At 60.1% G+C, this 57,671-nt stretch carries 48 protein-coding genes (2 of these 48 only partly in view); 27 read left to right on the top strand and 21 right to left on the bottom strand.

Annotated features, from left to right (window positions below; all coding sequences use genetic code 11):
- From GJT30_09780 to glmU, 7 genes are all read right to left on the bottom strand, one after another.
- Positions 1 to 726, bottom strand: partial view of an ATP-binding cassette domain-containing protein gene (locus GJT30_09780; GenBank protein MSM39893.1) — the 5' portion only. The gene continues 249 nt to the left of window position 1, outside the view; only the first 726 of its 975 coding nucleotides appear in the window; it begins with the start codon at positions 724 to 726; its stop codon lies off the left edge, out of view.
- Positions 727 to 755: 29 nt separating this feature from the next.
- Positions 756 to 1,463, bottom strand: a complete 708-nt coding sequence (locus GJT30_09775) for a hypothetical protein (GenBank protein ID MSM39892.1) — start codon at positions 1,461 to 1,463, stop codon at positions 756 to 758.
- Positions 1,460 to 2,686, bottom strand: a complete 1,227-nt coding sequence (locus GJT30_09770) for a DUF1858 domain-containing protein (protein ID MSM39891.1) — start codon at positions 2,684 to 2,686, stop codon at positions 1,460 to 1,462. The genes GJT30_09775 and GJT30_09770 overlap by 4 nt, the downstream gene beginning before the upstream one ends.
- A gap of 630 nt (positions 2,687 to 3,316) precedes the next feature.
- Positions 3,317 to 4,180 (bottom strand): NAD-binding protein, encoded by an 864-nt coding sequence (locus GJT30_09765; GenBank protein ID MSM39890.1) that lies wholly within the window; start codon positions 4,178 to 4,180, stop codon positions 3,317 to 3,319.
- An 87-nt stretch (positions 4,181 to 4,267) separates the two neighbouring features.
- Positions 4,268 to 4,618: a hypothetical protein gene (locus GJT30_09760; GenBank protein ID MSM39889.1), complete on the bottom strand. Its 351-nt coding sequence runs from the start codon at positions 4,616 to 4,618 to the stop codon at positions 4,268 to 4,270.
- A gap of 256 nt (positions 4,619 to 4,874) precedes the next feature.
- Positions 4,875 to 6,704, bottom strand: coding sequence for a glutamine--fructose-6-phosphate transaminase (isomerizing) (gene glmS, locus GJT30_09755; GenBank protein ID MSM39888.1), 1,830 nt, complete (start codon positions 6,702 to 6,704; stop codon positions 4,875 to 4,877).
- An 18-nt stretch (positions 6,705 to 6,722) separates the two neighbouring features.
- Positions 6,723 to 8,099, bottom strand: coding sequence for a bifunctional UDP-N-acetylglucosamine diphosphorylase/glucosamine-1-phosphate N-acetyltransferase GlmU (gene glmU / locus GJT30_09750; protein ID MSM39887.1), 1,377 nt, complete (start codon positions 8,097 to 8,099; stop codon positions 6,723 to 6,725).
- Positions 8,100 to 8,284: 185 nt separating this feature from the next.
- On the opposite strand from glmU, the gene GJT30_09745 reads away from it, so the two are divergent.
- From GJT30_09745 to GJT30_09710, 8 genes are all read left to right on the top strand, one after another.
- Complete coding sequence (locus tag GJT30_09745) at positions 8,285 to 8,833, top strand: hypothetical protein (GenBank protein MSM39886.1); 549 nt, start codon at positions 8,285 to 8,287, stop codon at positions 8,831 to 8,833.
- 293 nt (positions 8,834 to 9,126) lie between these two features.
- The gene (locus GJT30_09740) at positions 9,127 to 10,986 is read left to right on the top strand and encodes a cytochrome C (GenBank protein ID MSM39885.1); all 1,860 of its coding nucleotides are present in this window, start codon (positions 9,127 to 9,129) and stop codon (positions 10,984 to 10,986) included.
- A gap of 216 nt (positions 10,987 to 11,202) precedes the next feature.
- The gene (gene gatA / locus GJT30_09735; protein MSM39884.1) at positions 11,203 to 12,660 is read left to right on the top strand and encodes an Asp-tRNA(Asn)/Glu-tRNA(Gln) amidotransferase subunit GatA; all 1,458 of its coding nucleotides are present in this window, start codon (positions 11,203 to 11,205) and stop codon (positions 12,658 to 12,660) included.
- Positions 12,661 to 12,816: 156 nt separating this feature from the next.
- A complete protein-coding gene (gene gatB / locus GJT30_09730) occupies positions 12,817 to 14,256 on the top strand; it encodes an Asp-tRNA(Asn)/Glu-tRNA(Gln) amidotransferase subunit GatB (GenBank protein ID MSM39883.1) in 1,440 nt (479 codons plus the stop codon).
- Positions 14,257 to 14,347: 91 nt separating this feature from the next.
- Positions 14,348 to 15,388, top strand: coding sequence for an S-methyl-5-thioribose-1-phosphate isomerase (mtnA, locus tag GJT30_09725; protein MSM39882.1), 1,041 nt, complete (start codon positions 14,348 to 14,350; stop codon positions 15,386 to 15,388).
- Positions 15,385 to 18,561 carry a bifunctional [glutamate--ammonia ligase]-adenylyl-L-tyrosine phosphorylase/[glutamate--ammonia-ligase] adenylyltransferase gene (glnE, locus tag GJT30_09720; protein MSM39881.1) on the top strand — a complete coding sequence of 1,059 codons (3,177 nt, stop codon included), beginning with the start codon at positions 15,385 to 15,387 and terminating at the stop codon, positions 18,559 to 18,561. Before mtnA ends, glnE begins: the two co-directional genes overlap by 4 nt.
- Positions 18,558 to 18,755, top strand: a complete 198-nt coding sequence (locus GJT30_09715; protein ID MSM39880.1) for a hypothetical protein — start codon at positions 18,558 to 18,560, stop codon at positions 18,753 to 18,755. Before glnE ends, GJT30_09715 begins: the two co-directional genes overlap by 4 nt.
- A 14-nt stretch (positions 18,756 to 18,769) precedes the next feature.
- On the top strand, positions 18,770 to 19,420 hold the full coding sequence (locus tag GJT30_09710) for an endonuclease III domain-containing protein (protein ID MSM39879.1): 651 nt from the start codon (positions 18,770 to 18,772) through the stop codon (positions 19,418 to 19,420).
- 33 nt (positions 19,421 to 19,453) lie between these two features.
- Here the strand turns inward: GJT30_09710 and GJT30_09705 are convergent, their stop codons facing one another.
- From GJT30_09705 to htpX, 5 genes are all read right to left on the bottom strand, one after another.
- Positions 19,454 to 20,386, bottom strand: a complete 933-nt coding sequence (locus GJT30_09705; GenBank protein ID MSM39878.1) for a diguanylate cyclase — start codon at positions 20,384 to 20,386, stop codon at positions 19,454 to 19,456.
- On the bottom strand, positions 20,361 to 20,960 hold the full coding sequence (locus tag GJT30_09700) for an NUDIX domain-containing protein (protein ID MSM39877.1): 600 nt from the start codon (positions 20,958 to 20,960) through the stop codon (positions 20,361 to 20,363). Before GJT30_09700 ends, GJT30_09705 begins: the two co-directional genes overlap by 26 nt.
- A 58-nt stretch (positions 20,961 to 21,018) precedes the next feature.
- Positions 21,019 to 21,684: a ribulose-phosphate 3-epimerase gene (locus tag GJT30_09695; GenBank protein MSM39876.1), complete on the bottom strand. Its 666-nt coding sequence runs from the start codon at positions 21,682 to 21,684 to the stop codon at positions 21,019 to 21,021.
- Positions 21,685 to 21,758: 74 nt separating this feature from the next.
- The gene (rsmB, locus tag GJT30_09690; GenBank protein MSM39875.1) at positions 21,759 to 23,108 is read right to left on the bottom strand and encodes a 16S rRNA (cytosine(967)-C(5))-methyltransferase RsmB; all 1,350 of its coding nucleotides are present in this window, start codon (positions 23,106 to 23,108) and stop codon (positions 21,759 to 21,761) included.
- 177 nt (positions 23,109 to 23,285) lie between these two features.
- The gene (gene htpX / locus GJT30_09685) at positions 23,286 to 24,140 is read right to left on the bottom strand and encodes a zinc metalloprotease HtpX (protein ID MSM39874.1); all 855 of its coding nucleotides are present in this window, start codon (positions 24,138 to 24,140) and stop codon (positions 23,286 to 23,288) included.
- A gap of 273 nt (positions 24,141 to 24,413) precedes the next feature.
- Here htpX and cls point away from each other — a divergent pair, with 273 nt between their 5' ends.
- A complete protein-coding gene (gene cls, locus GJT30_09680) occupies positions 24,414 to 25,835 on the top strand; it encodes a cardiolipin synthase (GenBank protein ID MSM39873.1) in 1,422 nt (473 codons plus the stop codon).
- A gap of 10 nt (positions 25,836 to 25,845) precedes the next feature.
- Here the strand turns inward: cls and GJT30_09675 are convergent, their stop codons facing one another.
- Complete coding sequence (locus GJT30_09675) at positions 25,846 to 26,619, bottom strand: TIM barrel protein (protein ID MSM39872.1); 774 nt, start codon at positions 26,617 to 26,619, stop codon at positions 25,846 to 25,848.
- Positions 26,612 to 27,670 (bottom strand): potassium channel protein, encoded by a 1,059-nt coding sequence (locus GJT30_09670; protein ID MSM39871.1) that lies wholly within the window; start codon positions 27,668 to 27,670, stop codon positions 26,612 to 26,614. The genes GJT30_09675 and GJT30_09670 overlap by 8 nt, the downstream gene beginning before the upstream one ends.
- Before the next feature lie 166 nt (positions 27,671 to 27,836).
- Between GJT30_09670 and GJT30_09665 the strand changes: the two genes are divergently transcribed.
- The 5 genes from GJT30_09665 (at position 27,837) to GJT30_09645 (ending at position 33,208) form a co-directional block, all read left to right on the top strand.
- Positions 27,837 to 28,544, top strand: coding sequence for an FCD domain-containing protein (locus GJT30_09665; protein ID MSM39870.1), 708 nt, complete (start codon positions 27,837 to 27,839; stop codon positions 28,542 to 28,544).
- A 258-nt stretch (positions 28,545 to 28,802) separates the two neighbouring features.
- Positions 28,803 to 29,507 (top strand): 2-C-methyl-D-erythritol 4-phosphate cytidylyltransferase, encoded by a 705-nt coding sequence (gene ispD, locus GJT30_09660; protein ID MSM39869.1) that lies wholly within the window; start codon positions 28,803 to 28,805, stop codon positions 29,505 to 29,507.
- 3 nt (positions 29,508 to 29,510) lie between these two features.
- Positions 29,511 to 29,990: a 2-C-methyl-D-erythritol 2,4-cyclodiphosphate synthase gene (locus GJT30_09655; protein MSM39868.1), complete on the top strand. Its 480-nt coding sequence runs from the start codon at positions 29,511 to 29,513 to the stop codon at positions 29,988 to 29,990.
- 12 nt (positions 29,991 to 30,002) lie between these two features.
- Positions 30,003 to 31,676, top strand: coding sequence for a glutamine--tRNA ligase/YqeY domain fusion protein (locus GJT30_09650; protein ID MSM39867.1), 1,674 nt, complete (start codon positions 30,003 to 30,005; stop codon positions 31,674 to 31,676).
- Between the two features lie 62 nt (positions 31,677 to 31,738).
- Positions 31,739 to 33,208, top strand: a complete 1,470-nt coding sequence (locus tag GJT30_09645; protein MSM39866.1) for a cysteine--tRNA ligase — start codon at positions 31,739 to 31,741, stop codon at positions 33,206 to 33,208.
- 73 nt (positions 33,209 to 33,281) lie between these two features.
- Here GJT30_09645 and GJT30_09640 read toward each other — a convergent pair whose 3' ends face one another.
- On the bottom strand, positions 33,282 to 33,464 hold the full coding sequence (locus tag GJT30_09640; GenBank protein ID MSM39865.1) for a ribbon-helix-helix protein, CopG family: 183 nt from the start codon (positions 33,462 to 33,464) through the stop codon (positions 33,282 to 33,284).
- A 258-nt stretch (positions 33,465 to 33,722) separates the two neighbouring features.
- Positions 33,723 to 35,999, bottom strand: a complete 2,277-nt coding sequence (locus GJT30_09635) for an AAA domain-containing protein (GenBank protein ID MSM39864.1) — start codon at positions 35,997 to 35,999, stop codon at positions 33,723 to 33,725.
- Between the two features lie 350 nt (positions 36,000 to 36,349).
- Between GJT30_09635 and GJT30_09630 the strand changes: the two genes are divergently transcribed.
- Both GJT30_09630 and GJT30_09625 read left to right on the top strand, forming a co-directional pair.
- Positions 36,350 to 36,565, top strand: coding sequence for a hypothetical protein (locus tag GJT30_09630; GenBank protein MSM39863.1), 216 nt, complete (start codon positions 36,350 to 36,352; stop codon positions 36,563 to 36,565).
- A 141-nt stretch (positions 36,566 to 36,706) separates the two neighbouring features.
- Positions 36,707 to 38,104: a transglutaminase domain-containing protein gene (locus GJT30_09625; protein MSM39862.1), complete on the top strand. Its 1,398-nt coding sequence runs from the start codon at positions 36,707 to 36,709 to the stop codon at positions 38,102 to 38,104.
- Positions 38,105 to 38,107: 3 nt separating this feature from the next.
- Here the strand turns inward: GJT30_09625 and GJT30_09620 are convergent, their stop codons facing one another.
- Entirely contained in the window at positions 38,108 to 39,415 is a 1,308-nt protein-coding gene (locus tag GJT30_09620; protein MSM39861.1) for an insulinase family protein, read from the bottom strand.
- A gap of 19 nt (positions 39,416 to 39,434) precedes the next feature.
- Positions 39,435 to 39,890, bottom strand: a complete 456-nt coding sequence (locus GJT30_09615) for a DedA family protein (protein ID MSM39860.1) — start codon at positions 39,888 to 39,890, stop codon at positions 39,435 to 39,437.
- 109 nt (positions 39,891 to 39,999) lie between these two features.
- Between GJT30_09615 and GJT30_09610 the strand changes: the two genes are divergently transcribed.
- Together GJT30_09610 and GJT30_09605 are read left to right on the top strand one after the other, a co-directional pair.
- Entirely contained in the window at positions 40,000 to 40,332 is a 333-nt protein-coding gene (locus GJT30_09610; protein ID MSM39859.1) for a hypothetical protein, read from the top strand.
- Complete coding sequence (locus GJT30_09605) at positions 40,329 to 41,234, top strand: peptidoglycan endopeptidase (GenBank protein MSM39858.1); 906 nt, start codon at positions 40,329 to 40,331, stop codon at positions 41,232 to 41,234. The genes GJT30_09610 and GJT30_09605 overlap by 4 nt, the downstream gene beginning before the upstream one ends.
- A 20-nt stretch (positions 41,235 to 41,254) precedes the next feature.
- Here the strand turns inward: GJT30_09605 and merA are convergent, their stop codons facing one another.
- The 3 genes from merA to GJT30_09590 all read right to left on the bottom strand — a co-directional run bounded on the left by merA (position 41,255) and on the right by GJT30_09590 (position 43,857).
- Positions 41,255 to 42,661 carry a mercury(II) reductase gene (merA, locus tag GJT30_09600; protein MSM39857.1) on the bottom strand — a complete coding sequence of 469 codons (1,407 nt, stop codon included), beginning with the start codon at positions 42,659 to 42,661 and terminating at the stop codon, positions 41,255 to 41,257.
- 87 nt (positions 42,662 to 42,748) lie between these two features.
- On the bottom strand, positions 42,749 to 43,552 hold the full coding sequence (locus GJT30_09595; GenBank protein MSM39856.1) for a hypothetical protein: 804 nt from the start codon (positions 43,550 to 43,552) through the stop codon (positions 42,749 to 42,751).
- Between the two features lie 80 nt (positions 43,553 to 43,632).
- The gene (locus GJT30_09590) at positions 43,633 to 43,857 is read right to left on the bottom strand and encodes a hypothetical protein (protein MSM39855.1); all 225 of its coding nucleotides are present in this window, start codon (positions 43,855 to 43,857) and stop codon (positions 43,633 to 43,635) included.
- Between the two features lie 704 nt (positions 43,858 to 44,561).
- Here GJT30_09590 and GJT30_09585 point away from each other — a divergent pair.
- From GJT30_09585 to GJT30_09545, 9 genes are all read left to right on the top strand, one after another.
- The gene (locus GJT30_09585) at positions 44,562 to 45,755 is read left to right on the top strand and encodes a HAMP domain-containing protein (protein MSM39854.1); all 1,194 of its coding nucleotides are present in this window, start codon (positions 44,562 to 44,564) and stop codon (positions 45,753 to 45,755) included.
- A 367-nt stretch (positions 45,756 to 46,122) separates the two neighbouring features.
- Positions 46,123 to 47,274, top strand: coding sequence for a homocitrate synthase (nifV, locus tag GJT30_09580; protein ID MSM39853.1), 1,152 nt, complete (start codon positions 46,123 to 46,125; stop codon positions 47,272 to 47,274).
- Between the two features lie 78 nt (positions 47,275 to 47,352).
- A complete protein-coding gene (locus GJT30_09575; protein ID MSM39852.1) occupies positions 47,353 to 47,916 on the top strand; it encodes a response regulator in 564 nt (187 codons plus the stop codon).
- A 297-nt stretch (positions 47,917 to 48,213) separates the two neighbouring features.
- The gene (nifH, locus tag GJT30_09570) at positions 48,214 to 49,080 is read left to right on the top strand and encodes a nitrogenase iron protein (GenBank protein ID MSM39851.1); all 867 of its coding nucleotides are present in this window, start codon (positions 48,214 to 48,216) and stop codon (positions 49,078 to 49,080) included.
- Positions 49,081 to 49,355: 275 nt separating this feature from the next.
- On the top strand, positions 49,356 to 50,795 hold the full coding sequence (gene nifD, locus GJT30_09565) for a nitrogenase molybdenum-iron protein alpha chain (GenBank protein ID MSM39850.1): 1,440 nt from the start codon (positions 49,356 to 49,358) through the stop codon (positions 50,793 to 50,795).
- Positions 50,796 to 50,958: 163 nt separating this feature from the next.
- A complete protein-coding gene (gene nifK / locus GJT30_09560) occupies positions 50,959 to 52,428 on the top strand; it encodes a nitrogenase molybdenum-iron protein subunit beta (protein ID MSM39849.1) in 1,470 nt (489 codons plus the stop codon).
- A 182-nt stretch (positions 52,429 to 52,610) separates the two neighbouring features.
- Positions 52,611 to 54,065: a PAS domain-containing protein gene (locus GJT30_09555; protein ID MSM39848.1), complete on the top strand. Its 1,455-nt coding sequence runs from the start codon at positions 52,611 to 52,613 to the stop codon at positions 54,063 to 54,065.
- A gap of 167 nt (positions 54,066 to 54,232) precedes the next feature.
- Positions 54,233 to 54,670 (top strand): peptidylprolyl isomerase, encoded by a 438-nt coding sequence (locus GJT30_09550; protein MSM39847.1) that lies wholly within the window; start codon positions 54,233 to 54,235, stop codon positions 54,668 to 54,670.
- A gap of 127 nt (positions 54,671 to 54,797) precedes the next feature.
- On the top strand, positions 54,798 to 57,671 hold the 5' portion of the coding sequence (locus GJT30_09545; GenBank protein MSM39846.1) for a PAS domain S-box protein. Its footprint extends 654 nt past the window's final position; 2,874 of the gene's 3,528 nt are visible here — the first part of the coding sequence; the start codon lies at positions 54,798 to 54,800; its stop codon lies off the right edge, out of view.

Genomic DNA, 57,671 nt, shown 5'->3' with positions numbered 1-57,671 from the left:
GGCATTCTCGATCTCGTCGATGAGAACGATGGGAGAGGTACTGAGGCAGGAGGTATCGGCGATCATCAAGGCCCGTGACTGACCGCCGGACAGGGCGGTGACCGGGGTCTGCGGGGAAAACCGTTCTCCGGCCAGCTCATTGGCCAGGTCGATGATGGTGCGGGTCACACCGGGAGGGTCCTCGATCATCCGGCTCTCGGCGTGCATGGTGACGAACTCTTCCGCGGACAGATCCATGACGAAGTTCATGTTCTGGGAGAGCTGGGCAACCAGTTTCCGGTCGATGGAGAAACGAAGACCGGGGTCGGGGAGTTCGCCATTGATCAGAACGCTGCGGCCGGTTGGCGTATCCCCCTGGGCAAGCCATTCGATGTCGGCCAGAAAGCGGCTCTTCCCCGAGCCGGTGGGTCCGACGATGGAGACGATCTCGCCCGGCCTGATGGTGAGGTCGAATTCTTCCGGTCGGCCGCTCTTGTCATGCCCGCCGAGGATGGTGATCGACTCGATCAGCGCGTTGCTTCGCCCCGCCTGCAGGCTCTCCAGCAGCCCTATGAAGGCAAAGAACCGCTCCTCCAGTCCCTCCCGCTCCAGCCCCAGGTCTTCCAGCAGCTCGGCGTCGAGGGAGACGAAATAGGCGGCCGGACTCTGCTCCGCCGGCGGAATCGCCAACCCGAGGGTGGTAAAGAAATCCGCGGCACACGGCATCTGTCGCAGCAGATCGGCCATGGGGAGCGCAACAAGGGTTCGGTCGGGGGTCACGGCGTGCATGGCTCACCCTTTGGGAAATCCATCTTTTTGACGTTGCCCATCTGGTAATCGCTGCCGATCCGCCGCTGGCCGAGGCAGTAGGAGCAGAGGGCCGCCGGCATGGAGAAGCGGAGGAGCTTCCCCTCCAGGTCGGTGGTTTCGGGGGCGTCCAGCAGCAACCGGCCCAGTTCGTGCCCCCCCTGCCCGGTCAGGCCGTTGACGTGCAGGATAACGGCACTGGTGTTGACCTGACGCACCCGGTGGGCAAAGACCTCCCGCTCGGCCTGGGAGACGATGTCCCCCTTGGTGACAACCACGACATCGGCCATCTTCAGCATCGGCCCGATCTTCTTCGGGGTGTCGACTCCGCTCAGGTTGTCGATGACGCAGACAGCGAGCACCCCCTGGATATGGGGCGCACAGCGGTTGCAGAGCCCGGCGCTCTCTATTACCAGGAGGTCGAAACCCAGCTCCTTCCCCCAGGAGAGGCAGTCGCTCGCGTTGCTGACAAAGAAATGGTCGGGGCAGAGGTTGCCCGACAGCCCGGTGGTGACCGCTATCCCCTGCTTTTCGTACAGCGACTGGTCCTGGGTGGAGAGGCTGTCGAACTTGACCACGCCGACCCGTACCCCTTCCCGGTGCAGCGAGGCAATGGCCTTGATGGTGACGGCGGTCTTGCCGGAGGACGGTGGTCCGGCGACGGTGACCAGTCTCATGAACCGGTACCGTGGAAGGTCCGGAGGAAGGCGTCATTGGTGGCGGCGATCAGCGTCTTGAGATCGTTATTCTTCACGTAGTCCCAGCCGATCCATTTGAAGGTGGCACGGTCCGGCAGCCGGTTGTCCACCTCGGGATGCAGTGCCGGAAAGGCTGCGCCGGCGCAGATGCCCGCCACCTCGGGCCCGGCCAGAAAATCGGTCAACAGGCGCAACTCCTCCCGTTTGTCCGCCTTGACCAGCATGGTGACCGGGCTGACCAGGGCACCATCCATTGGCCAGACAATGCTGACATCGTCGCGCTTTTTTATGGTGTTGGCAAAGAAGAGCGGCATGACGCTGATGGCCGGTCTCCCTTCCCGGCCGCTGCCGGCCGCCTTGACCATCTGGGACGGGTGCCAGCCCCAGGCAACGTTCCGCCCCAGGCAGGAGAGGCCTTCCATGCCGAAATCCTTGTAGAGCGCCAGCAGGAGGGTCTCGCAGAAGGTGCCGTCGCGATTGCCGCGGATGGCGATGCTCTTTTCGTATTCCGGCCTGAGCAGGTCTGCCCAGCACTGGGGCACGGGTCGGGTCCCCAGGCTGCCATGGTCCACCACCGGCACCAGTAGGTTCATGGCCAGCATGGTGTAGTGCCCGTCCGGGTCGGTTATCCCCATGGCTGACAGGTGTCGGTCGCCGGCAAAGCCGTTGACACTGGCGAACCGGCCGGTCCTGATGAAACGTTCGACAAAGTGGGGGTGGAAGAAACTGTTGAAACCGGGGGTAATGACGATGTCCGGCATGTCGTCCAAGGTCTCGAAATGATCGGCATAATCGGCATAATCGATCTGGTTGTTGGCATTCCCCTCGATCCGGAAGGTGAGCCGGGCGTGCTGCTCTGCCGGCAGAGTCGCCAGGAAGCCGTTGAACGCCTCCTCCAGCGGCACCTTGAGCGGGCAGGGGAGCAGGGCGAACAGGTTGAGGTTCTCAGCTGCAGGAAAGGACGCAGCCCGGAGATCGGCACGGGACAACGCGGTAGCCACGACGTCGTCCAGCATGCTGCAAAACAGGTCGGCATTGATCCCGGCGGCACGGAGAACCGTTCGCAGCCTGACCGCAGCCCCGAAGATGTGACGGGCTCCGTCGTCCGCAAACATTCCCAGCCCATTGGCACTAAAGACCGGGAGCGTTTCGGGGTAACGGTCGATGACTTCACTGACGGTGGAATCGAGCATACACGACATGGCAGGGTCCTTTGCTCCTGTAATGGCGATAGCCGACGCAGATCAACCTGACCGGAACTCGCTATGTCAGGCATTACATAACGTATGCCAAGCTTCACGCCGTAAATTACGTAGCTATTCCGGCTATTTTTTCATCATTGCAGAAAGGGTGGAACAATGGGTGCCGTAACTTTCGGCACAATCTGGTGGGCTGCCTTGGAAGTAATCACGGACCTTCGCCCGGCCTCAAGCTGATGAATGAAGAAAACCCACCAAATGGCTTGGTGGGTTTTCTTTTTCACTCCTCTTTTTTTTGTTCAGGTATCGGTGCGGTGAATTGATTTCACCGGCGAGTGATGCGTCTTCTTAAACCATGCTGCCCGGTGGAGTATCTTCCATAAAATATGCAAGCCTCCTTTTGAATGATTTAAGCTACCTTCAAGCTGATTCAATCTTATCACTCGATACAGAAAAAAACAGTCTACTAAAAATAATTTTAAACGAGCATACTATCAAATTGTGCGCTTCGGATTCACTGCAGTCGCAGGGTAACACTTCGAAAACGTGTCCTCTTCCCTTTCATGCGCCACCCATCTTCACATATTCACATCACACTTCCGACCCCGCCCACCTACGGGCTACTTTCCGCACCTACTTCCTGACGACGCGGCTTACTGCGGCAAAATCAGACTCGCCCCACCCGGAGGCGAGGGCATCCTTGTAAAGCTCGTTGACCGTCGCTGCGACAAAGAGCGGTTGACCGATTTCTTCGGCGAGTCGAAGAGCCAGCCGCAGATCCTTCTGCATATGCTTGAGAGGGAAGGCAGGCGGGAATTCAGCATTGGCGGCGACTGCCGGACCTTTCAACCGGAACATCGGGTTGGACATGGCGCCGGAATCAAGCACTTCGAGCAACTGGGAAAGGTCCAGACCACTTCGTGCCGCAAGCGCCATCCCCTCTGCCAGACTCGCCATCATCCCCCCCATTATCAGGTTGTTGGCAAGTTTCATACGGGCTGCATTGCCGACTTCGCCCAGGAACAGGATCTTTTTACCCATTGTTTCCATCACCGGCAGTGCCGTATCGAAGAGTGCCCTGTCTCCAGCAGCCATGATGGTCAACGTAGCATCTTCCGCTGGTTTGCGACTGCCCGCAACCGGCGCTTCGAGGAACAGTGCACCCCGCTCCCGCGCCAGGCGCGCCGTTTCTTTCGACGTCTCCAGATCAATCGTGGAAAAATCCAGGTATCCCTTGCCCGGCGCCATTCCTGCCAGGATACCGTCGGCACCGTCGCGGACTGCCAAGACCGCCTGAGGAGTAGCCATCATCGCACACACGATATCTGAGGTTTCTGCCACTTGCCGGGGCGTGGGCACAGCCTTGGCGCCCGATGCAACAAGCGGCTCACACTTCTCGGGGGAGCGATTCCAAACCGTCAGATGGTAGCCGGCCTTTACCAGATTGGCTGCCATTGCACTCCCCATGATCCCCAGTCCGACAAACCCGATGTTCATGTAGCCTCCTCTATTTGCGCGTAAGCTCCCACCGAAGACAGGGAAGAGTCAGAGTGCTGCCTGCATGTTCAGCATTGAGGCCTTGCATCAACCCGTTTGCCTCTTGATCCGGTAGACCCTCGTTTTCATCGGCATCATGGTACCGCCGCAACAATCACACCCCTGCGGTCCCCCGTCCATAACGACAAAGGCCTGATTGCCGCACTCAGGGTGACAGACGGCAAAGCCGATCTCCAACTCCTTCGGGAGCTCTGCCACTTGCGGCTCCTCGTAATCCATTGCCTCGGCACCGAAGCGCGTCAATGTCTGCAGTCGTTTGAGGAAGATATTCCGTTGACACTTTGCATCGGACAGATGGGAATAACGATGGCGGATGGCCTCCAATAGGGGTTCCAGCTCCTCGCCTACTGGACACGATTTTGTTGATTTCGAGCGCATGAATTCAGTCCTCAGGAAAAATGAGATGGGGGATCAATGGTGGAAGCTTACACCATAAGGGAATTTTAGGAAATGGTACATGTATGGAACTTTATATATCGCTATAGCATTTCAATTTTCAAGTCTGTACTTGCTTAACCCGTTTCAGGACGTGACCCAAAAAAAAGGCGGTGCAACAATCACCGCCCCTTCTGTCCCCAACATTATTTTCCAGTACCCTGTTATATCTGTTCCCATAACGAGAACGGATACCCGCCTACTCCACAGTCACGCTCTTCGCAAGGTTGCGCGGCTGATCCACGTCGGTCCCTTTCAGGACTGCCACGTGATAGGCCAGAAGCTGCAGCGGCACGGAGAGGATGAGTGGCAGGAGCGCCTCGGCGCAGGCCGGGATCTCCAGGCAGACCTCCGCCTTCTGCCGGACCTCGGCATCACCTTCGCTGCAGACGGCGATAACCCTCCCCCCGCGGGCGATGACCTCTTCCATGTTGGAAACGACCTTCTCGTAATGACGGTCCCTGGGGACCAGGACCACCACCGGCATGTTCTCGTCGATGAGGGCGATGGGGCCGTGCTTCATCTCGCCGGCTGGGTAGCCTTCGGCGTGGATGTAGGAGATCTCCTTCAGCTTGAGAGCTCCTTCCAGGGCGATGGGATAGCTGCTGCCGCGCCCCAGATAGAGGAAATCGCGGGCATTCATGTAGATGCGGGCAATCTTCTCCACCTGCGGTTCGAGCTTGAGGGCCGCTTCGAGAACGGCGGGGCTGTGCACCAGATCGGCGGTGAGCCGGCGCCCCTGTTCGCGGTCGACGGTGCCCCGGGTGCGGCCAAGCCGCACGGCAAAGAGATGGAGCGCCACCAACTGGGTGACGAACGCTTTGGTGGACGCAACGCCGATCTCCGGGCCGGCATGGGTATAGACCACACCGTTGGCCTCGCGGGCAATGGACGAATCGACCACGTTGCAGATGGCAACGTTTTTCGCCCCTCGCGCCTTCCCTTCCCGCAGGGCTGCCAGGGTATCGGCCGTCTCGCCGGACTGGGAGATGAGGAGCAGCAGGGTCTTGTCGTTAACCACTGGGTTGCGGTAGCGGAACTCCGAGGCGATGTCCACCTCGACCGGAATCCGGCAGAGCTCCTCGATGAGGAATTTCCCCACCAGTCCCGCATGCCAGGAGGTCCCGCAGGCCACGACGTAGATCCGCTCGATGTCGCCCAGCTCCGCATCGGAGAGCTTCAGGTCTTCCAGGAAGACATCCCCTTCGGTTTCGCGCAGACGGCCGGCAATGGTATCCCGCACGGCCCTGGGCTGCTCGAAGATCTCCTTGAGCATGAAATGCTTGTAGCCCCCTTTTTCCGCCATCAGCGGCGACCAGTCGATATGCCGCGATTTCTTCTCCAACGGCTTGCCCGCCACGGTGGAAAAGGCGGGCTGGCTGCCGCGGAAGACAACCAGTTCCCCATCCTCCATGAAGACCATCTCCCGCGTATGGGAGAGGATCGCCGGGATGTCGGAGGCCACGAAGAATTCACCCTCGCCGAGCCCGACCACCATGGGGGAGCCCTGCTTGGCTGCGATCATGGTCTCGGGCTCCCGGTCGCAGAGGATGCAGACCGCATAGGCACCGCGAAGTTCCTGCAGGGCAGTCCGTACGGCCTTTTCGAAATCGCCGGCCTCCTTGAGCCGCTCCTCAATCAGGTGGGAGATCACCTCGGTATCGGTCTCGCTCCTGAACTGGCACCCCCGGCCGGAGAGCATCTCCTTGAGTTGCAGATAGTTCTCGATGATGCCGTTGTGCACGACGATGATGGAGCCGGCCTGGTGCGGATGGGCATTGGTCTCGGAAGGGCGGCCATGGGTGGCCCAGCGGGTATGGCCGATACCGATGGTGCCGGCAAGGGGGTGCTCGGCGATGCGCCGCTCCAGGTTGACCAGTTTCCCCTCGCTCCGCCTGATCTCGACGCAGCCGTCCTTGATGGTGCAGACCCCTGCCGAGTCGTAACCTCGGTATTCGAGCCTTCTGAGCCCTTCGAGAATGATGGGGGTCGCCTGTTGGCCCCCGGTGTATCCGACTATTCCGCACATGGGATTATCTCCAATCTTCTATTCACGCTTTTTCAACTTCCACCCCACCTTGTTGACCTGCGGCGAGCGGGCAATGGCAAGGGAATCAGGAGGGATGTCATGGGTTACGGTAGTGCCGGCTGCGATGAGGGAGTTGCGCCCCACCGTGACCGGCGCCACCAACTGCACGTCACTGCCGACGAAGACGCCATCCTCGATGACGGTCCGGTGTTTTTTCACCCCGTCGTAGTTGCAGGTGATGGTGCCGCAGCCGATGTTGACGTCGCGGCCGATGGTGGCATCCCCGAGATAGGTAAGATGCGACGACTTGGAGCCATCCCCCATGTCGATCTTCTTGGTTTCGACGAAATTGCCGATCTTCACGTGGGCACCCAACGCCGTTTCGGGGCGAAGGTGCGCCATCGGTCCGACGGCAGTCTCCTCGCCGACGGTGGAACCGGTCATGACCGAACCAGCCTTGATGGTGACCCGGTCGGCAATGCGGCAATCCCGGATGACGACGGAAGGCTCTATGACGCACCCCGTACCGATGACGGTATTGCCGCTGATCTGCACATTGGGGTAAACGATGGTATCGGTACCGATCCGCACCGTGCCGTCGATGTAGGTGCAGGCCGGGTCGACGATGGTCGTGCCCGCCAGCATCAGGCTTTCGTTGATCCGGCGACGGAGGAGCGTCCCGGCCGCGGCCAGTTGCACGCGGTCGTTGACCCCCATCACCTCGTTCGGGTCGTCGATGGAGAATGCAATGGCCATCAGGCCACGCTCGGCAGCCTGGGTGACGATGTCGGTCAGGTAATATTCCCCCTGGGCATTGTCGTTGGAGAGGCTGGCGACCGCATCAAAGAGGAAGCCGGCTTCGACGCAGTAGATACCGGAGTTGATCTCCCTGATCTGGCGCTCGTCGAGGGTGGCATCCTTCTCCTCCACGATGCGCAGGACCCGTCCCCCCTCCCGCTTGACCACCCGGCCATACCCATGGGGATTTTCCAGATGTGTCGTCAGGACGGTCAGGGTGGCGTTGCGCTGACGATGTTCAGCCAGCATGGCACTGAGGGTCTCTCCCCGGATAAGCGGAACATCGCCGCAGAGGATGAGCACCGTTCCGTCAAATCCGGCCAGGGCCTCACGGGCGCAGGCAACAGCATGCCCCGTGCCGAGCTGTTCCAGTTGAGCGGCAAAGCTCAGCGACTCTTCGCGGGCAAAATACTCCTGGACCTTGTCGGCCTGGTGCCCAACCACCAGCACCATCCTGCCCGCACCGGCCTGACGGGCGGACATCACCGGCCATGCCACCAGCGGCATCCCCCCCACCGGGTGCAGAACCTTGACCAGGTCCGATTTCATCCTGGTCCCCTTGCCCGCGGCAAGGATTACAGCTGCCACCTCGCTCATGCTTCACCCTCCTCTGGAATTCCGGCCGGTCAGCGATCTGGTTACTTTATACAATAGAGAGGAGGAGCGTCAAGGAATTAGGCAGATTTCATCCGCAGGCCCAGGCAGTGGCAACAACTGCCCCCCGTCGGTTTTTGGCTTTACATGTCGCTAGGTTGCAGCTATATTTGCGTGTGGAGGATTCAATGGGGATTGCCGAGGAGATTGCCCTCTTCGAGGATAAGCTGAACGAGTTGGTCAGAAGGTACGAACAGTATTTTCTCGGACTGGAGAAACGGGAACCGGTCCGTCTGCTGGAAGATGTGGAGAGGATCGCACGCCGCTACTCCGCCACCCCCATTACCAACACCATGGTGAAGTTCCGTTACAACTCCCTGGTGGCGCGTCTTGGCACCTACAAACAGCACTGGAACAGGATCCTGCGCCTCATGGAAGAAGGGAAGTATTCCCGTGACCGATTCAGGATGGAGATGCATCAGCTTAAAGGCAAACTGCCGACCACTCCCGGTGAACGCCCCCTGGCCCCCCAGGAAATAGACGGTGTCTACCAGCAATACATCGAAGCCCGCAAGGCTTGCAATATGAGAACCGACAACATCACGCACGACGTGATCCAATCCGCCCTCGAAAAACAGAAACCAACCCTACAGAAGAAATACAGCTGCGATAAAATTGAATTCCGGGTCGTCGTGGAAGACGGCAAACCGAAAATCAAGGCTCGTCCCAAAAGCTGACGCGGCTGTATCCGGAGCAGCGCGAACCCCCTCACCGAAAACCTCCGGACTCAAATCAACGACTGTGCATAAAAAATGTACAGTGTATAGCTTTTTTGTTGCTTTTGCTCATTCGCGTGTATTAGTATTGCCGGGATTATAAACTAATCATGGGGATTCATTCTAAAACATCGTTTACATCCCCCGTATACATTCCCGGCATTGCATTGTGGCAGCCACCTCGCGGGCTGCCACACATAATTTAATACCTCGAACACCTCACCTTTATACACTCTCAGTTCAGGAGGAGTTGCATGTTGCAGATGTTTTTCAGACTCATTCCCTCCCTGGCGGTACTGCTGGCATTTGCCCTGCCGGTACAGGCCGAACAGGGCATGGCCATCGACCCGGCCACCTGCCTCGGCTGCCACAGCGGCAAGATTTCGGCTGCCGCCTACGCCGCATCGGTACACGGCAAAAATGCCTGCACCAGCTGTCACGTAGAGATCGTCGACCTCGCCAAGCACATGAAAGGCGAAACCAAGGTCAACAAGGTTCGCTGCGAGCGGTGCCACAAGAAAGAGAACGCTGAACACTACGACAGCGTCCATATCCAGAAGGGGGTCATGTGCGCGGACTGCCACACCGACATCCACACCCACCGTTACTGGAAAAAGGACAAGCGGATTGCCGTTGCCAAATGCATCCAGTGCCACGACAAGGAAGCGGTCTACCAGAAGTCGGTTCACGGCAAGGCCGTGGCCGCTGGCAATCAAGACTCCGCAGCCTGCACCGACTGTCACAACCTGCATGACATCAAACCGCTCGGCCCCAAGGGCTCCTATGCCGAGCGCGATTTCCATACCAGGGTCTGCCTGAAGTGCCACGCCAACAAGGAGATGATGCAGCGCAACAACGTCTTCAACGTGGCGGTCAAGACCTACATGGAGAGCTATCACGGTAAAAACTACCGTCTCGGCTTCCCTGAGAAGGTGGCGGGCTGTGCAGACTGCCACACCGCCCACAATGTCCTCCCCAAGAGCGACCCCAACTCCAGCGTCAACCCGAAGAACCTGGTGAACATGTGCGCCAAGTGCCACCCCAAGGCAACGCCGCTCTTTGCCAAGTACTATTCCCACGGCGAGGCCGACCGGGACAAATATCCTTTGCTCTACTGGACCCTGATGGCCATGACCGGCCTGCTGGTTTCCACCTTCGTCGTCTTCTGGATCCACTCGCTGCTCTGGATGTTCCGCGGCTTTGTCGACAATCGTGAGAAGCTGGCCGCCATGCATAAGGGCACGCACCACGAAGCGCACGTCGAAGAACCGCACAAGCAGTACCGTCGCTTCCTGAAGCGCCACGTCTTCCTGCACCTGCTGGTCATCATCAGCTTCCTCGGCCTCTCCCTCACCGGCCTGCCGCTGAAGTTCAGCGACCAAGCATGGGCCAAGGTCTTCATGAACCTGTACGGTGGCTCAGCCAATGCTGGCCTCATCCACCGCGCCTGTGCCGGCATCACCTTTGTCTACTTCGCCGGGGCTCTGCTCCTCTCCTTCCACTTCCTCTTCGTCAGGAAGGACCTGCCGGGCAACTGGCTGCAGCGAATGTTCGGTCCCGACTCGCTGATGCCGACCTTCCGCGACATCAAGGATGTCACCGGCATGGTCCGCTGGTTCCTCTTCCGGGGGCCGAAACCGACCTTCGACCGCTGGACATACTGGGAAAAATTCGACTTCATCGCGGTCTTCTGGGGTATGTTCGCCATCGGCGGATCGGGTCTGATGCTCTGGTTCCCCGAATTCTTCGGCCTCTTCCTGCCGGGATGGATGTTCAACATCGCCACCATCGTCCACTCCGATGAGGCGCTCCTGGCAACCGGTTTCATCTTCACCGTCCACTTCTTCAACACCCACGGACGGCCGGAGAAGTTCCCCATGGACTTCGTCATCTTCAACGGCCAGATCTCCAAGGAAGAGCTGCTGGAAGAGCGTGGCGACCAATGGAAACGCTACCAGGATCTGGGAATCATGGAGAAATATGCCTGCAAGAAGACCAGCGGCATTGCCTATGACTTCTTCGTCAAGGCCTTCGGTTTCTGCGCCGTTATCACCGGTATCACCCTGGTGGTGCTGATGATCTTCGCCTTCATGACCGGCGGCGGTCACGGTTAATCCAGCAGGGCTGCAGTCTTCAGGGGGGGTGCCGATGGCATCCCCCCTTTTTTTGCGTCCAGCCCCAATGTACGGCAACAGTCGCTGTCGGCACATGACCGTTCGGCGGAATCCCGCTCTTGAGGGGTGCATTTCCCGGCAGATTTTGCTATAGTTACGCCTTGGCGCGCCCTGTTCCGGATAGCGCGAGCCGATTCACCTGCGCAAGGAGCCCCGATGGAACTCTTCGAGCTGACCATCCACCAGCTGCATGACAAACTGAAACGCAAGGAGGTCTCGGCTCGGGAAGCGACCGAAGCCTACCTCTCCCGCATCGAGTCCACCAACCCGACGGTCAATTCCTTCATCACCGTAACCGCAGATACGGCACGGCAGGCTGCGACAGAGGCCGATGCCCGGATCGCGGCGGGAGATGTGGACATACTCACCGGCATCCCGCTCGCCCTCAAGGATATCTTCGTCACCAAGGGGATCCGCACCACCTGCGCCTCGAAGATGCTGGAGCACTATATCCCCCCCTACGACGCCACTGCCTGGACGCGGCTCAAATCGCGCGGGGCCGTGCTGGTCGGCAAGCTCAACCAGGACGAATTCGCCATGGGCTCTTCCTGCGAAAACAGTCCGTTCGGCCCAACGCGCAACCCCTGGCACCCGGAGCACATCCCCGGCGGCTCGTCGGGCGGCTCGGCAGCGGCCATCGCCGCACAGCAGGCAGCCGGCACGCTCGGCACCGATACCGGCGGCTCCATCCGCCAGCCCGCATCCCACTGCGGCTGCGTCGGGCTCAAACCGACCTATGGCCGTGTCTCCCGCTTCGGGGTGATCGCCTATGCCTCGTCCCTGGACCAGGTGGGGCCGATGGCGCGGGACGTCACCGACTGCGCCATCCTGCTCGGCGCCATTGCGGGGCACGACCCCAATGACTCCACCAGCGTGGATATGCCGGTCCCCGATTACCGCTCAGCCCTTGCCGCGGGCGTCAAGGGGATGAAGATCGGCCTTCCTGACGAGTATTTCATCGAAGGGCTCGATCCCGACGTGAAAAAGGCCATGGACGATGCCATCGCCACCTACCGCAGCCTGGGTGCGGAATTTGTCCGGATATCGCTTCCGCACACCGACTACGCCGTGGCCTGCTACTACCTGATCGCCACCGCCGAGGCGAGCTCCAACCTCGCCCGTTACGACGGCGTCCGGTTCGGCCATCGCGCCGGCGAGGCGGCCGGGCTCATCGACATGTTCATGAAGAGCCGCGCCGAAGGCTTTGGACCCGAGGTAAAGCGGCGGATCATGCTCGGCACCTATGCCCTTTCCTCGGGCTACTACGACGCCTATTACCTCAAGGCGCAGAAGGTCCGCACCCTGATTCTCCACGATTTCCTGCAGGCGTTCGACCAGATCGACGTGATCCTGACCCCTGTCGCCCCGACCCCTGCCTTCCGGATCGGCGAAAAGATCGACGACCCGCTGCAGATGTACCTGTCCGACATCTTCACCATACCGGTCAACCTCGCTGGAACCTGCGCCCTTTCCGTGCCGGCGGGCGAAAGCCGGGACGGCCTCCCCATCGGCCTGCAGCTTGTCGGCAGGCCCTTTGGCGAAGAGGCCATCCTCCGTGCCGCCTACGCCTTCGAGCAGGAGACACAATGGCATACCATGAAGGCAAAACTGTAGAGACGTAAGGTACCCCAAAACTTAACGGGTGCGGATTTCCCGAAGTCTCTCCACTCGTCCAGTCCTCCCCCGGAGGCGTAGCAACGCTGCGCCGCAAACGGAGAGGGCGAAGACGAGGGGAGAGAGGGCGGAAAAGCCACACCCGCCGGAGGATAGATGAACTACCAGCCTGTCATCGGACTCGAAGTCCACGTCCAGCTCAAGACCAATACCAAGATCTTCTGCGGCTGCTCCACCACCTTCGGCGCCAGCCCCAACTCCCAGACCTGCCCGGTCTGCCTCGGCCTGCCGGGGGCACTGCCGGTCCTGAACAAGAAGGTGGTGGACTACGCCATCCGCGCCGGACTTGCCACCAACTGCAGCATCTCACCCCGCAGCGTCTTTGCCCGCAAGAACTATTTCTACCCTGACCTGCCCAAGGGATACCAGATCAGCCAGTATGAACTCCCCATCTGCCTGGCCGGCCATCTGGATATTGAAGGGGATTGGGGTGTCAAGCGGATCGGCATTACCCGCATCCACATGGAGGAAGACGCCGGCAAACTGGTCCATGCCGACGTGTCCGGCCTGGGAGACGGCTCCGGGGTCGACCTGAACCGCGCCTGCACCCCGCTTCTGGAGATCGTCTCCGAACCGGATATCCGCACGGCCGACGAGGCGATCGCCTATCTCAAGAAACTGCACCAGATCGTAGTCTACCTGGGAATCACCGACGGCAACATGGAAGAGGGAAGCTTCCGCTGCGATGCCAACGTCTCGGTAATGCCGGTGGGAAGCGCTACCTTGGGCACCCGGGCTGAGATCAAGAACGTCAACTCCTTCAAGTTCGTCAAGCAGGCCATAGAATTCGAGATCGAGCGGCAGATCGAACTGATCGAGGAGGGGGGCAGGGTTGTCCAGGAGACTCGCCTGTTCGACCCGAACAGCGGCGCCACCCGCTCCATGCGGGGCAAGGAGGAGGCCCACGATTACCGCTATTTCCCCGACCCCGACCTGGTGCCGCTGGTCATCTCCAACGACTGGATCGAGGCGGTGGAACTCACCCTGCCCGAACTGCCCGACCCCAAGCGGAAGCGCTACCAGGAAGAGCTGGGGCTGACCCCCTATGACGCCGAGGTGCTGACCGCCAGCCGGGAGCTGGCTGAGTATTTCGAGGCCTGCCTCACAGCCGGAGCCCAGCCAAAAGGGGCGGCCAACTGGGTCATGGGCGAGGTCACCCGCGGCCTCAACGATGCCGGCCTCACCATTGCCGGCTGCCCGGTTGCACCGCAGCAGCTGGCAGACCTCCTGGCGCTGATCGACAAGGGGGTCATCTCCGGCAAGATCGCCAAGATCGTCTTCGACGAGATGTGGCAGACCGGCAAGGCGCCGGCAGCCATTGTCGAGGAAAAGGGGCTGGTCCAGGTTTCGGATACCGGAGAGATCGAAAGGATCATCGACGAGATCATGGCAGCCAACATGGGCCAGGTGGAAGAGTACCGCGGCGGCAAGGAAAAGGTCTTCGGCTTCTTCGTCGGCCAGGTGATGCGCGCCTCCAAGGGCAAGGCCAATCCGGCGGTGGTGAACGATCTTCTGGTGAAGAAGCTGAAAGGATAAATGACAACGTCCACCACAGAGTCACGAAGGCACGGAGAACAAAGCAAGGCTTCCTCCGCGTCTCTGTGGCAGATTTTCCAGCGAGGTAAGTATGTCCTTCCGTACCATCGAATGGCGTGACAATACCGTTATCATGATCGACCAGACCCGGCTTCCAGCCGAGGAGGTCTACAACGTCTATACCGACTTCCAGGGGGTGGCTGAGGCGATCCGCGGCATGATCATCCGCGGCGCGCCGGCCATCGGCGTGGCAGCGGCGATGGGGATCGCCCTGGGGGCGCGGGACATCATCGCCGACACCCATGAGTCGTTCTTCCGACAGCTGGAAAACGTCTGCGATGTCATGGCACGCACCAGGCCGACCGCGGTCAACCTCTTCTGGGCCATTGCCCGGATGAAACGGGTAGCCGAGGCCCACCGCGACCAGGACCTCAATGCCATCCGCGCCATCCTCAAGGACGAAGCGATCCATGTTGAAGAGGAGGACCGGGAGATCTGCCGGGCCATCGGCAAAAACGGCGGACCGCTCATCCCCGAAGGGGCCACCATCCTCACCCACTGCAACGCCGGCGCCCTGGCCACCGCCGGCTACGGCACCGCCCTCGGCGTCATCCGTGCCGCCCACGAGGCGGGCAAGAAAATCAGGGTGATTGCCGACGAAACCCGCCCCTGGCTCCAGGGGGCGCGCCTCACCGCCTGGGAGCTGATGAAGGACGACATCCCGGTGACCCTGATCTCCGACAACATGGCGGGCTGGCTCATGCAGAAGGGTGAGATCGACTGCTGCGTGGTCGGCGCCGACCGGATCGCGGCCAATGGCGACACGGCCAACAAGATCGGCACCTACAGCGTGGCGGTCCTTGCCAAGGAGCATGGCATCCCGTTCTACGTTGCCGCACCCGTCTCGACCCTCGACCTCTCCCTGGACAGCGGCGCCCAGATCCCCATCGAAGAACGGGGGAGCGCGGAAGTGACCCATATCCAGGGGGTCGGCATCGCGCCCGAAGGGGTCAAGGTCAGGAACCCGGCCTTCGATGTCACCCCGGCCCGGTATGTCACGGCCATCATCACGGAGCGGGGGGTGGCGCGGGAGGATTATCTCCGCTCACTGCGCGCCCTGGTGCAGGGATGACCCGCAACAGCGAATCTGCCGCTCTGCTTCTACCGCTCCTGGAGCGCATCGCCGACGCCGAGACCGATCAGCCCCTGGCCCTGTTCCTGGAAAGCAGGGGGTTTTCCTTCGGCGCCCGCTCCGCAGCCAACCTGAAACTGCTGGCAGCGGTTTTCCCGCCCGAATGCCTCTGCGCCATCACCCTGCAGGCCATTGCCACCCCCATGCCCGACATGGCGCTGAACAGTCTGGAGCGGATCAGCTCCATGGTCTCCGCCGAAGAGCTGCGCGTCATCTGCGGCAAGAAGTCCCGCCTGGCCCAGCTCCTGATCCTCTGCGGTTCGTCACCCTTTCTCACCAACATCCTCTGCCGCGACCCGGCCTATTTCCGCGATCTCTTCATCCGGCGTCGCATCGACAAGCGCCGCCAGGGTGACGAAACCGTCACTGCCCTGCGCGCGCTGGTCAGTGATACCACCGACTATGCCGCGCTCCTCCCGATCCTGCGCCGCTTCAAGTATGCCGAGGTGCTGCGGATTGCCGCCCGCGACCTGAGCGGGCTCGCAGCACTGGAAGAGGTGACCCTGGAGCTCACCCAGCTTGCCGCCGCGGCCCTGCAGGTCGCCTATGAAGTGACGAAGCGGATCCTTGCCGCCGAATACGGGCTGCCGGTCATGCGCACCCCCCAGGGTGACGCAGAGGCCGACCTGACCATCCTGGGGATGGGGAAATTCGGCGGCAAGGAACTGAACTTCTCCTCGGACATCGACATCATCTTTCTCTATTCGTCGGACAGCGGTGAGACCACCGGCATACCCGACGACCAGGGGGGGAGGCGGGGCAACATCTCGCTGCACGCCTATTTCGTCAAGCTGGCGGAAATGGTGACCAGGGCGGTGTCGCAGGTAACCGAAGACGGTTTTGTCTTCCGGGTCGACCTGGGGCTCCGTCCGGAGGGAAAGAGCGGCGACATGGCCATCTCGCTCCGCTCGGCCGAGGTCTACTACGAGTCCTGGGGCCAGTCATGGGAGCGGGCAGCCATGCTCAAGGCGCGGCCCGTGGCCGGTTCGCTGGAACTTGGAGAGCGCTTCCTCGCCGCCATCAGCCCGTTCATCTATCGCAAGTACCTGGACTACAACCTGATCGACGACATGATGGCGATGAAGAAGAAGATCGACGCCTCGCTGGCCAGGGAACGGGAGGGGGAGTACAACATCAAGCTCGGCCGGGGTGGCATCCGCGAGATCGAATTCTTCATCCAGGCGCTCCAGCTGGTCTATGCAGGGAAAAATCCGGGGCTGCGCGAACGGAATTCGCTCACGGCGCTGACGACCCTGAAAAATGCCCGTCTCATCCCCGAAGAGGACTACCAGGCGCTCGCCGAGGCCTACCGCTTCCTCAGGACCGTCGAACACCGGATCCAGGTGGTCCAGGAGCGGCAGACCCACAGCCTCCCCCGCAAGGAGGAGGAATTCACGGCACTGGCCCGGCGTTGCGGCTTCCTGCGCAGCAACGGCGCCGAACGCTTCCGCCGCACCTTGGAAGACCACCGCGGCAATGTGTCGGCCATCTACGGTGGGCTCTTTTTCGAGCGGGACCAGAAACTCCAGGGCGAGGTCTCCCCGGAGGTCTACGTCTTCTTCGACCACCGCGCCGATCCCGACCTGGTGAAGGACATGCTGGCAGAGCGGCGTTTCGAGAAGGTCGACACCGCCTACGACAACCTGATCATCCTGCGTGACGGACCGCCCCGCGCCAACCTCACCGAGCGGGCCCGCCGGATCCTTGAGCGGATCGCACCGCTTCTGCTTCAGGAGATCTTCGCCTCCCCAGACCCGGACATGGCCCTGACCAACCTGGAGCGGTTCCTCTCGGCAGTCGGCTCCCGTTCCACCTTCTATGCCCTGCTGGCGGAAAACCGTGAGGTGCTGAAGCTCCTGGTTTCGCTGTTCGGCATCTCCGAGTTCCTCTCCAAGATCCTCATCGGCCACCCGGAGATCCTGGACAGCATGGTTGCCAAGACCTACGCCTCCTCCTTCAAGGCGCGGGAGGTAATGGCGGAAGAGCTGTCGGCAATGCTGGAGCGGGCAGAGGATTTCGAGGAGCGTCTGGACGTGCTGCGCAGCTATCGTCACGAAGAGTTCCTCCGGATCGGCATGAACGACATCTACGGCAAGTTCGGCCAGTCCGAGATCGCCACCCAGCTCACCTCGCTGGCCGAGGTCTGCCTGGATGCGGCCCACCGGATAGCGACGGCGGAACTGGCTCGCTTCGGAACCCCCACCTGGCAGGACCCGGAGGGGAAGACCTGCGACGCATCCTTGGCCATCCTTGCCATGGGCAAGATGGGAGGGGGCGAACTCAACTACCACTCCGACCTGGACATCATCTACATCTATGACCACCAGGGGGTGACCAACGGCGAAAAACAGATCACCAACCACGAATATTTCGCCAAGCTGGGACAAAAGATCATCTCCATCCTCACCATGCAGACCCGCGAGGGGTACGTCTACAAGATCGACACGCGCCTGCGGCCGTCCGGTAACGCCGGCCCGCTGGTGACCTCGCTCGGCTCGTTCCGCGACTATCACCGCACCGAATCCCAGGTATGGGAACGCCAGGCCATGACCAAGGCCAGGGTGGTGCTCGGCAGCGCTGACATCAGGGAAGCGGTAGAGGAGGTCGTTCGCCAGACCGTCTACGGCAGCATGGCCGACGAAGGGGTGCGGGCGGAGATCCACCGGCTCAGGATGCGGATGGAAAACGAGATTGCCCGGGAAAGTGCCGGCAGCTACAACATCAAGACCGGCCGCGGCGGCATGGTGGACGTGGAGTTCATCGTCCAGTACCTGCAGCTGGTGCATGGCCACGACCTGGAGGAGATCAGGAGCCAGAATACCCTGCAGGCCCTGAAAGGGCTGCACAACCGTGGCATCTTCACCGAGGCGGAGGGGAGCGTGCTCCTCAACAGCTACAAATTCCTTCGCCGCCTGGAGAACCGGCTCCGGATCATCCACGACTACTCCATGAACGATCTGGGCGGGACCAGGAGCTACCTGAACAAGCTGGCGCTCCGGCTCGGCTACGATCCCAAGCTGCGCAACCCCGGCGATGCCCTGATGCAGGAATACCAGAGCGTGACCGACGCGGTGCGCCGGGTTTACAGCCAGATCCTGGGTGATGCCGAATGAGCGGAAAGAATGCCTGGCTGCTCGGCAACGGCGACCCGCCGCCACGGCAACCGTCGATCAACGAAATCATCTCCCTCCTGGAAGCCGAGCTGGCAAAGGGAGAGGCGATCTACACACCGGCGGAGCTGAAGAAGCTTGCCACGAAACTCTCCGAGTACCGCGATCACCTGCGCGTCCTCACCCAGGGGGGCTGAACCCCGCTCTTCCCATGGCCGATCCCTTCCTCCAGATCTTCCAACTGCTTTACCGCCACTACGGCCCGCTCAACTGGTGGCCTGCAGAGACGCCGTTCGAGGTCTGCGTCGGCGCCATCCTCACCCAGAATACCAACTGGGGCAACGTGGAAAAGGCAATCGCCAACCTGAAAGAATTGGGGCTGCTCTCGGCCGAAGGTGTGCGGGAGATCGAGACGGAACGGCTCGCAGCCGCCATTCGGCCGGCAGGCTACTACAACATCAAGAGCCAGCGGCTGAAGGAGTTTGTGGAGTGGCTTTATTGTCATCACGAAGGGAAGCTTGAGCGGATGTTCGCCGGGCCGTGGCAGGAGCTTCGGGGAGAACTGCTGGCAGTGCGGGGGATCGGCCGGGAGACCTGCGACGCCATCCTCCTCTATGCCGGCCATAAACCGAGCTTCGTGGTCGATGCCTATACGACGCGGCTCTTCGGCCGGCTCGGCCTTCTGGATGGCGCTTCCGGCTACGAAGCCATACGGTGGCGTTTCATGGAGAGGCTTCCCGAGGACGCACAGCTCTACAACGACTACCATGCCCTGATCGTTCAGCAGAGCAAGGAGTGGTGCCGCAAGAAACCTTGCTGCACGGGTTGCCCGCTCAGCGATCTCTGTCCTCGGCAGTGGTGATGGAAATCGGTTGGGGGGAAAGGGTAGTGCCGGTCAGCCGGGCATCGGTTGCAGGGTGATGACCCGGTTTCGCCCTTCGGACTTGGCCCGGTAGAGGGCTTCGTCGGCAACGCGGATGATGTCGTCGATGGAGTCGACGCCGGGACCGGGGTAGGTAGCCACCCCCATGCTGATAGTGATCTTGAGGGTCTGCAGCTTATGGGCGAAGGTGAGCTGCTGGACAGCCACGCGCACCCGCTCGGCCACAACCATCGCCTCGTCCAGGGGGGTCTCGGGAAGGATGCCAACGAACTCTTCGCCGCCGTAACGGGCTGCGACATCATAGCTGCGCAGGTGGCGCTTCACCAGGCCGGCCACGTTGACCAGCACCGTGTCCCCCTGCTGGTGGCCATGGACATCGTTCACCTTCTTGAAATGATCGATGTCCATGATGATGAGGGAGATGGGCGACCCTTTGCGGAAGGTGCGCTGGATCTCCTTCTCCAGAACCTCCATCATGTAGCGCCGGTTAAAGAGCTGGGTCAGCGGATCGGTGTTGGACAGCTCCTTGAGCAGTTCGTTGGAGTGCTTCAGCTCGTCCTGCAAAAGCTTGATCTTCAACTGCACCCTGACCCGCGCCACCAGTTCGCCCGGATCAAAGGGCTTGGTGACATAATCGCTTGCCCCCTGCTCCAGACCCTTTATTTTCAACTCCCGCGCCTCACGGGCCGTCAGCATGATGATCGGGATGCTCCTCAGCTCCTCCCGCGAGCGGACCATGGCGAGGAACTTGAACCCGTCCATGCGCGGCATCTCCAGGTCGCAGAGCACCAGATCGATCTGCGGTCGCTCGATGAGATACTTGAACCCCTCGATACCGTCCCGCGCCTGGAAATACTGATCCACAAGCGAGACCGCCTGAAGGGTCTGGACGATCTGCTCCCGAATCTTATCAGAATCGTCAATGATCAGAATGCTGGTGGGCATGTATCATATTCCCTGCAGAAAATATCAAGTCCAGGAACTGCTTGAGAATGGCTGCCGTCAATCCCCAGATCTCGTCTTCGCCGAATCCGTAGAAGTATACCGGATGCAAACGTCCTTTCCAGTTCCAATCTTCGATACGGAAACATTTCGGATCGAGAAGATGCCGAACCGGCACCTCCAATACCTTATCGATCTCTGCCATATTCAACTTGAGCGAAAGAAACGGTGAAACAAAACCCACATAGGGGGTGACCAGGTAATTATGCACCGAGTAGAAGTCGTCCAACTGCCCCAGCAGCTCGACCTGTTCCGGCCTGATCCCAACCTCTTCCCAGGTCTCTCGCAGGGCGGCATGCTGCAGATCCTCCTCGGGATTGCAGACCCCGCCGGGAAACGAGATCTCCCCGCCATGGTGGTTGAGCTGCGCGGTCCGTTTGGTAAAGAGCAGGTGATACTCGCCATCTTTCACAAACAGCGGAACCAGCACCGCAGCGGGGACCGGCCCCGGCGGAAGCGGAATACGCTCGCGCCCTGCCAAGACGGTCCGTATTCTCTCCAAGAGATCGATCGCCATCGGGTATCATGACCGGTCCCGCATCTCCCCCGCAAAGGGTGCAGGCCGCGCGTCTCCTTTACAGTACCGGTTCCCGGGCAAGCCGTTTTAGGTCGGCAATGGTTGCTACGTAATCGTTGCTGCCGAAAACGGCGCTGCCGGCCACAAACACGTCCGCACCTGCGTGGGAGATCCTGGCAATGTTATCCACCTTGACGCCGCCGTCAACCTCCAGCTCGGTCTCCAGGCCACGTCGGTCGAGCATACCCCGGAGTGCATGGATCTTGGGGATGCACGCCTCGACGAACGATTGCCCGCCAAAGCCGGGATTGACGGTCATCAGCAGCACCAGGTCAAGTTCGTCAAGAACGTAATCCAGCACCTGCAGCGGCGTGGCGGGATTCAGAGAAACGCCGGCCTTTTTCCCCAGGGAACGGATGAGCTGCACGGTGCGATGCAGGTGCCAGCAGGCCTCGGCGTGGACCACGATGATATCGGCGCCGGCAGTGGCAAAATCGGGGATGAACCGGTCAGGATCGGTGATCATGAGATGCACGTCGAGGGGGAGATCGGTGACCGCGCGAAGTGCCGCAACCACCGGAGGGCCGATGGTGATATTGGGGACGAAGTGGCCGTCCATCACATCCACGTGGATATAGTCCGCACCTGCAGCGGCAACGGCCCTCACCTCTTCGCCGAGCTTGGCGAAATCGGCCGACAGAATCGAAGGGGCAATCTTTTTCATGTTATTTCCTTTATGATTATCTGGAGCGGGAAGGGGGCAAAGGGGAGAATTCCCGCAGGGGGCACAGACGAAAACTAGTGATGCGACTTCCGTAATCGTGCGGCACAGAAGCCGTCCATCCCGTGCCGGTGCGGCCAGGAACGGAAAAATCCTCGCTCGGTACAGAGGTCCGCAGACCAGGGAAACAGTTCAATCACATTTTCTAGCACAAAATCGCTGTGATGCGAAAGAAAATCCTCCACAACCGCTTCATTCTCGGCAAAGGTGGTGGAGCAGGTGGCGTAGACCAGCAGCCCGCCTTCGGCAACGCACTCTGCGGCACTCGCAAGGATCCGCTTCTGCAGCGCTGTCAGCTCTGCCACATCCTGCGGCGTCTTCCACCATTTCCCCTCGGGGTTACGCCGGAGGACCCCCAGTCCCGAGCAGGGGGCATCCACCAGCACCCGCGGGAACAGTTCGCCGGAAAGTGCCTGACCGGCATTCGCCGCATCCATGGCCCTGGTGGAGATGATGTCGATCCCGAGCCTCTGCGCGCCGAGCCGCACCTGCTCCAGGCGGCGCGGATGGAGGTCGCAGGCAAGGATGCTCCCCTGGTTGCCCATCTGCTCGGCGAGGCAGGCAGCCTTTCCACCCGGAGCGGCGCAGAGGTCGAGCAGACGATCGCCTGCCACAGGCGCCAGCAGCAGGGCTATCAGCTGTGATGCCTCGTCCTGGACCGAAAAGAGCCCTTCCTGAAAACTCGGCAGGGTGGCAAACGGGACCGGGGAGCTGAGCTGGGCGCCAAGGGGCGAATAGCGGGCTGGCAGAGCCGTGGCACCTTCTGCGGCAAGACGCTCCAGGAGCGCTTCGCGGGAGATGTGCAGCGTGTTGACGCGGATGGTCAGGGGGGGTGCCTCGCTCATGACACGGCAGAGCTCCTCTGCCTCTGTCGCACCCAGCTGATCGATCCAGTCGGCGACGATCCAGACAGGTTGGGAGTAACGCGCCGCCAGATAGGCCCGGAGATCGGTACCCGGATCGGGATAGGCTATGGCTGCCCGCTGTCGATCTGCCTGCCGCAGCACGGCATTGACAAACCCCGCTGCCCGTGGAGCCACTCCATGGGCGAGTTTGACGGTCTCGTTCACCGCCGCGGATGCGGGTATGCGGTCGAGGAAGAAGAGCTGGTAGAGGCCAAGGCGAAGCAGCGTCAACACGGCCCGCTCCAACCGGTCCACCCGCTGCCGGGAAAACTGGTTGATGATATGGTCCAGCGTGCCGCGCCGGCGCAGCACCCCATACACCAGCTCGGTCAGGAGGCCGCGGTCGGCACCCTGAAGTTCTCCCCGTGAAAGCTCCCGATCAAGGAGGATATCGGCAAACGAATGCTCTTTGTCAATGCGGGCAAGGATGGAAAAGGCAGACTGGCGGGGGTTGGCGGGCAAAAAGTCACTCCTGACACACAATTAATTACATCTCATCCCGCTACGGCGCGGTTCCCGCAACCGCTGCCTACATCGGCTCGGGACAACCGCAGGCGAAAGAGAGTCAGTATAGCAAAATACGCGGATTTTGCGAGAAAAAGTATCTATCCCGCTCACCGCGCCGCAGATTCGAGACGGTCACTCCCGCCGGCCATGGGCCATCGCCTCCAGCCGGCGCACCCGCTCCTCAAGCGGGGGATGGGTGGAGAAAAGCGACATCAGGCCGCCGCCGGTGAGTGGATTGACGATGAACATGTGGGCTGACGCCGGATTGGCCTGCATCGGAATCTGCTGGTTGGCGAGCTGGAGTTTTTTCAGGGCGCCGGCAAGGTAGAGGGGATTGCGGGAGAGCTCGGCACCACCCCGGTCGGCCTCGTATTCCCGGGAACGGGAGATCGCCATCTGGATCAGCATGGCGGCAAGCGGCGCAACGATGGCCATGGCCAGCAGGCCGAATGCGCCTCCTCCGTCATCGTCCCGATCCCGACCACCGCCGAAAATGGCCGCCCACTGCGCCATGTTGGCCAGGTAGGTGATGGCTCCGGCCATGGTTGCGGCAATGGAGGAAATCAGGATATCGCGATGCCTCACATGGGAGAGTTCGTGGGCCATGACACCCATCAGCTCTTCGCGAGTGAGAATCCGCATGATCCCGGTGGTGGCAGCAACTGCAGCATGTTCGGGATTGCGGCCAGTGGCAAAGGCATTGGGAGTCGGCGCATCGATCAGATAGACCCTGGGCATCGGCATTCCTGCCTGCATCGTCAACTGGCGCACCAACCCAACAAGGTCCGGCTGTTCCCCCTCGGTCACCTCCTTGGCACCGTACATCGCCAACACGATCTTGTCGGAAAACCAGTATGACCCCAGGTTCATCACCGCAGCCATGATCAGCGCAAAACCCATGCCGTTGCGTCCGCCAATGGCTCCGCCGGCCAGGACCAGCACGACCGTCAACAGCGCCATGAGGAATGTGGTACGGAGAGTGTTCATGTATCACCTCAAAATCATGTAAAGATATAGGCTATTTCCTATCTCTGAGAGTAGTATAAACACTGCGATGCAAAACATCAAGGGGCGGTCAGACTGGGGCAGGACCGGGAACAGCCATCTGAAATAAGCCTTCTGCGCATCTTGACAGGGAATCGCGGTCGATTATGCTCTTCTCAACCGGCCGCTACACTCTGCATACGGCAAAAACAGCAGCGCCGCCGGCGAGCATGCGGGCAGCGCAATGAACAGCAAGGAGTTACGGTGGATCATCTCATGTGGGGCATCCTGATTGCAGGACTGGCGGCACTTTCCCTGGGTGCCGCGGGCCATGCCCTCCTGCTCAAGCGCGATCCCCGCTCTGCCCTCGGCTGGATAGTGGTCTGCATCACGGCGCCGTTTCTCGGGCCGTTCCTCTACTGGGTGATGGGAGTAAACCGTATCCACCGGAAGGCCCGCCAGTGGCTGGAGAGCGGCCGCAGGGTTGCAGGGTGGGACCAGTTCCCCGTCTGCTTCGACCGGGCCGCCGAACTGGGACTCCCCCCCGGCTGCGAACATCTCCAGGAATTGCGCACCCTTTCCGACCGGGTGGTCTCCGCCCATCTGTCGAGCGGCAACCGGATCACCGCGCTGGAAAACGGCGACAGCGCTTATCCGGCAATGCTGGCAGCCATCGATGCAGCCACCCGCTCCGTCCATCTCTCCACCTATCTCTTTGAAAGCGACGAGATCGGCCGCAGGTTCGTCGCGGCGCTGACAGCCGCGGCAAAGCGGGGCCTGGACGTCCGCGTCATCATCGACAGCCTGGGGGAAAAGTACTCCCGGCCGCTGGCCCGTAATCTCCTCAAGGGATCAAAAGTAAAGATCGGCCGCTTCCTCCCTTTACGGCACGGAGGCTACCTGAACCTACGTAATCACCGGAAGATCCTGGTTGTGGACGGGACCACGGCATTTACCGGGGGGATGAACATCGGCAGTCGGCACATGGTAACACCGCCCCTGACGGAAGATCCGGTGAAGGATCTGCAGTTCCGGGTGGAGGGACCGGTGGTGACCAATCTACAGCGGATCTTTCTTGAGGACTGGCACTTCGTGGCAGGCGAGCTGGTGAACGACGAAATCTTTTTCCCGGAGATCCCCGCCGTTGGGACGGCAATGGTCCGGGCAGTGAGCGACGGCCCGGACAAGGAGTTCCGGAAACTCCTCTGGATCATCATGGGGGCACTATCCTGTGCACGGCGTACCGTCAGGATCATGACCCCCTACTTCATCCCCGACCGGTCGCTCATTTCGGCCCTCATCACGGCAGCCATGCGTGGCGTCGACATTGCGCTGATCCTGCCCGCCCGCAACAACCTGCCGTTCGTCCACTGGGCGAGCAGGGCCTACCTGTGGGAGCTCCTCCAGCACGGCATCAAGGTCTATTACCAGCCCCCGCCGTTCGTCCATACCAAACTCTTCCTGGTGGACGACGTCTGGTCGCTCATCGGCTCGGCCAATCTGGACCCCCGCAGCCTGCGGCTCAATTTCGAGCTCAACCTGGAGGTCTATGATCCCGCCGGTACGCAAGAGCTCTGCCGCTATTTCGACTCTGCGCTCATGATGTCCCGCGAGGAGAGCCTGGAAAACGTGGATGGCCGGCCGCTTCCGGAAAAGATCCGCGACAGCGTGGCCAAACTCTTCTCCCCCTACCTCTGATCGACCCCTATCAGCCGCCCAGATGCTTGAGCAGCCGGCTCATGGCAAGCGCCACCTTTTCCCGGCTGTGCGCCTCTATGGTGTAGACCGCGTCAGGCGCATACTGGCGCATGAGGCTGAAAAAGAGATCGAAGTCGATATCGCCGTCGCCGATGGGGAGGTGCTCATCGCGCGTCCCATGGTTGTCATGGATATGCACCTCGGCAATATATGAGCCGAGCTGGGCAAACCACTCCTCCATCCCCACCTTGTGAAACAGGTTCCAGTGCCCAACATCGAAACAGTGGCGCAGGTTCGGCAGGTTGAAGGCATCGAGCAGCCCCCTGAGGGTGGACGGTTCTTCCTCGAAGATGTTCTCCACGGCAATGGTGCAGCCGATTCCCTCCGCCCGCTCCAGGACCCGACGGAAGGAGTCGATGCAGTTGCCGAGCCAGGTATCCTGGCTGTCGCCATAACGCCAGCGGTCATACCCCGGATGGAAGACCATCACAACCGGTTTGAGGATCTCCGCCGCATCCAGCACCTGCTCGAAGCGCCGGGCCGTGACCTGCCGGATGAGCGGCTCGGGAGAACCGGGATTCAGATCCATGAACGGCGCATGTATGGTGGTCCTGAGGCCGCTGGCATGCAGGGCGTCGGCTATGCTCGCCAGCTCTTCCACAACCAGGCTGTCCAGGGCATCGCCGTTCAGGAAAACCTCGGGATTGATCCGCTGCTCCAGGATAAAGTCGAGGTGCTGGGCGAGATAGGGATAGGGGACATGTGCACATACCAGGTTAGTCATGGGAACGTCCGTGCTCCTTCTTCTGTTTGTTTTTCACTTCCTCGTCACTGGGAGAACGGCCGAACAGCTGCTCCAGCTTGTCGATGGCCGTCGGCTCGCCGAGGATGATGAGGGTGTCGCGCGCTTCCAGCTTGGTCTGGGAGTGGGGATTGAATATCATTTTGCCGATCTTTTTCTTGATGCCGATGATGATGACGCCGGTTTCCTTGCGGAATCCCGAGCTGACCAGGGTCTCGCCGACAAACCGCGAGTTGGGGGGGATTTCCAGTTCCTCCATCTGCAGGTCGAGATGCTCGCGGCCGGTGGCGATCTCGATGAAATCCACCACGTTGGGGCGGAGTATCGCCTGCGCCATCCTGCTCCCACCGATGAGATAGGGTGAAACCACCTTGTTGGCCCCGGCCCGCTTCAGCTTGATCTCCGACCCTTCCTCACCGGAACGGGCCAGGATGTAGAGTTCGGGATTGAGACCTCGGGCGGTCAAGGTAATGTAGACGTTCTCGGTGTCGGAGGTGACCACCGATATGAGCCCTTTGGCGCGCTTGATGCCGGCGCGCAGCAGGGTCTCGTCGTCGGTGGCGTCGCCGTGCATATAGAGATACCCTTCCTCCTTGAGCTTTTCGGCAATCTCGGAGGTCTTTTCCACCACAACGAAGGGGAGCGGCTTGGCTGCAAACTCCCTGCAGATGAGCGATCCCATCCGCCCGTACCCGCAGATGATGTAGTGATCGGCAAGGGCTTCTATCATCTTTTCCACTTTCTTCCTCCCGATAAAGCGTTGCAGCTGCCCCTCGAACATGATCTGGGCAAGACTCCCCACGATGTAACCGAGTACGCTCACCCCGAAGACGATCAGGATCATGGTGAAGATCTTGCCGCTGTCGGAGAGATCGTGCACCTCCCTGAAACCGACCGTACCAAGGGTAATGGTAGTCATGTAGAGGGCATCGAGAAACCGCCACCCCTCAATGGACATGAAACCCACCACTCCCAGGGTCACCAAGACTCCCAGGACAGTAATCGATATCTTCAGGTGTCGTACAGGATCCACCGGCCGCTCCTTCCGGCAAAGCTTACTATCGCATAGGGTAAATTGCAAGCCGATTGCCGTCACGACAGCCTGCGACACCGCTGTTTTCAAGGGAGTTCGTCGTATTTCTTGACAAATCATGTATACTGTATACAATTCGCCTAACTGTGCTCAGGAGAAAAAGATAATGAAAAGAAATATCGAAAAGCACCTTACGTTGCGCGAACGGATACTGGAGACTATCCGCGACGCCATTGTCAAAGGGGCACTCAAGCCCGGGGAAAAGGTTGCCGAACCGGAACTTGCCGAACGATTCGGCATCAGCCGCACCCCTATCAGGGAGGCATTCCGGCAGCTCGAATCAGAAGGGTACCTTACCGTCATCCCCCGCAAGGGCGCGGTGGTTACCTCCTTTTCCCAGAAGGACGTGGAAGAGTTCTATGCCATCAAGAGCATCCTGGAGGGATATGCGGCCCGCAAGGCGTGCCAGAATCTCAGCGCCAAAGAGATCGACAAACTGGAAGCCATCAATGCCAAACTGTTCCAGCTTGCCGAAGACTCCGACGTGAAACAGTTCTTCAAGGTGCATAACGATTTTCACGACCTGTTCATCAAAGCTGCCAGCAACGATAAGCTCTGCGACATGATCGCCAGCCTGGTCAGCAAGTTCCAGCGCCTCCGCCTCGCCTCCTTAAGCCTCCCCGGCCGCATGAAGGTTTCGGCGCAGGAACACGAAAAGATCATCGAGGCGTTCAGAAGAAAAAATCCGGCCATGGCGGAAAAACTGGTCCGTAAGACCGCGGAATATGGCGGCAGAGTACTTACGCAGACCGGCGACATGAGCGCTTCCCTGAAGCCTTCGGAAAGAAATGCAATGATGCACATGGATCTCTGATCCCCGACACCACGAGCAGACGCACACACCTCCACCCTGCCCCACGGCTTGCCTCTGCCCAGACTCTCTTTCACGACCCGGAAGAGCCCCTCTACAGCCCTGCACAACATTCCCCTGCCGCAAAAACCGCCTCGTGGGCCAGCAGACGCTGCCTGACAGAAGAGTCCAACGCCAACTCCCATATTTTGACTGGCCTTTTTCTCTCAATATCCCTATAATTGGCCGATTTTTCGGTAACCCCTTCCGTAAGGACGGAGCATGAAGGTCATAGCCCTGATCCCGGCCGCCGGCATGGGAAAACGGATGGGCGCCGGTATCAACAAGCAGTACCTCCTTGTTGCCGGCATTCCCATCGTTGCGCACACCATAGCAGTCTTCGACTCATCCCCGCTGGTGGACGAGATCTACGTCATCTCTCCCCTGGATGAGATCCCCTACTGCCGGAGCGAGGTTGTGGAGGCGCACGGCTTTGCCAAAGTCAGGGCCATTGTGCCCGGCGGCGCTGAGCGCCAGCATTCGGTACTCAACGGTCTGCGCGCCGTCGTCTCCCCGGCCGACGACGATGTGGTCCTGATTCACGACGGCGTTCGCCCCTTTGTCACGGCAGAGATCATCGAACGGTCCATCGACGTTGCCCTGCAAGCCGACGGCGCCCTGGTGGCGGTGCCGGTCAAGGATACCATCAAGGTGGTTGTCGACGGGACGATCCGGGAAACACCGCCCCGCGCGAACCTCTGGCAGGCCCAGACTCCACAGGCCTTCCGCTACGGGATCATCCGCGACGCCCACGAGCGAGCCGCAACCGAGGAGGTCCTGGGCACGGACGACACCTCGCTGGTGGAGCGGCTCGGCAAAGAGGTCAAGGTCGTCATGGGCGACTACCGGAACATCAAGATTACGACCCCCGAAGACATGATCCTGGCCGAAGCTTTTTTGCGGGCCAGGGAGACGAAAGAGGAGTAACGCATGCGGATCGGACATGGCTACGATGTCCATCGCCTGGTCGAAGGACGCAGGCTGATCATGGGCGGGGTGGATATCCCCTGGGAAAAGGGGCTGCTCGGCCACTCCGACGCCGACGTCCTGCTCCACGCCATCGCCGACGCCATCCTCGGCGCCATTGGCGAAGGTGACATCGGCAAGCATTTCCCCGACACCGACCCCCGCTACAAGGGGGCCGACAGCCTGAAACTCCTTGAGCACGTGGGGAATCTGGCCCGTGAAAAGGGGTACCAGCTCGGCAATCTCGACGCCACCATTGTGGCCCAGCGGCCCAAGATGGCACCCCATATCCCCCGGATGCGGGAAAATATCGCCAGGGTCCTGGCAGCCGGGGTGGACCGGGTCAACGTGAAGGCGACCACTACCGAGGAACTCGGCTTCTGCGGCCGCGGCGAGGGAATCGCCGCTCATGCCGTCGCATTGATGATGCCGTCACCCCACTGAACGAGGCATACCATGTCAGATGCACCCGAAAAAGAGACCGTCACCCCCACCAACTTCCTGCGCCAGATCGTCGAGGCAGACCTCGCTTCAGGAAAGCACACCACCATCATCACCCGCTTTCCTCCCGAGCCAAACGGTTACCTCCATATCGGTCACGCCAAGTCGATCTGTCTCAACTTCGGCCTGGCCCGCGACTTCAACGGGCGTTGTCACCTCCGTTTCGACGACACCAACCCGGCCAAGGAAGACGTGGAGTTCACCGAGTCGATCAAGGAGAGTGTCCACTGGCTCGGATTCGACTGGGGCGAGCACCTCTACTATGCGTCGAACTATTTCGAGCAGCTCTACCAGTGGGCCGAGCACCTGATCACGGCAGGGAAAGCCTACGTGGACGATCTGACTGCCGAAGAGATCCGCCAGCACCGCGGCACCCTGACCGAACCAGGCACGGAGAGCCCCTATCGGAACAGATCGGCAGAAGAGAACCTGGATCTGTTCCGTCGGATGCGGTCCGGTGAGTTCGCCGATGGTGCCAAGGTTCTCAGGGCCAGGATCGACATGGCCTCCCCCAACATAAACCTGCGCGACCCGGTACTGTACCGTATCCTCCATGCCAGCCACCCCCATACCGGCGATGCATGGTGCATCTACCCGATGTACGACTTCGCCCACGGCCAGTCCGACGCCATCGAGGGAATCACCCACTCCATCTGCACCCTGGAGTTCGAGGACCATCGCCCGCTCTACGAATGGCTGCTCAATAACCTGCCAGTGCCCCACCAGCCGCGGCAGTACGAATTCTCCCGTCTCAACCTGTCCTATACGGTCATGAGCAAGCGCAAGCTGATGCAGCTGGTTCAGGACAGGGACGTCAGCGGTTGGGACGACCCGCGCATGCCGACCCTGGTCGGTCTGCGTCGACGGGGCTATACCCCGGAATCGATCCGCACCTTCTGCGAGCGGATCGGCGTCGGCCGGAGCGACAGCTGGATCGACATGAGCATCTTGGAGGAATCTGTCCGCGAAGACCTGAACGAAAGGGCACCACGGGCAATGGCGGTGTTGCGCCCCCTGAAGCTGGTCATCGAAAACTATCCCGCAGGGGAAGATGAAGAGTTCATTGTGGCCAACCACCCCCAGAATGCAGAGATGGGAACCAGGACGGTCCCCTTTTCCCGCGAACTCTGGATAGAACGGGACGATTTCATGGAAGAGCCGGTAAAAGGGTTCAAGCGGCTCTCGCCGGGCCAGGAGGTCCGGCTTCGGGCAGCCTACATCATCCGCTGCACCGAGTGCGTCAAGGACGGGGCAGGAAACGTGGTGGAGGTGCGCTGCACCTATGACCCGGAAACAAAGAGCGGCCTGCCCGGCGCCGAGCGGAAGGTCAAGGGGGTGATTCACTGGGTCTCGGCGTCCCATGCCCTGGACGCCGAAATCCGGCTCTATGACCGCCTGTTCGCTCAGCCGAACCCGAGCGGCGACGACTGGAAGCAGCAGATCAACCCGGACTCGGTGGAGATCCTGACCGACTGCAAACTGGAACCATCCCTGAAGACAGCCGCGGTCGAGCAGCGCTTCCAGTTCGAGCGCAGCGGCTACTTCTGCGTCGACTTGAAGGACTCCACGCCCGCTTCGCCGGTTTTCAACAGAACCGTTACCCTGCGCGACTCCTGGACCAAACGCTGATTCATGATTCCGGCAGCGCTCTGCGGCCGAATCCAGAGTAATCCCACTACGAGGTATCTCCTATGGCATTGCGTGTCTATAACACCCTGACCGGCAGCAAGGAAGAATTCATCCCCGTCGAACCGGGCAAGGTCAAGATGTACGTCTGCGGCGTCACGGTCTATGACCATTGCCACATCGGCCATGCCCGGGCGAACGTGGTCTTTGACATGATCTACCGCTATCTGCGCTATGCCGGTTATGCAGTGACCTATGTGCGCAACTACACCGACATCGACGACAAGATCATCAACCGGGCCAATCGCGACGGCATCCCCTGGAATGAGGTCGCGGAGCGGTTCATCGGCGAATTCGACCGCGATATGGCAGCGCTCGGCCTGGAGCTCCCCACCCATCAACCAAAGGCGACCGAGCATATCGCCGAGATCATCGAAATCGTCCAGCGCCTGATCGATCGCGGTCATGCCTATGCCGTGGAGGGGGATGTCTATTTCCGCGTCGCTACCTTTACCGACTATCTCAAACTCTCCAAGCGCAACCTGGAGGACATGCAGGCCGGCGCTCGGGTCGAAGTGGACGAGCGGAAGGAAAACCCCATGGATTTCGCCCTCTGGAAGGGGGCCAAGCCGGGCGAGCCGGCCTGGGAATCGCCTTGGGGCCCCGGTCGCCCCGGCTGGCACATCGAATGTTCTGCCATGAGCATGAAATTCCTCGGCACCACCTTCGACATCCACGGCGGCGGCAAGGACCTGGTCTTTCCCCACCATGAGAACGAAATCGCCCAGTCAGAGGCGGCCAATGGCTGCCAGTTCGTCCGTTACTGGCTCCACAACGGCTTTGTCAATATCAATGCCGAAAAGATGAGCAAGTCCCTGGGCAACTTCTTCACCATTAAGGAAGTGCTTGCTCGCTACGACAGCGAGGTCCTCCGCTTTTTCCTCCTCTCGGCCCACTACCGCTCCCCCATTGACTTCTGCGACCAGAACCTGACCGAGGCAGGAACCGGCCTGGAGCGCATCTACTCCGCCCTTGCCTCCATCGACGCGGCACTGCAGGCGGATGCCGTTGCACCGGCAGGAAACAGCAGCGAAGCCGGACAGGAGCTTGCCGCAAAGGTCGCCGATTTCCCGGCCCGCTTCCGCGAAGCCATGGACGACGACTTCAACACGGCCCTTGCCCTGGGGAACATCTTCGAACTGGTCCGGGCCGCCAACCGCCTTATTGCCGAAGCGAACGGGCTTTCCTCCGACCAGGCCGAGCTTCTCGCAGCAGCCCGGCAGCGGATCAGGGAAGCCGGTCAGGTTCTGGGGCTCTTTCACTCCGAACCGGGTTCGTTTCTGGACAGGATCAAGGGACAAAAGATGGCCGGCATTGAGATCGGCCAGGAAGAGATCGAGCAGCTGATTGCCGAGCGAGCCGCGGCGCGCAAGGCCAAGGACTTCAAGCGAAGCGACGAAATCAGGGATCTGTTGCTGGCCAGGAATATCGTGCTGCTGGATGGTGCGGAAGGAACCACCTGGAAGGTCAAGTAGCAGGGCGCTTTTCTCTGCAGATGCACAAAAGGCCGCGTAAGCGGCCTTTTGTGGTGCATGAGTCCGGCTGCGATCAGGCAGCTTTCTTGCTGAACTCCGGATTGATCCGCATTTTTACCATTTCCATGGCTTCGCGCATGATCTGTGAAACACTCTTGTTCGTCACGCTCATGATCTCTTCGAGTACAGCCCTCTCCTCGTCACTGATCCGCATCGACACCACATTGTAACGCGGGTTTTCCCTCATTCTTCCCATTGTCGTCATCCTCCTATGTTGTGTTCGTGTTTTGGTCTATTGCCAGTTAACGTCATATGACTACTACTCTAGCCATAATCATGCCAAATTCGCAAACCACAGAAACCCACCATAACTGCCCGACTTCATTAAAGTGGCATTCCGGGTTACTGCGCCAGCCTTTGAGAATATGTATACAAAGTGTGCCACACTTGGCACGCACTGGCCAAAACTACGCATTCCTGCCAGACCTGACACACGGCACAGGAATGCACCCACTCAACGGGCCGCACCGGCGTCGCGCCACCCCTTCAGCCCGTGCTTGTCCAGGAGACGGTAAAAAGTCCGGCGCGGGATATTGGCGAGCTCCGCGGCACGGGAGACATTCCCCCCCGCATCGGCGAGGTAACGCTGAATCAGCTTCTTCTCGACCCGAAGGACATGGGGTTCGCGCTCATTCTTGAATGAGCGGAGATCCGGCACGTCCGCCGCTCCCTCGGCATAACTCTCGGCAAAAACCAGCGGCAGGTTTCCGAGCTTGATCACCTCGTCGTGGGTCAACACCGCAGCCCGCTCCAGGATATTCTGCATCTCTCTGATATTGCCGGGCCACTGGTACTGCATCATCGATTTGAGCGCCCGCTCCTCGATGGCCTCGATGTTTTTGTTCAGTTTTTTCCGTGCCTTTTCCAGAAAATGGTGGGCAAGAAGCGGTATGGACTCGGAACGCTCACGCAGGGGAGGCATGATGATGGTAAAGACATTGAGACGGTAAAACAGGTCCTCGCGGAACCATCCTTCGCGAATCCCCTCTTCCAGATTCTTGTTGGTAGCAGCGATCAGGCGCACATCGACCTTGCGCGACTGGGTCCCCCCCACTGGCCGCACCTCGCCGGTATCGAGCACCCGCAGCAGTTCGGCCTGCAGCTTCGGCGTGATATCGCCGATCTCATCCAGGAAGATGGTGCCGCCATCGGCAGCCTCGAACAGCCCCTGCTTGTCGGCCACGGAACCGGTAAACGCACCTTTTTTGTGCCCGAACAATTCACTCTCCAGGAGCGAATCGGTCAGGGTGGTACAGTTCACAGTTACCAGTGGCTTGTCGTTGCGCCTGCTGTAGCGGTGGATGGCGCGGGCTGCCAACTCCTTGCCGGTTCCCGACTCCCCGCGGATCAGCACCGTTGTCGGCGTCGGCCCGACCTGCTTGATCAGCTCCACTACCTCGCGGGTCCTGCCGTCGCTCCCGACGATGAATTCGTCGCCGTATTCCTTGTCCAGCTCCCGCCGTGCCAGCTCGTATTTCTGGATCAGCCGCCCACGATCCTCCTCCAGACGCTGCACGTTGAACGGGAGACACATCTCCAGGTTGGCAAGCCCCTGAAAGACGGCCACCGCATACTCCCTGCACGTCTTGTAGCCACAGGCCCGGCAATTCATTTCGTCCTTGCGGGTAAACTTGTTGGTCGATTGCAGGATCTTCTTGATATCCGCCCCCTTGGGGATCGGCAGCTTCACGTCCTTGCGGGAAAAGGTCCGCGAAATATCGAGCGGTTCGCGTTCGACGCGATAGTGCGGTGCCGTACGATAGGGAAGTTCGCTCTTGAAGTGGTTGATGATCAGTTTCCGTTTAAAAAACTCGGTGAGTTCCTTGTTTTCGCAGGCACTGCCGATACAGCCATGGTAGCAGAAGCGGACATCGGTGATGCGGGGCGTGATCCGCGCCGCAGCAAGGTCGCTGATGATCCCCATGACGTTTGCCTCGCCGGTCACCGCAATGACCTCCGTATCCAAGGGGTCGGTAGCGATGGAAAAGGCCCGGAACGAGCCGGCGGTAATGGGGAAAAGCCGCCCCTGGTGGGGCTGGATACCGTCGAACGGCTGTTCGGTCAGCACCGAGAGATTGATTCCGCGCCCCTTGAACATCCCGTCCAGCTCCTGATAGGTAAGCACGACGTCAATAGCGCCGCAGGCATCCTCGGACTGGATCTCGAATTTTGCGGCTATGCATGAACTGATATAGATGACTTTCAGCTCAGGTCCGTGCACGCTCTTCAAGAAGCGGCCCATCGCCACCATGGGTGAGACGACGCCGACCAGGTTGTCGATGAGGCGGGGATAGTGACGCTCGATCAGGTCGACCACTGCCGGGCAGTGTGACGAGATGAGCGGGACAGATGCGGTTTCCAGCTCCCGCGCATAGGCTGGGGCGATCAACTCGGCGCCGTAGGCCCCCTCGTGCACCTCGGCAAAACCGAGCTTCTTGAGGCCGGTAACCAGCTTGCCGGGGCTGATCGCGTGGTAGAAGGTCGGAAAGGAGCTACCGAGCACTGCAACGACCGGGGTTTCGTCAGCGAGGTAATCCTCGGTCACCCCGATCTTGTCCGAGACCACCTTTGCCTTCTGCGGGCAGTTCCCGAGACAGTTGCCGCAACCGATGCACCGCTCGAAGATGATCTCCGTATGACTTTCCTCCAGCTTGAGCGCCTTGACCGGACAGCTCCTGACACAGGAGTAGCACTTCCGGCATCTGTCGGTCTGCGTTATGATCGGCTGCATGCTCAGATCTCCTTTTTCAGGCAGCTTACCCCTTGTCCGGACACGCATGAACGAAGGGTGCAGTTTGTACACTGTAGCGCAATTCGATACAATGTGCAACAAATGGCACACTTTGTATACACAGTGCCAGGAGTGGCACAAAGCAGGGCAAAAAAACACCCTAGTGACTAGGAGGGCAAGTCGACTAGGGCATAATGAGAGCCACCGGCTCTCGCAACTGCTATATCTTTTATTTCATTATAACCGTCCTGGCGGCTCTTTACAATGCCGAATCTTTCTCCGGCCTCCCGTGATTGCCTGAATCTATACAGTGTGTTATAAAAGGATTATTCAAGCAAAGGGGTATTCTTATGGATCTCACCATTCAGGAGCAACAGTTACTGGCCGACTTTCGACGCCTGCCCACTCAAGCGCAACGCGAGCTGATGGAACAGCTTGCCATACTGCAACGGAGACACCAGGCAGGGGAGGAGAGCCCTCAAGACCAGCCTGCCAACCAATGCCGTCTTGCCGGCCAGCCGGAAAAACGCCCGGAAGCCGCAAAAGAACCGATATTCACGGAATAACATCCCGCACGGGAAAAGGCACAGGTATAGCCCTTGTCAACTCTGTCACTGCAGCATCCCGCCTCTCCCTCCTCACGGGATAGGGAGAGGGGCTCTCGCAGCCGTTTCTTCACATTCGGCGCCCGAATCGTTCTCCTGCTCATGCTCTGGGCTGCGCCGGCAACGGCGCGACAGATCGCGCCTCTCACGGCCCCACCCCTGGGTGAACGCTGGTTCAGCATAGCCATGAACGGTGAACGGGTCGGGTTCGTGCACCTTTCCATCGCCTGTACGGAGGGGAGCTACCTGATCACCAGCGAGAGCAGCGCCAAGTTGCAGGTCCTGGGGTTTTCCCGCGAAGCGACAGCGCGTGAACAGTACCGGCTGGACAGGAACCTGTCACTGAAATCGTTCACAGTGGAACAGATCATTGACAAGAGCCCCCTGAAGGTCAGCGGAACCGTGAACGGCAAGACCGTGAAGGTGCTCGTGGAAACCAAGGGGGGGACATCGGAAAAGACCCTTAAGATAAAAGGGGCCATATACCCCCCACCGGTGGTAAACCTGTATCCCCTCTTCCAGGGAGTGTCCACAGGCCGTACCTATAAGCTGCAGATGCTGGACACCGAAGCGGTGAAGGTAAAGGACGTCACCTTCAGCGTTGTCGGTTTTGAGACGCTGAACGGCACGAAAGCCATCCATCTGCGCAACGATCTCTATCCGGTAGTGGATAACGACATCTGGGTGGACCGATCCGGCAATACGCTCCGGGAATCGGTCAGGGACGGCCTCATCCTGACTCAGGCGGAAAGTGCGACAGAGGCACGCCGCTTCCTGCTCGAAGACGCGGTGAGCAAGAAAGACCTGGTTCTCGATTTCAGTCTGGTGCGGATTGACCGGGAGATAGAACATCAGTCGGATCTGAAAGGCATGATCATCGAGCTGTCGGATCTGCCCGAGGGGATACGCCTGCCGGAAGGACCGGGGCAATCCGCAACCATCACGGCTCCGGGAAAGGTGCGGATGGTCATGTCGGCGCAGCCGAACCAGCCGGAAGCTCTCCCCCTTGCCCCGGCAGATCGGACCAGGTACCTCTCGGCCACTCCCCGCATCAATGCCGACAACCAGGAAATCATAACCTGCCAGCAGGAGGTCCTGGAGGGGTGCACCGATCAACGGCAGGCGGCAACGCTTTTGACCCGCTGGGTTGCCGACCACTTGGCCGACACGGTGAAGGACAGCCATTCCGCCGTTGAGGCGTTGCAGAACAAAACCGGCAACTGCCAGTCCCATGCCCGTCTCTATGTCTCCCTGGCACGGGCCGCCGGCATACCGAGCAGGATGGTGGCCGGGCTGGTCTATGCTGCCGGCAAAGGGTTCCTCTACCACAGCTGGGCGGAGAGTTACCTTGACGGCTGGACAGCCATCGACCCGACCTTCGGCCAGATTCCGGCAGACGTCACCCATATCAAGCTTGCCGAGGGGGATGAACCGGACGAGATGGCTGCACTGGCCGGCATCATCGGCAGGGTGAAAGCGACCGTCATCGAGACGCGGTAACCGTCACTTCCCCACGCGGCGGTCCCACTCGCGGCAATAGTCTTCCACCTGGCGCTCCACTCTCTTGCGGCTGGCCGCGGTCCAGGGACCGACCACCACCACGTTCAGGTTTTTCGGCGCAAACAGGGCAGCTGCAACGGAGCGGACCACTCCGGCATCGTTCGCAGCAGCCTCGGCATGATCCTCTTCTATATCCCGCACCAACCCCATCAGCTCGCCCCAACCATAGCGGACCTGCATCTCGTAGGTCGAATCGCGACTGTATTCCAGATCGAAGAAATAGCCGTTTTTCACCCGTTCGAGCTCATCAGGGGGGACAAGGTCCGCTGCCATGCTGAGGGTCTCTGCCAGCACCTCCTGAACAGCGCGTTCCAGGTTGTCGGGCGAAGTCGAAAGTTCGATGGCGAACGAGCCGGTCTCCTCGTAGGCCGCTATACTCGCATCGACGGAATAGACAATGCCGAGCCGCTCCCGCAGCGACAGATGCAGCCGGGAACTGCCGCCGCCACAGAGGATGCGGCGGATGAGACGGGTGGTCATGATCCTCGTGTCCAGCCGGGGGAACCCGCGGAATGCGAGCTGCAGATGCACCTGGCTGTCCGAATCCGCGACAAAGAGCGCGTGCGGCTCTGACTGATCGGTCGGTGCCGCCGGTGGTGGGAGAAGTGGCGCACCCTGCCAGTCCCCCAGTCGGGCGCTGCAGGCGGCAAAGAAATCATCCGGCCTTACACTGCCGGCTACCACCACCACGGCATTGGACGGGACATAATGACGCGACAGGTGCAGGCTGAGGTCTTCCTTGCCGATCCCCTGGATGGTGTCAAGAAAACCGATGGTCGGCATCCCCAGGGAATGATCGGGCCAGAGAAGCCTGCTGGCAAGATTGTGGGTGTTGATCTCCTCCCCCTGTTCGTTGATATCCTCCAGCGCCTCCTCGATGATGATCCTCCGCTCGACCTCCAGGCCGGGCAGCAGGGGACGGCGGATCATGGACGAGAAGATGCCGATCCCCTCGGCCACGAAACGGGGGTGGATGCGGGAGAAAAAGCAGGTGGTCTCCTCGTCGGTCGAGGCGTTCACGCTGCCGCCGATGGTCTCGAACGCGGTCTCCAGTTCCAGGGTCGTGGCGTAATCGGCTGTCCCGCGAAACAGCATGTGTTCGAGAAAATGGGCCAGGCCTGCTTTTTCGCGACTGTCGTTGCGCCCACCGACCTTCAGGTAGACGGCAAGCTCGGCACTGTGCAGGTGCGGCATCTCCACCGCCACCAGGCGCAGACCGTTGGGTAGTCGCAATGTATGGCAAGAAATCATCAATCCTCCGGTTCAGGCCTCAGTCGAAAATATGTTGTCCCTGCAGGGTTGCCCATGCCACCACGGCGTAACGCCCCGCCTTCCCGGCCACGACCAGGAGTGCGAAACGGGGGAATCCGACCCGCAGAACCCCGGCCACCAGACAGAGAGGGTCACCCACCACCGGCAGCCAGCTAAAGAGGAGCGACCAGCTGCCATAGCGGGCAAATACCAGTTCCGCACGCTGGCGATCCTGTGCACCCATGCGCAGGACCTTCTCTTCGATGAAGCGGCTGCCGCAGAGTCCCAGGAAATAGCTGGTACAGGCCCCCAGGGCATTTCCCGCAGTGGCGACCGCAACGACCGGGAGCGGCGCAAACCCCTTGAGGAGCAGGGCGATCAGAAGCCATTCCGAGCCGAGCGGAATAAGGGTCGATGCCAGAAAACTCAACAGGAAAAGGGCCGGATAGCCGTGGTTGACCAGGGACTCCTGCATGTGGCACACACTAGCGGAAAGACCGGGTGATGTCAAACCCCGCATGCCCCTGCCGGGATACTGGCTACCGGTGGCCATTTCTGCTATAGTCTCCGCACAGGAGGCCAACATGCCCTTCTTCGCCAAGCTGCTCATCACCAACCTGGTCATTGTCGGATGCGTTTACCTCGGCCGCCGGCTGCCGAGCCTGGCAGGGCTCATCGCCACCATGCCGATCACCACCCTTGCCGTCCTCCTCTGGCTCCACGCCGACCAGCCCGATGACCCGTGCCTGCTGACGGAGTATACGCACGGCGTCCTCTGGGGGATCGTGCCGACCATCCTCTTTTTTGCCGCTGCACTCTACTGCTTCCGCCGAGGCATGACACTGCCGCTCACCCTCGCGGCAAGCTTCTGCGTCTGGCTGGTCGGTGCTGCCCTGCACCAGTGGCTGCTCCGATGAAATCGGCCGCTATCCTTTCCCTGCTCCTGGGCATCCTGCTCGCACTTCCGGCATCTGCCGCCCAATTCGCCGTTGCCACCATCCCCACCCCGGTGCTCAACACCCCCGGCTTCAGGGAGATCTTTGGCGGAAAAGAAGGCTCGACGCTCAGGATGGATACCTGCGGTCAGATCAGGGCGCTGGAGTTCGTGGCGCTGCCGGGGACCGTCTTCCGGATCGAGCAGGAACTTATGAGCGGCACTGACAGACTCTACCGGGTGACCACCAACGACTACCCCTATCCATCAGGAAGCGGCTACTTCGTCGACAGCAGGTTCGTAAGCACCCGGTCCAGCCACCCGGAAGAACGTTCCCGCCATCTTCCCCCAGGGCACGAGATCCTGCGCCGGCTGCGAAAGGCCGAGGGGATCCGCTACGTCTGGGGTGGCAACGTCACCGCCGGCATTGCCGCGCTGTTGGAGATCTATCCGGCAAACACGACCCTTTCCGGCGATGACGGCTCGCTCTGGCAGCTTGCCGGACTCGACTGCTCCGGCCTCCTCTACGAAGCTACCGATGGCGTTACCCCCCGCAATACCAGCTCCCTGGTCTCATACGGTGCGGCAGTACCCGTTGCCGGCAGGGATGCCGGTACCATTGCCAGGCAGCTGCGGCCCCTGGACCTGATCGTCTGGCAGGGACATGTCCTGATTGTCATCGACCGGCAAGAGGTGATCGAAAGCCGTCTGGAATGCACGAAGAAACAGCGGGGGGGCGTCATTGTCACGCCGCTCAAAAAGAGGCTTGAGGAGATCATGCAACGGAGACGCCCGGTAGATGCAATCGGGGAACAGGATGGGAGCGGCCAGCAGGTTTTCGTCGTCCGCCGCTGGTACGGCCAGGCTACCGGCGCGGAGAAATAACGCTCATCCCTCCCGGCGGCTCATTCCGCGCAGCAGGAGAGCCGGCTGATGTCGCGGCTGAATCCCTGGGCACAGAGCCGCAACCCTTCCGCCATGGAAGGATAGACATGGAGGGAATCGGCCAGGTCGGCCACGGTCAGGCGGTAACGGACGGCAAGGGCCGCCTCGTTGATCAGATCCGCACCCCTGTGGCAGAGAAGGTGTACCCCCAGAAGCCGGCCGGTGTCCTGTTCGGCCACCATCTTGATCACCCCGCTGGTCTGCCCGGCCACGTGGGCCTTTGGAATGGCCGAGACCGGCAGGACATTGACCTTTACCGCAAAGCCCGCCAGCCGGGCAGCCTCCTCGCCGTATCCCACCATGCCGATCTCCGGATCCGTGAAGATGGCCATTGGAACCGCATGGTAGTCCATCCGGCAGCCGCAGTCCGGAGTGAACATGTCATCCACCGCCACGATCCCTTCCCGTGCACCGACGCTGGCGATCATCTGCCCGCCGGTCACATCCCCGGCGGCCCAGATCCCCTCGGCAGAGGTACGCATCCGCTGGTCGACCCTGACAAAACCCTTTTCGTCAACCTCCACCCCGGCCAGTTCCAGGCCGATACCCGCAGAGGCAGGCGCAGTCCCCACAGCCAGGAGAATCCGTTCACCGGTATATTCGTGGCGCCGGCCATCGACCTCTGCCGAGACCCGCGACAGGTCACCCGCCTTTCCCATTGAGCAGATCGAAACGCCCGTGACGACCTTCACCCCTTCGTCGGTCAGGACCCGGTGCAGGGCATCGGCAAGCTCCGGCTCCACCGCCGGCAGGATCTGCGCGCCATGTTCAAGAATGGTGACCCGGCAGCCGAGGCGGTGGTACATCTGCCCCAGTTCCATGGCAATGACCCCGCCGCCGATGATGATCAGCGAAGCGGGTAGCTCTTTCAGCAACAGGGCGCTCATGCTGGTGAGATAATCCACCTCTTCGATCCCGGGGAAACGGAGGACGCGGGGAAAACCTCCCGTGGCAACGAGGACCCGCTCGGAACGAAACTGCTGTCCAGCCACCTCGACGGTCTGTCGATCGCGCAAACGCCCCGTCCCCTTCACCAGATCGAGTCCGCTTATCCCCTGCAGCACATCCTGGTAACGGGTCCGGCGCAAAAACTCAACAACCTCCGAGCGGTGCTCGAACAACCGGGAGTAATCCACCAGGTCAAGCGACGTTCCAACCCCGACCGCCTGCCCCAGCAGGGCCTCATGCCGCAGCAGGGCCGAATGGATCAGGGTCTTGCTGGGGATACAGCCCCAATTGACGCAGGTCCCTCCTGGCTCCCCCCGTTCGACCATCAGTATCCGGGCGCCATGAACCTCTGCCCGCAGTGCCGCGGCAAAGGCGGTCGAACCGGACCCGAGAATTATTATGTCGTACTGCTCATTCATGCAGTTATCCTCGGCCAAACGCGCGACGATATCGTCTCCCGCGGTCATGGCCCGGAAAGGGTCGCCGGCAAGACTCCTCAACAAATATTAAACGCCACGGTTCCTGCGGTCAAGCTCCGCAACAACCTCGCGACGCTGCAGCTGGTTCAGTCGCTGGGATTCATAGAGATTGCGCACTTCAAGCGTACGGAGCGCGGGCAGCCAATGGGTAAACCAGATCAGCGGTGTCCGCGGATTGCTGAGAATGGCCAGTTTCACATTGGTACGACTCTGCCAGCGCTGGTGGCGGGCTACCATGGAAATGGCCTCGGGGGTGACGGTGGTGTTGCGGAGAAATTGAAAGACCGCTCGCTCCATGAGTCGCGGGTTATCGAGGCAGGCTGCCATCAAGCGGGGGTCCCCTTCTTTCAGAAGGTGCTCAACCACGGTACCGGTCCCCCGGTGGGCAAGGGTGATCTTGCTCCCCAGGGGGGTGGTCGGCAACCGCTGAATTATGGCCCGCTCAGCAGCGATCTTCTGGTCCGGGGTGCCGCCGGGTATGGCGCAGATGGTCGCGAGCTCAAACAGGGTGAGATGGGGGAGTATCTCCATGAGTTGTGGCGCCTGGGTGGCCGGATGGTGGGCCAGAGCGACCCTTATTGAATGGCTTTCCCGTGTCGACGGCATGGCACAGATCTGTTTGAGCAGTTCGCCGCCCAGGTCGCGGCGTTTCAGCAGTGAAAGGAGGTGGGGTTCTCCAAGGTGAGGATTCTTGAGGGTTGCCCGCAGGACATCCGGCGACTGGTCCTGCATGACGCGAAACAACTCGTCGTGACCGGCCGTCAGCGCCTCGTTCAGACGCTGGGCCAGATCGCGGTCCAGACTGCCGGCTGCTATGTCTCCATTGCTCATGTGGGGCGCTTCGCGGAAAAAATGTTAATCATCGTCTCTAAAACAGTATGCAGCCAACTCCCGGCATCGTCCAGGATTTTTCATGACTCCCGTTCCTTATCATCCATTCCCGCAACGCTCCAGGGCTGCCAGCACTCATCGGAGATCAGCGATTCCTCTATCTGCCTTTTTACTGAAATGGAGAGATTTTTGTCCAGCAGACCAGCCTCTGCCAGATGGCCTTCAATCTTGGCAAGGAGTTCACGCTGCCTGACGTTCCGCTCCTTCAGGTATTCCTCCATATAAATGACTTTTGCTCGTCCCATTGCACGCTCCTCGTTTGTCAAGGCAGGAAACTTGTTTCCGTGGGAATCAGATTCCTTCTGCACTTATATCGACATCGCTTTACAAATCTTTACCCATTTCAATCGACAAGGGTCAGCCCGGGCAACGGGCTGCTCTTCCCTTTCAGATGACGCAGGTTGAATCTCTCCTAAAGAAGTCGGCAATTGCCGACGACTATTATATTTAAGTCGCACTTACGCTACACCGTTGCCGGAGGGAGGAGACGACCGTGCCGAACCTGACGATCAAGCTGAAATTGTTACTCATGGGGGGGATGACCGGAGGCTTCCTGATCCTGCTCGGACTGGTCTCGTTTTTCAGTATGGGCACGACAGATGCCCAACTGGAGCAGCTCTACAAGGGACATCTCCTCGGCACGGAAAAGATCGGCAGGATCAATGAATTGATGCGCGACAACCGCATCCAGCTCCTGCTGGCTGCGCAGCATGATCCCCGCAATCCTTCCAGCAAGCTGCACGATCACCAGCTCAGCGTCCATACCGACCAGGTGGCCAAAAACATCGAAGAGATCACCAGTATCTGGGAAGCCTACAAAGCCATTCCCAACAAAAATGCGGAGCAGACCAAGCTGGCAGACGTCTATGCCGAGGCACGGGCAAAATTCGTCAATGACGGGCTCAAGCCCACAGGGGCAGCCCTGCTCGAAGGGGACTTCGACAAAGGAATGATTCTCACCGAACAGACAGTGACCCCGCTGGCAACTGCAGCCTTTAAGGCGGCAAACGAGATCTATGCCAACGAGTATGCGCTTGCCAAGGCAAGCTACGAACTTACCCAGAAAACCATGTCCAGGGCGAAAATCCTGATCCTGACCGTCATCCTCCTGGCAATGGCGCTCGGCACCCTGATCAATCTGGCGGTCATCCGTTCCATCACCAAGGGGACGTCCGAACTCTCGGCAGCTGCCGGCAGAATGGCAGAGGGGGACCTCTCCACCCTGCTCCGGATCGACAGTTCCGACGAGATCGGCACGGCAGCCCGCTCATTTAACATGATGCGGGACGCCTTCGTCGATCTCCTGGGCAAAGTCTCCTCTTCTGCCGTCCAGGTCGCATCCAGCGCCAACACGCTGAATGAAACCGCCGAGCAGATGGCAACCGGTGCGGAACAGGCTGCCGTCCAGGCCGGAACGGTGGCAACCGCCAGCGAAGAGATGGCGGCTACCTCGGGCGAGATCGCCATGAACAGCCAGATGGCTGCTGAAGGCGCGCAACAGGCCAACCGGGCAGCCCTCAATGGCGCCACTGTCGTGCAGAATACCCTGGCCATGATGAACCAGATCGCGGCACGTTCAAAGGAGAGCTCTGCAGCCGTCGAATCGTTGGGGAAGCGCTCCGACCAGATCGGCGCCATTGTCGTCACCATTCAGGACATTGCCGAACAGACCAACCTCTTGGCGCTGAACGCTGCCATCGAGGCCGCGCGCGCCGGCGAGCAGGGTCGTGGCTTCGCCGTGGTGGCCGACGAGGTCCGGGCCCTGGCAGAGCGAACAACCAGGGCTACGCGCGAAATCGGCGAGATGATCCGGGCGATCCAGGTTGACACCAAAGGTGCTGTGGCTGCCATGGAACAGGGGGTCGCACAGGTGGAGGCGGGCACCATAGAGGCGGCCAAATCCGAAGGCGCCCTGCAGCAGATCCTCGACCAGATCAACGCCGTCACCATGCAGGTGAACCAGATCGCCACCGCTGCAGAACAGCAGACCGCAACCACCAGCGAGATCAGCAGCAACATCCTGCAGATCACCGAAGTGGCGCAAGGAACGGCCAATGGCGCCCACGACTCCGCAACAGCGGCCAACAAGCTGGCGAGCCTTGCCGAAGAGCTCCAGCGGCTGGTGGGACGGTTCAGAATCTAGTAGGCTGTTGAAAACGAAGTTTCAGCGCAGCTAAAAACAGCCATCTCGCCGCCGTCCTCGAAAAGCCACCTTGTGCGGCGTAGCGCTGTTTATGCCCTGTGGGTACTACGCCTCCGCGGGGCTTTCTGCGGGTGCGACGATCTGACTGCTTTTGAACAGCCTGAGTTTTTCAACAACTTGCTAAACTCGGCATGCACAGCAATTACGCGCTCTGCTGCCGCGCAAACAGACAGAAGCTACCGCATCAACTGATAACCTCCTGAAACATCCGGCAATTCCGTTACGGCACGCCTCGTGCTAGACGGAAACCAGCCGGCAACGACGCCTCGGATAATTTCCCGGGGCGTTTGCTTTTCAGGAGGTAGTCATGAACCGGAAAACCACCAATACCATCATTATCGACGATACCACGCTGCGCGACGGGGAACAGACCGCCGGCGTCGCCTTCAGCAGGAAGGAAAAGATCGCCATCGCCAGGATGCTGGACGCCATAGGCATCCACGAACTGGAATGCGGCATCCCCGCCATGGGGGAAGAGGAACGCGCCTCAATACGCGCACTGGTCGATCTCGGGCTCTCGGCCAGACTCATCACCTGGAACCGGGCAGTGGTCGGCGATATCGAGGCAAGCATCTCCTGCGGCGTCCAGGCCGTCGACATCTCTCTCTCAGTCTCCGATATCATGATCCGCCACAAACTGGGCAAGAACCGGCAGTGGGTCAAGGAACAGCTGAAGCAGGCGCTCGGCTTTGCCAAGGAGAAAGGGCTCTATGTCTCGGTCGGCGGCGAAGACGCCAGCCGCGCCGATCTCAACTTCCTGGCCGAACTGATGCAGTCCGCTCTGGAACTCGGCGCCGACCGGTTCCGCTTCTGCGACACCCTCGGCATTCTCGACCCCTTCACCATGTTCGAAAAGGTCAGGGCTCTCAGGTTTGCCGTCCCGGACCTGCCGATCGAGGTGCACACCCACAACGACTTGGGCATGGCCACTGCCAACGCCATCGCCGGCATCAAGGCCGGCGCCCACTTCGTCAACACCACGGTCAACGGCCTGGGGGAACGGGCCGGCAACGCGGCACTGGAAGAGGTGATCATGGCCCTGAAGGTCTCCTGCGGCATCGAAACGGGCATCGACACCCACCGCTTCTGCGAGATTTCCCGGTTTGTCGGCCGGGCATCGCATCGCCCTGTGCCGGCCTGGAAGGCAGTGGTCGGCGAACGGGCCTTTGCCCACGAATCAGGCATCCATGCCGACGGAGTCATCAAAAATCCCCACAACTATGAAGGGTTCGATCCCGGCGAAGTCGGCCTTTCCCGCCAGTTGGTCGTAGGAAAGCACTCCGGCAGCAGTGGCATCATGGAGCGATATCACATGCTGGGGATACCGGTTTGCAAAGAAGAAGCGGTACTGCTGCTGGACAAGGCACGGCCACTTGCGCAGCGACTCAAGCGGGCGCTCACGGATTCGGACCTGCAGAGGCTTTACGACCTGCAGCGCCTGCAACCTGCCGCGGCATGACCTCCATCCCGCACCGACGGGAATGATTTATGCTTGTTCGATGGTTCATACTGCCATGGAAGGAAAAGGAGATCCCCCTTGAAACGGATACTGATCTGCGACGATGAACCGATCATCAGACAGAGCCTGAAAGCCCTGCTTACGAGCCTGGGGTTCGATGCAATCTTCGAGTGCAGCGACGGCGAAGCCGCCGTTGCAACGGCCATTGACAAGATTCCGGAGATTGCCATCCTCGATGTCTCCATGCCGAAGAAGGACGGCATCACGGCCGCCACCGAGATCAGGAAGCGACTGAAGATTCCCATCATCTTCCTGACCGCGTGCTACGACCCAGAAACCGTCGAGCGTGCCAAAAAAGTAGGCATCGCCGCATTCCTTACCAAGCCGCTGCGCGAACAGGATCTCTGGCCCGCCATCGAGATGGCCTACGCCCACAACGATGCCGTAGAACAGCTGAAAGACGAGGTTGCAGACCTGAAGGAGACCCTGGAAAGCCGCAAGGTCATCGAGAAGGCCAAAGGGGCACTGATGAAGAATCATGGTCTGTCCGAACCCGAAGCCTTCCGCAAGATGCAAAAACTGGCAATGGACAAGCGCAAGTCCTTGCGACAGATCGCCGAGGCGATCCTGCTCACCGAGTAGCTGCACAGAAAAGAGGCATAAACAGCAGAACCGATTGCCTCCGCACCACCTAATCCGTTACAAATCAACACATTGGCAATTTGGCACAGACAATGCTTCATTAGAATCAAACGACGAGACAGTACCCCGCAGCAGCTCTGACAATTTCATTTTACTTTTCCACTCTACACTGAAGTACAGGGAAGAGTCAGTTCATCGGCAAAGGCGCCTCAAGGCCAAACTTGGGGCGCCTTTTTTCATGCCCCGGACAAAAACATCGGTGGTCCACGGATGAGTGGTCACGAAAGGAGATTCACAATGAGACAGATCGCTATCTACGGTAAAGGCGGCATCGGCAAATCGACCACGACCCAGAATACGGTGGCAGGACTTGCATCAATCGGCAAAAAGGTCATGATCGTCGGCTGCGATCCCAAGGCGGACTCCACCCGCCTGATCCTTCACGCCAAGGCACAGAACACGGTCATGGACCTGGTGCGGGAACTGGGGACAGTCGAAGATCTGGAATTGGATGATGTCATGAAGGTCGGCTACGGCAACGTCAAGTGCGTCGAGTCCGGCGGCCCGGAGCCGGGTGTCGGCTGCGCCGGCCGGGGCGTCATCACCGCCATCAACTTCCTCGAAGAGAACGGCGCCTACACCCCGGACCTTGATTTCGTCTTTTACGACGTCCTCGGCGACGTCGTCTGCGGTGGCTTTGCCATGCCGATCCGCGAAGGGAAAGCAGAAGAGATCTACATCGTCTGCTCCGGCGAGATGATGGCCATGTATGCCGCCAACAACATAGCCAAGGGTATCCTCAAGTACGCCTCCTCCGGCAAGGTCCGCCTCGGCGGCCTCATCTGCAACTCCCGCAACACGGACCGTGAAGACGAACTGATCGAGGCGCTGGCCAAGCGGCTCGGCACCCAGATGATCCACTTTGTTCCCCGCGACAACCAGGTGCAGCGGGCCGAACTTCGCCGCATGACGGTCATCGAGTACTCGCCGGACCACAAGCAGGCCGAAGAGTACCGGACCCTGGCAAAGAAGATCTCCGAGAACAAGATGCTGGTGGTGCCGACCCCTCTGGAAATGGAAGAGCTGGAAGAACTCCTCATGGAGTTCGGCATCATGGAGGTGGAGGATGAGACCATCGTCGGCAAAGCCGAGGGGGTAGCTTAGAGTGACGAACGCTTTGGGGCCATCTCTGTGCCGGCTATCGGATTTTCGTTGTGCGGCGTAGCGCTGCTACGCCTCCGCCGAAATCCTCACCCGACCCAGACCTGACCGCAAAATCGTTCGCCAGTGGGTTTTTAAAAACATATAGGAGTGCGGATTTTTCGTCCTGGCAAGGCTGTCGAGGGGCCGGGCGGAGGCGTAGCAGCGCTACGCCGCACAACTGGCTCCGAAGACTTACGCAGCCAGGGCGGAAAAGCCACGCTCCTCAGGAGAGAGATATGTCAATAACGACTGTAGAAGGTATCACCAAAGAGTCGACCCAGGAGATGATCGACAAGGTCCTGGATGCCTATCCCGAGAAAGGGAAGAAGAAACGGACCCCTCACCTTGCCCCTAACGACCAGGCATCAGGCTCGGCCTGCGTCAAATCCAACAAGAAGACGGTGCCCGGCGTCATGTCCGCCCGCGGCTGCGCCTATGCCGGCGCCAAAGGGGTCGTCTGGGGCCCCATCCGCGACATGGTCCACGTCTCCCATGGCCCGGTAGGGTGCGGCTGGTACTCCTGGGGGACCCGGCGCAACCTGGTCACCGGCAGGCTGGGGGTCGACCAGTTCGCCATGCAGTTCACCTCCGACTTCCAGGAAAAGGACATCGTCTACGGCGGCGACAAGAAGCTGAAGCAGCTTTTGGGAGAGGCCAAGGAGCTTTTTCCCCTTGCCAAGGGAATCTCGATCCTTTCCGAATGCCCGGTTGGTCTCATCGGCGACGACATCAACTCGGTAGCCAAGCAGAGCGCCAAGGAACTGGACCTCCCGATTATCCCCTGCAACTGCGAAGGGTTCCGCGGGGTTTCCCAGTCCCTGGGGCACCACATCAGTAACGACACCATCCGCGACTACATCATCGAGACACGCGAGTTTGCCGAGCCGATCGGACCATACGACATCGCGTTGATCGGCGAATACAACATCGGCGGCGACGCCTGGTCGACCAAGCCGCTCCTGGAAGAGTGCGGGTTCAACGTCAAGGCGGTCTGGACCGGTGACGGCGAACTGGAGAAGATCGCAGCCACCCACCAGGTGAAGCTCAATGTCATCCACTGCTACCGCTCCATGAACTACATGTGCAAGGTAATGGAAGAGAAGTACGGCATCCCCTGGATCGAACTGAACTTCTTCGGCCCCACCAAGATCAAGCAGAGCCTGCGCAAGCTGGCTGAATTGTTCGACGACTCCATCAAGGAGAAGGTGGAAGCGGTCATCGCCAAGTACGATCCGCAGATGCAGACGGTGATCGAAGAATACCGTGCCCGGCTGGAAGGGAAAAAGGTCATGCTCTACGTGGGTGGTCTCCGCCCCCGCCACACCATCGGCGCCTACGAGGACCTGGGCATGATCTGCGTCGGCTCCGGTTACGAGTTCGCCCATACGGACGACTATGACCGAACCGCATCGGAGATGCCCGATGCCACCGTGGTCTATGACGACGCCTCCGAGTTCGAGATGGAACAGTTCGCTCACGTGCTGAAGCCCGACCTGGTCGGTTCCGGCATCAAGGAGAAGTACCTGTTCCAGAAGATGGGAATCCCCTTCCGCCAGATGCACAGTTGGGACTACTCCGGCCCCTACCACGGCTACAAAGGGTTCCCGATCTTTGCCAGAGACATCGACATGGCGATCAACAGCCCAACGTGGGATCTGGTGAAAAGCCCGTTCTAATCACCACGGAGACACGGAGTAAAGCAGAGAACGGCAACACGGTGTTTTTGTTTAACCCAAAATGTTTTGTGGTTCTAGATTCTCTCCGTGCCTCCGTGTCTCTGTGGTGAACAAATCATATTAATCTACCGTGGACGGATGAGTCCCGGAGAGGAGATACACCATGGCTAACAATTTAGGATTAGCAGTCAAGCCGGTCACCGAGACCACCCAGGAAGAACTGGACCGGGTCGCGGCCTGGATCAACACGGAAGAGTACAAAGAACTGAATTTCAAACGGGAGGCACTGGTAGTAGCACCTCCCCACGCCTGCCAGCCGCTGGGCGCCGAGCTTGTGGCCCATGCCTTCGAGGGGTCACTTCCGTTCGTACACGGCTCGCAGGGATGCGCCTCCTACTACCGCTCAACCCTGAACCGCCACTTCCGCGAGCCGGCACCGGCAGTATCCGACTCCATGACCGAAGACGGCGCCGTGTTCGGCGGCCAGAACAACCTGCACGAGGGGCTGGAGAACGCCATCGCCCTCTACAAGCCGAAGATGATCCCGGTCTTCACCTCCTGCATGCCGGAGATCATTGGCGACGACCTCACCGCCTTCATCAAGAACGCCCGCGGCAAAGGGATCGTCCCGGAAGGGATGCCGGTCCCCTATGCCAACACCCCGAGCTTCAACGGCTCCCACGTCCACGGCTACGATTCCATGCTGCTCTCCATCCTGCAGACCCTGACGGAAGGGAAGAAGCTGGAGGGGCGCTGTACCGGGAAGATCAACCTCGTCCCCGGCTTCGATGCCAACACCGGCAATTTCCGCGAGTACAAGCGGATCTTCGACGAGTTCGGCATCCCCTACACCATTCTCGGCGACATCTCCGACGTCTTCGATTCGCCCCTGGACGGCACCTACCGCATGTATCCCGGCGGCACCAAGCTGGAAGATGCTGCGGACTCCATCAACGGCAAGGCGACCATCAGTGTCGGCCCCTTCTCCGCTGCCAAGACCTTCTCCTGGCTAAAGGACAACTACTCCGGCAAGCATGTGGCCCTGCCCATGCCCCTGGGAATAGCCAAGACCGATGCCTTCCTGATGAAGATCGCCGAGCTTTCCGGCAAGCCGGTCCCCGAGAGCCTGAAGAGCGAACGTGGCCGGGCGGTGGATGCCATGACCGACTCCCATCAGTATATTCACGGCAAGAAATTCGCCCTCTACGGCGATCCTGACCAGCTCATCGGCTATGTCTCCTTCCTTCTGGAGATGGGGGCCATGCCCTGCCACATCCTCTGCAGCAAAGGGAGCAAAAAGGTGCAGAAGGAGATCCAGACCCTCCTGGATGCATCCATGTATGGCAAGCTGGGCAAGATCTACATGGGGAAAGACCTCTGGCACTTGCGCAGCCTGGTCATGACCGAGCCGGTGGACGCCATCATCGGCGACACCCATGCCAAGTTCATCTCTCGTGACGCCGGGATCCCGCTCTTCCGTTTCGGCTTCCCGATCTTCGACCGGGTCAACCTGCACCGCTCACCCCTCATCGGCTACCAAGGGGTGATCAACATGGTCACCGAGATCTGCAACAAGTTCATCGACATCACCGACAACACCTGCGACGACCGGCATTTCGAGATGATGCGGTAAGCGCAACAGCCGGGAACGGCAACGGCTGAAAAGGAAAGGGCGCTTCTCGTCACAGGGAGGCGCCCTTTTGTTGTCGCGGTTGGAGTTCCAGGTTGCGCCGGCGGGCCGCTGCCATATCGGGATGCTGTAGGAGATATCTCCCAGCATCCTCATTGACACCCGTTCATCCAGGGGTATCATTCATGCAGGTATCTCTCCTCCCATCCTGCCGATATTGTGAGCAAAACGCTGCAATCGGGAGCGATATGCGCGAAGGAAACGCCAAGATTCTTCGAACAGGTGCTCTGGCAGTTGCTGGGGCGGTTTCCCTGATCCTGTTCTCCATGCTGCAGAAGAAGATCATGGGGGTTGAGATAACCTTTACCCCGCGGGCACTGGTCGTCCCGATCTTCTTCGGCGGGAGCAGCGGTCTTCTGATAGGGATCTGGCAAGAGCGCTTGCGCACTGCCATGCGACTCCTGGCTGCAAGCGAGGAGCGCTACCGGACCGTCACCGATTTCGCCAGCGATTTTACCTTCCTCATGACGCCGGACAAAACCCTCCGCTATGTCTCTCCCTCCGCGCAGCGGGTCACCGGCTATGACGCCTCGGAATTCGCCGCAAACCCAGGTCTGTTCGATACGATCATGCATCCGGAAGACGCCGGGATCTGGCAGGAACACCGGAAACACCACAACGAGCATGGCGACTTCAAGGAGATCCACGCCCGGATCGTTGCCAAAAACGGAGAAATCCGCTGGATCAAGCACGTATGCCGGCCGGTTGTCAACGAGCAAGGGGAGTACCTCGGCACCCGCGGCAGCTACAGCGACATCAGCGACATCATTCGCGCCCAGCAGGAAATAGTCGCTCTAAACCAGACCCTGGAGGCCAAGGTGGCCGAGCGCACGGCATCGCTCGAAGAGGCAACCTATGAGCTGACCGTCTTGAACGAGAATCTCCAGGCGCAGAGGAACGCCCTGGAGCGCGCCAACCAGGAACTCGAAGCCTTCAGCTACTCGGTATCCCATGACCTGCGCGCCCCCTTGCGACACATAAACAGCTACAGCAACCTGCTTGTGGACAATTTTGCCAGCCTCAGCGAGGAAGGGCAGGCGTACGTGCAGAGAATCTGCCGCGCCACACACCGCATGGAAGGGCTCATCGATGCATTGCTCCAATTTTCCCGAGTAGCCCGGGCACAGATCGTGGCTGAGGAGGTCGATCTCTCCGGGCTTGCCCAGACTGCCCTGTCCATGCTTTCCGAGTCCGATCCGGAGAGATCCGTATCGATTCGGATTGCCGAAGGGCTGCGTGCCCGTGGCGACAGGCGGCTCCTCGAAATCGTTCTCCAGAACCTGCTCGGCAACGCGTGGAAGTACACGGTCAAGAGGGAAGACGCGCTGATAGCATTCGACCGGACCCAGATCGACGGGAGATCATGGTTCCTTGTCCGGGACAATGGGACAGGTTTTGACATGAAATATGCTGAAAAGCTTTTCCAGCCATTCCAGAGGCTGCACGGCCAGGAATACGACGGAACCGGCATCGGCCTTGCCACCGTGAAACGGATCATCGAGCGGCATGGCGGAGAAATCCGGGCTGAAGGTCGCATCGATGCCGGAGCTTCGTTCTTCTTCCACTTAGGCAATAACTGAACACCATACAGACCCCGAAGTCAGGCTCCGGAAGCTTTCTCAGACCCCTCACATCAAAGCACGACAATCTGCAGGGACATGACGCCAATCGGTGACGCTGTTCTGGGCCGGCTTTTTGCAGGGTTTCCAGTGCAGGATATCCCGCATCCCGTAATCAGGAGGAACAGATGCAGCGCGCCCGGATCGGCAGCACTGTAACCGTCCAGTATGTCGGCACCCTCGCCAACGGCAGGATCTTCGACAGCACCACCGACGAAGAGCCGCTCACGTTCACCATTGGTGCCAATCAGGTCTTTCCCGCTCTGGAGCAGGCAGTGGACGGCATGGCAGCCGGCGAAGTGCGCAATATCGTTGTCGCTGCCGCAGATGCCTTTGGTCCCCGCCTGCAGGAGAACATCATCAGGGTCGAACGCTCCCGCCTCCCCGCTGAAAAAGAGATCAGGGTTGGGCAAAAACTCGGCATCCAGTTCGCCGGCGGTCAGGAACGGGTCATGCTGGTGACCGAAGTCGACGAGAATCAGGTCACACTCGATGGGAACCATCCCCTTGCAGGGCTCGACCTGACCTTCGCGCTGAGGCTTGATGGCATAACCGAGCCGTCATGAATCAACTGCTTCCATGCAAAGTTAGTTGACATTATGTTGTAAGCAACTAATCTATTCCCACAGCATTTTTTTCAGCTGCTGCCCCACAGGAGAAACCTCTCCGACTCTCAGGCTATTGGAGCGGCACATGATAGTGTCCTTTCTCCTTCACCTTGTATCCCTGCTCGCATTCCTACTCGTCATCGTTGCCGGAGCAACGCCTTGCTGCGCTCACTTTGCGCAACCCCATTCCGTCAGGGTGGTGATGGACGACAACTATCCTCCGTACGTGTTCCATGGCGCCAAAGGTGAGATCCAGGGGATACTTGTCGATCAATGGCGGCTCTGGGAAGAGAAAACCGGCATCCAGGTCGAGCTGCATGCCATGAACTGGGCCGAGGCCCAACAGCGCATGATGGAAGGGGAATTTGATGTCATCGACACGATCTTCCGCAATGAAAATCGCGAGAAGATTTACGATTTCACCCCTCCATACGCAATCATTCCCGTGCCGCTCTTTTTCCATGCAGACATCACGGGCATTCGCGGCGTTACCGACCTCCAGGGCTTCACTGTTGCCGCCAAGGCAGGGGGTAATGTCCTCAGCATCCTCAGGAAAAACGGCATCACCAACATTGTCGAATATCCCAGCTACGAAAAGATCATCGAGGCGGCCCGTGCCGGCAAGATCAAGGTCTTTACCGTAGACCGGCCGCCCGCCCTCTATTATCTCAACAAACTGGGCATCCAGGACCGTTTCCGCGAGACCGCGCCCATGTACAGCGGAGAACTTCACCGGGCTGTGGCCAAGGGAAACCGGGAACTGCTGCAGGTAGTGAAGGACGGCTTTGCCACCATCACACCGGCAGAGTACCAGGCCATTGAACGGAAATGGAATGGGCACGCAATTCTCGAAACCACACCCCTGAAGTACCTCCTTCTGCTCGGCGTCGTGGCAATGGTCATCATCGTCGTCCTCGCATTCTGGAACCGCGCCCTCCGGCGAGCCGTTACCAGCCGGACAGCGGAACTGGCCGACCGACAAAAGCTGCTCTCCACCATCCTCGACAGCTCACCTGCGGCCATCGCCATCACGCGGCTCGGCGACGGCACCTTTCTCTCGGTCAACGCCACCTTTGAAAAGCTGTTCGGCTATTCGAACAGCGAACTCATCGGCAACACCTCCCTCAGCCTCGACATTTACTCGCCCGATGACCGGGAACGGCTCGTGGCCCCGGTCCGGGAGCAGGGGGCCGCCCGCAACATCGAGCTTGCCCTGCGTTGCAAAGATGGAACCCTGATGCAGACCTATACCTCGGCAGTCCCGTTCATCTATGAAGGCCAGGAGTGCATGCTGAACAATGTCGTCGACGTGACCGAAAAAAAGGCCATCGAACGGGAACTGGCCCTGCGCGAGGAAGAATTACGGGTGATCTTCGACACCTCCCAGGCCGGAATCCTGCTCGTCGACCCCAAGGGAGTGATTACCCTTGCCAACGAGCGTATGGCCGTCATGTTTGGCTACCCCCTGACCGAGCTGATCGGCTCACACTACCCCGACCACGTACATCCGGCCGAGCGCGACACCGGGGACAGCCGGATGCAGATGCTCATTTCCGGAGAGATCGACAATGTCAACACCGAGCGGCGCTTCGTCCGCAAGGACGGATCCGACTTCTGGGGCTACCTGAGCGGCAGGCGCCATGTCGATCGGGACGGCACTTTCATCTCCCTGGTGGGGGTCATTGCCGACATAACCGAACGCAAGCAGGCGGAAACGCTTTTGCGGGAATCGGAAGACAAATTCCGCTCCATCTTCGACCATGCCATCGATGGTATCCTGATTGCGGATATTGAACAGAGGAAGATTATCGAGGCCAACAGGACCGCCTGCCTGATGCTCGGCTATGAACATGACGAACTGCTGGGGCTTAACATCGAGCAGATGCATCCGCCGGAGCATCTCCAGGAAACCTTGGACCTTTTCGACCGCATCGTGCGTAAGGAAGTTACGTCTGCCGAGGATGTGCTGGTGCAGAGAAAAGACGGATCGGCATTCTATGCCGATATCAATGCCGCCCATCTGATCATGGGAGGGCAGTCGTGCATTGCCGGGACGTTCAGAGACACCACCGAGCGGAGAAAGACCAGGGAGGCCCTCCTGGAGAGCGAAAACCGCTACCGCTCGCTGATACAGCAGGCCGCTGCCTGGATCTGGTCGACGGACGACCAGATCAGACACACCTATTCGAACCGCTATGTTGAGGGATTGCTGGGATACCAGGTCGAGGAATTCCTGGCCATGAACCTGTTCGACCTGATCCATCCGGACGACCACGATTCGGTCAGGAAGGTTATAGCCCGCGCCAAGCGCAACGGCAACAGCTGGCACGGAATGCTCCTGCGCTGGCGCCACCGGGACGGAAGCTGGCGCTACATGGAATCAAGCGGCGGACCGGTCTTCGACGCCAGCGGTCGATTCAGCGGCCTGAATGGGGTGGACATCGACGTGACGGCCCGCATCAATCTCCAGGAGGAACGGGACAAGAGCCAGCGGCTGGAATCGCTCGGCGTCCTTGCCGGCGGTATCGCCCACGACTTCAACAACATTCTTACCGGCATTCTGGGGAATGTCTCCTTTGCCCGGATGCTGATCGGCGAAGACCACGCAGCATTCCTGCGTCTGGCCGATTGCGAGAAGGCGGCCCAGCGGGCAAGCGAACTGACCCGACAGCTCTTGACCTTTTCCCGGGGCGGAGAGCCGGTCAGGAAGGCGGTCGACACCCAACAGCTCATTACCGAGTGCCTCTCCTTTGTCCTGCGCGGTGCAAACGTGAAAGGCGAGGTGGACTTCCTCCCGGACACGTGGTGGAGCGATGTCGATGCAGGCCAGATGAGCCAGGTGATCAACAATCTGCTGATCAACGCCAAGCAGGCCATGCCCGAAGGGGGCACAGTCACGGTAAAGACCGAGAATGTGGTTGTCCACGAAAGTGATCCGTTACCGGTCCAGGCGGGGAGG

The organism is Geobacter sp., from assembly GCA_009684525.1.
GTDB lineage: Bacteria > Desulfobacterota > Desulfuromonadia > Geobacterales > DSM-12255 > Geoanaerobacter.
This window is presented reverse-complemented; position numbering and strand designations above follow the sequence as displayed.

Bases quoted from the DNA above. Each gene is read 5' to 3' on its own strand.
- GJT30_09775 (MSM39892.1), bottom strand. From the start codon at position 1,463: ATGAGACTGGTCACCGTCGCCGGACCACCGTCCTCCGGCAAGACCGCC.
- GJT30_09770 (MSM39891.1), bottom strand. From the start codon at position 2,686: ATGTCGTGTATGCTCGATTCCACCGTCAGTGAAGTCATCGACCGTTAC.
- GJT30_09765 (MSM39890.1), bottom strand. From the start codon at position 4,180: ATGAACATCGGGTTTGTCGGACTGGGGATCATGGGGAGTGCAATGGCA.
- GJT30_09760 (MSM39889.1), bottom strand. From the start codon at position 4,618: ATGCGCTCGAAATCAACAAAATCGTGTCCAGTAGGCGAGGAGCTGGAA.
- glmS (MSM39888.1), bottom strand. From the start codon at position 6,704: ATGTGCGGAATAGTCGGATACACCGGGGGCCAACAGGCGACCCCCATC.
- glmU (MSM39887.1), bottom strand. From the start codon at position 8,099: ATGAGCGAGGTGGCAGCTGTAATCCTTGCCGCGGGCAAGGGGACCAGG.
- GJT30_09745 (MSM39886.1), top strand. From the start codon at position 8,285: ATGGGGATTGCCGAGGAGATTGCCCTCTTCGAGGATAAGCTGAACGAG.
- GJT30_09740 (MSM39885.1), top strand. From the start codon at position 9,127: ATGTTGCAGATGTTTTTCAGACTCATTCCCTCCCTGGCGGTACTGCTG.
- gatA (MSM39884.1), top strand. From the start codon at position 11,203: ATGGAACTCTTCGAGCTGACCATCCACCAGCTGCATGACAAACTGAAA.
- gatB (MSM39883.1), top strand. From the start codon at position 12,817: ATGAACTACCAGCCTGTCATCGGACTCGAAGTCCACGTCCAGCTCAAG.
- mtnA (MSM39882.1), top strand. From the start codon at position 14,348: ATGTCCTTCCGTACCATCGAATGGCGTGACAATACCGTTATCATGATC.
- glnE (MSM39881.1), top strand. From the start codon at position 15,385: ATGACCCGCAACAGCGAATCTGCCGCTCTGCTTCTACCGCTCCTGGAG.
- GJT30_09715 (MSM39880.1), top strand. From the start codon at position 18,558: ATGAGCGGAAAGAATGCCTGGCTGCTCGGCAACGGCGACCCGCCGCCA.
- GJT30_09710 (MSM39879.1), top strand. From the start codon at position 18,770: ATGGCCGATCCCTTCCTCCAGATCTTCCAACTGCTTTACCGCCACTAC.
- GJT30_09705 (MSM39878.1), bottom strand. From the start codon at position 20,386: ATGCCCACCAGCATTCTGATCATTGACGATTCTGATAAGATTCGGGAG.
- GJT30_09700 (MSM39877.1), bottom strand. From the start codon at position 20,960: ATGGCGATCGATCTCTTGGAGAGAATACGGACCGTCTTGGCAGGGCGC.
- GJT30_09695 (MSM39876.1), bottom strand. From the start codon at position 21,684: ATGAAAAAGATTGCCCCTTCGATTCTGTCGGCCGATTTCGCCAAGCTC.
- htpX (MSM39874.1), bottom strand. From the start codon at position 24,140: ATGAACACTCTCCGTACCACATTCCTCATGGCGCTGTTGACGGTCGTG.
- cls (MSM39873.1), top strand. From the start codon at position 24,414: ATGTGGGGCATCCTGATTGCAGGACTGGCGGCACTTTCCCTGGGTGCC.
- GJT30_09675 (MSM39872.1), bottom strand. From the start codon at position 26,619: ATGACTAACCTGGTATGTGCACATGTCCCCTATCCCTATCTCGCCCAG.
- GJT30_09665 (MSM39870.1), top strand. From the start codon at position 27,837: ATGAAAAGAAATATCGAAAAGCACCTTACGTTGCGCGAACGGATACTG.
- ispD (MSM39869.1), top strand. From the start codon at position 28,803: ATGAAGGTCATAGCCCTGATCCCGGCCGCCGGCATGGGAAAACGGATG.
- GJT30_09655 (MSM39868.1), top strand. From the start codon at position 29,511: ATGCGGATCGGACATGGCTACGATGTCCATCGCCTGGTCGAAGGACGC.
- GJT30_09650 (MSM39867.1), top strand. From the start codon at position 30,003: ATGTCAGATGCACCCGAAAAAGAGACCGTCACCCCCACCAACTTCCTG.
- GJT30_09645 (MSM39866.1), top strand. From the start codon at position 31,739: ATGGCATTGCGTGTCTATAACACCCTGACCGGCAGCAAGGAAGAATTC.
- GJT30_09640 (MSM39865.1), bottom strand. From the start codon at position 33,464: ATGGGAAGAATGAGGGAAAACCCGCGTTACAATGTGGTGTCGATGCGG.
- GJT30_09635 (MSM39864.1), bottom strand. From the start codon at position 35,999: ATGCAGCCGATCATAACGCAGACCGACAGATGCCGGAAGTGCTACTCC.
- GJT30_09630 (MSM39863.1), top strand. From the start codon at position 36,350: ATGGATCTCACCATTCAGGAGCAACAGTTACTGGCCGACTTTCGACGC.
- GJT30_09625 (MSM39862.1), top strand. From the start codon at position 36,707: ATGCTCTGGGCTGCGCCGGCAACGGCGCGACAGATCGCGCCTCTCACG.
- GJT30_09620 (MSM39861.1), bottom strand. From the start codon at position 39,415: ATGATTTCTTGCCATACATTGCGACTACCCAACGGTCTGCGCCTGGTG.
- GJT30_09615 (MSM39860.1), bottom strand. From the start codon at position 39,890: ATGCAGGAGTCCCTGGTCAACCACGGCTATCCGGCCCTTTTCCTGTTG.
- GJT30_09610 (MSM39859.1), top strand. From the start codon at position 40,000: ATGCCCTTCTTCGCCAAGCTGCTCATCACCAACCTGGTCATTGTCGGA.
- GJT30_09605 (MSM39858.1), top strand. From the start codon at position 40,329: ATGAAATCGGCCGCTATCCTTTCCCTGCTCCTGGGCATCCTGCTCGCA.
- merA (MSM39857.1), bottom strand. From the start codon at position 42,661: ATGAATGAGCAGTACGACATAATAATTCTCGGGTCCGGTTCGACCGCC.
- GJT30_09595 (MSM39856.1), bottom strand. From the start codon at position 43,552: ATGAGCAATGGAGACATAGCAGCCGGCAGTCTGGACCGCGATCTGGCC.
- GJT30_09590 (MSM39855.1), bottom strand. From the start codon at position 43,857: ATGGGACGAGCAAAAGTCATTTATATGGAGGAATACCTGAAGGAGCGG.
- GJT30_09585 (MSM39854.1), top strand. From the start codon at position 44,562: ATGATTCTCACCGAACAGACAGTGACCCCGCTGGCAACTGCAGCCTTT.
- nifV (MSM39853.1), top strand. From the start codon at position 46,123: ATGAACCGGAAAACCACCAATACCATCATTATCGACGATACCACGCTG.
- nifH (MSM39851.1), top strand. From the start codon at position 48,214: ATGAGACAGATCGCTATCTACGGTAAAGGCGGCATCGGCAAATCGACC.
- nifD (MSM39850.1), top strand. From the start codon at position 49,356: ATGTCAATAACGACTGTAGAAGGTATCACCAAAGAGTCGACCCAGGAG.
- nifK (MSM39849.1), top strand. From the start codon at position 50,959: ATGGCTAACAATTTAGGATTAGCAGTCAAGCCGGTCACCGAGACCACC.
- GJT30_09555 (MSM39848.1), top strand. From the start codon at position 52,611: ATGCAGGTATCTCTCCTCCCATCCTGCCGATATTGTGAGCAAAACGCT.
- GJT30_09550 (MSM39847.1), top strand. From the start codon at position 54,233: ATGCAGCGCGCCCGGATCGGCAGCACTGTAACCGTCCAGTATGTCGGC.